Raw genomic sequence first — 56,649 nt, 5'->3', positions numbered from 1 at the left:
GGAACGGCGCGATGCCCGTGCCCGCGCCCACCATGATGATATCGGTGCTGGTATCCTTGGGCAGCTTGAAATACTCGTTGTGCTCCACGAATACGCGCACCTCGTCGCCCACCGCCACGCGGTCGGCGAGCAGCGATGAGCATACGCCCTGCTTCTGGCGGCCGTGGGCCTGGTAGCGCACGGCGCCTACGGTGAGGTGCACCTCGTCGGGGTGGGCCAGCAGGCTGCTGGCGATGGAATAGGCGCGGGTGGGCAGCGGGCGCAGCGTGTCGGCCAGGAGCTGCGGCGTGAGCTGGTCAGTCGGGAAGTCGAGGAGCAAATCGGCCACATCGCGGCCGTAGAGGTAGGGCTGGAGGCGGCTGGTGTCGGCCAGCAGGCCGTGCAGCTCGGTATGGGGGGCTAGCGCGGCGTAGCGCTCCAGCACGTCGCGGGTGAGCACGGTGAGCTCGCGGCGGCTGGCCAGGGCGGCGGCCAGGGGCAGGTTTTCGCTACCGAGCAGCACGGGGGCCGAATCGGAGAGGCGGGCGGCGCGCAGCACTTCCTCTACCAGCGGGTCGTGGTTGAGCGGGCGCACGGCTAGGGCATCGCCGGGGGCGTAGGTGAGGCCCGAGCCAGCAAGGTCGAGCTCGATGTGGTGCGTTTCTTTATCGGAGCCGCGGCCATTCAACTGAATGGTTTCGAGGATTTTGGCTGGCCAGGGGTTTTCGGCTGAGAACTGCGTTGCAGGCTCAGTTACTACGGCAGCCGAACTGGCGGTAGCAGGAGCGGCTGGGCTAGCGGCTAGCTTGTTTAGCGAGGCTTCAATCCAATGCGCCGCTGCCGGCTTGTAGGCCACGTCGGTGTCGATGCGGTCGAGCAGGCGGGTGCCGCCTAATTTGGCTAAGCGCTCGTCGAAGTCCTTGCCTGTCTGGCAGAAGTGCAGGTAGCTTTTATCACCCAGCGCCAACACCGAAAACTTCAGGTTAGGCAGCTTGGGGGCGCGCGGGCCACCCAGAAACTGGTGCAACTCCTCGGCCGAAACGGGCGGGTCGCCCTCGCCGTGGGTGCTCACCACCACGAGCAGGTTTTGCTCCTGGGCCAGTTGGCGGGGCGAGTAGTCATTCATGTCGCGCACCTCGGCTTTGAGGCCCCGGGCGGCGGCGGCTTCGGCGGCTTGCTCGGCTATTTTCTTGCCGTTGCCGGTGTGCGAGCCGTAGAGAATGGTCAGCTTTTCGGCCGCGGCGGGGGCAGCGCTGGGCCCGACTGCCACGCCCGGCGCCGCCGCTAGGGTAGCGCCAGTGCCAGTGGCGGCGCCCGTAGCCTGGCCGTAGAAATAACCGCTGAGCCACACCAGCTGCTGTGGCGAGAGGCTAGCCGTAAGCTGCTGAAGCATAGCCTCATCGAGGTGAGACGGAAGAATGGGAAGCGAGGACATTAGGGAAGTAGCGAGTAGAAAACGGAGGGAATGAGCTGGCCAGCCCGCGGCTAGGCCACTTTGGCGTAGGGTAGCAGCTCTTGTAAGAAGCCCGGCAGCCGCTCGGCAGAATCAGTGGCGGCGGGCACTTTGGCCAGGCGCACTACTTCGCCCAGCACAATGACAGCCGGCGCGCCAAGGCCAGCTTGGTGAGACAGTTCGGCGATGTCGGCCACGGTGCCCGTCACGCAGCGGGCGGTGGGCAAGGTGCCGTTTTGCACCACGGCGGCCGGGATGTCGGCCCCACCGTAGCGGGCAAATAGGCTAGCGATTTCGGCCAGCCGGTTCATCCCCATGAGGATGATGGTGGTAGTGCGCGGCGTTTGGGCTGCTTCCAGCAGGGCAGCCGAAAGCTGCTCGTCGGCGGTAGTGGCCGTGAGCACTCGAAAGCCTTCGCTGAGCCCGCGGTGGGTAGCCGGAATACCCAGGCTACCCGCCGCCGCTACCGCGCTGCTGATGCCTGGCACGTATTCCGTGGCTAGCCCCTGCGCCTCAGCGTAAAGCATTTCTTCGCGGCCCCGGCCGAAAACAAACGGGTCGCCGCCTTTCAGGCGCACCACGTGGCCGTGCCGAAAAGCCTGCTCCACAATCAGCTCGTTGATGCCTTGCTGCGTGTAAGCCTTAAAGCCCAGGCGCTTGCCCACAAAAATGAGCACGGCGCCGGGCCGTGCGTGGGCCAGCAGCGCCTCATTGGCTAGGGCATCGTAGAGCACCACATCGGCGGCGGCCAGCAGGCGTGCACCTTTGAGGGTGAGCAACTCGGGGTCGCCGGGGCCCGCACCGATTACGGTGAGACGGGGCGCGAAAAGCGGGAGAGTAGCCATGAGCTAGCGGACAAAAGTTAGATGGAAAACGCCGGCTCCACGGCCACTTCCTGGGTGAAGTACTCGGGGTCGGTGGCGGCAATGAGGCCCGCGGCTAGGGTGGCGCCGGTTTGCTCATCGACCAGGATGAAGGCGCCGCTGACGCGGTTTTGGCGGTAGTCGTCTACCACCAGGGGCAGGGCGGTTTTGAGGCGTACTCGCACGATGTCATTGAGTTTGGCTTCGTCGGTGCCCTGGCTCTCGAAGGTTTCGATGTTGGTTTTTTGCAGGATGGTGGTCACAGCGGCTTTCACCACGGCGGCGTGGTGCTGCACCAGAAACTTGCGGCCAGCGCGCAGGGGCCGCTCGTCCATCCAGCACAGCGTGGCTTCGAGCTCGCGCACCACGGCCGGGTGGGCGTTGAGCGGCACGATGGTATCGCCGCGGCTGATGTCAATATCGTCGCGCAGGCGCAAAATCACCCCTAGCGGCGCCTCGGCCGTGGCCACTTCCTGCTGATTCACCTCAATGGCGTCGAGCACCGTTTCAAGGCCCGAGGGCCAGATGCGCACTTTGTCGCCGGCCCGGTACGTACCGCTCTGAATACGACCCGCGTAGCCCCGGTAGTCGGGCAGCGCCTCGGTCTGGGGCCGGATAACGTACTGCACCTGGAAGCGCGGCTCGTTGGGGTTGGCATCGGCGGCCACGGGCACGCTTTCGAGGTGCTCCAGCAGGCTAGGGCCGTCGTACCACGCAATATGTTTCGAGCGGCGCACGATGTTGTCGCCGTGCAGGGCACTGAGCGGAATGGCCAGCACGTGGGCCAGCTTCAGCTGCTCGGCAATGGCCTGGTAGTCGGCCACAATTTTATTAAAAACGGCCTCGTCGTAGCCCACCAAATCCAGCTTGTTCACGGCCAGCACGAAGTGCCGGATGCCCAGCAGCGAGGCTAGCAGCGTGTGGCGGCGCGTTTGCTCAATCACCCCCTGGCGGGCATCGACCAGCACAATGGCCAGGTCGGCGTTGCTGGCGCCGGTCACCATGTTGCGGGTGTATTGCACGTGGCCCGGCGCGTCGGTGATGATAAACTTGCGGCGCGGCGTGGTGAAATACTTGTGCGCCACGTCAATGGTAATACCTTGCTCGCGCTCGGCCTTGAGGCCATCGGTCAGCAAAGCCAGGTCTACCGTGTCGCCGTTGGTGGAGGTGCGCTTCTTTTCGAGCGTGGCGAGCACGTCGAGCGAAACGGAGTCGCTGTCATAAAGCAGGCGGCCGATGAGCGTGCTCTTGCCGTCGTCCACACTGCCGCAGGTAATAAAACGTAGGATATCCATTGTATTCTTACTTAATCGGTTAGCTTAGAAATATCCGTTGCGCTTGCGGTCCTCCATGCCGGTTTCGGAGAGATTGTCGTCGAGGCGCGTGGCGCCGCGCTCGCTCACCTTCGCCAGCAGCAAATCCTGGATGATGTCGTCGATAGATGAGGCGTCGCTTTCCACGGCGGCGGTGCAGGTCGAGTCGCCCACGGTGCGGAAGCGCACGCGGCGGTTTACAATCTCATCGGTGTCGTCGAGGTTGAGGTGCTCGCTCAGGCCGAGCAGCTGGCCGCTGGGCAGCACCACGCACTGGCGCTCGTGCGAGAAGTAGATTTCGGGCAGCTCAATTTTCTCGCGCTGGATGTAATTCCACACGTCGAGCTCGGTCCAGTTGGAGATGGGGAACACGCGCACATTTTCGCCCTTCTGGATGCGGCCGTTGTAGATGTTCCACAGCTCGGGGCGCTGGCGCTTGGGGTCCCACTGGCCAAACTCGTCGCGCACCGAGAAAATGCGCTCCTTGGCGCGGGCCTTCTCCTCGTCGCGCCGGGCCCCACCGATGCAGGCATCGAACTCAAACTCCTCAATAACATCGAGCAGCGTGTAGGTTTGCAAGGGGTTGCGGCTAGGGTACTTGCCGCCCGGCTCGCGCAGGCCGCGCTCCCGGATGGTGTCTTCCACCTTGCGCACCACCAGCTTTTCGCCCAGGCGCGCGGCTAGCTCGTCGCGGTAGCGAATGATTTCCTCGAAGTTGTGGCCCGTATCGACGTGCACGAGCGGGAAGGGAAACTTGCCGGGCCGGAAGGCCTTTTCGGCCAGCCGCGTGAGGGCAATTGAGTCTTTGCCACCCGAGAATAGCAGGGCGGGCCGCTCAAACTGGCCAGCCACTTCGCGCAGAATATGAATAGCTTCGGCTTCTAGCTTATCTAAGTAATCCATTGGGTAGTAATAAATTGGTGTTTGGTAGGGAGTCAGAGCTAGTTCGGTAGTTTCTCCACCACGGGGTCGAGGCCCTGGTGGGCGGTGGTGTGCAGGCCGCACTCTTTGGCGTCGGCGTTTTCCCACCACCAGCGGCCGGCCCGGAAGTCTTCGCCCGGCTGAATGGCCCGCGTGCAGGGTGCGCAGCCGATGCTCACAAAGCCCTGCTGATGCAGCGGATTAGTCGGCACGCCATATTTCTGGGTGAAGGCCACAGTACCGTCCCAGGTCCACTCGAACAGCGGGTGCACTTTGATGAGCTGGTGGCCGGCGTCCCACTCCACGGGGTGCATGTGCTGGCGGTTGGCCGACTGCTCGGCCCGGATACCGGTAAGCCAGATGTGCGTGCCCGCCAGGGCCCTAGCCAGCGGCTCCACCTTGCGGATGTAGCAGCATTCCTTGCGGTTATCAACGCTCTCGTAGAAGCTGTTAGGGCCTTTTTTACTCACCAGTTCTTCGACGCTGGCCGCGATAGGCGCGAAGGCTTCGATGAGCTGGCTGTAGCGGAGCAGCGTCTTGTTCCAGGTCGAGTACGTCTCCTGAAAGTTGCGGCCCGTGTCGAGCGTGAATACCCGCACGGGCAGCTCATTGGCAAAAATGAGATGGCTCAGGGCCTGGTCTTCGATGCCGAAGGAGGTCGAAAACGACACCCGACCGGGAAAGCGCTCCGTGACGGCCCGTATAATTTCCAGCGCGGAAAGCCCGGCTAGGTCGTGGCGCAGGTCTTCGACCTGGGCCTCAAGGGTACTATCCATGATAAAAGGGGAGGGGATTTTCGCGGCCAGCAAGCCGCCGAAAAAAAGGTGCTGACACGCGGGGGCGCTCCGGCTAGGCACGCAAAGGCCCAGGGAGCAGTGTCAACCCGAAAAGTGAGGTAGCCGGCTGGCTGAAAAGGTGGCTAAACGCTAACAGCTCCGCATAGCTCCCGTGCACATTCGGCAGGGGCAGCACATACAACAACACCCATGCTGTAAAGCAGCAAGCGAGGTGGTCGTAAAGCGGAGGTTGGTTGAGCAGCGCACGGCAACTTGTTTTTATATGGTCAGGACTTGGCACCGTTCCAGCGTTTCGCTAGGGGTTGCCGGCGTTTCGTCGAGCCTGTCTCTCCACGCCTCTGTATAAAAACAATCCTTCTGGCAAGAGGAATTGATGGCACAAAGGTAGAGTCGGAATTTTGGAAATTCCAAACTCTTGAACAAGTCTTTGAAAATCAACGGGCGGCCCCTCGGATGAGGAGCCGCCCGTTGGTCCTGACGGCGGTATAAGTAGTAGGCTAGCGGTTTTGTTTAGGTCTTTGTTAAACCAAAAAGAACGTCATGCTGAGCTTGTCGAAGCATCTCTACCGCGCCGCTAGGGTCGTTCAGTAGAGATGCTTCGACAAGCTCAGCATGACGTTCTTTATAGATTAGCAGTTATTTAAAAGCCGCCCTTGTCCAGGTTCAAATCCTCCTTAGGCGCGGCGCCCATGAACGGATAAGGATATTCCGTGGGCGGGTTGAAGGTCTCCTTGATAGCGCGGGGCGATACCCAGCGCTGCAAGTTGAGCAGCGAGCCGGCCTTGTCGTTGGTGCCCGAGGCGCGGGCGCCACCGAAGGGCTGCTGGCCCACCACGGCGCCGGTGGGCTTGTCGTTGATGTAAAAGTTGCCGGCCGCGTTAACCAGCTTCTTGGTAGCCAAGTCGATGGCGTAGCGGTCTTGCGAGAAGATGGCGCCGGTGAGGGCGTAGGGCGACGTGCTGTCCACTAGTTCGAGCGTCTGCTCAAACTCGTTTTCGTCGTATACATACACCGTCACCACGGGGCCAAACAGCTCCTCGCACATAGTGGTGTACTTCGGGTCTTTGGCCCGGATAACGGTCGGCTGCACGAAGTAGCCTATCGACTTATCGTAGTTGCCACCCACCACAATTTCAGCATCGGGGCTAGCCTTGGCCTCGTCGATAAACTTGGCTAGCTTGTCGAAGCTGGCTTCGGTAATCACGGCGTTGATGAAGTTGGTAAAGTCTTCGACATCACCCATTTTCATTGACTCCACATCTTGCTTCACGTAGCCCAGAATCTCCTCGGCTAGGTTGGAAGGCAGGTACACACGCGAGGCGGCCGAGCACTTCTGGCCCTGGTATTCAAACGCACCGCGCGAGATGGACGTGGCCACGGCCTTGGCGTGGGCCGAGGGGTGAGCGAGGATGAAGTCCTTGCCACCGGTTTCGCCCACAATGCGCGGGTACGACTTGTAGCGGTGGATATTCTGCCCAATTTCACCCCAGATAGTCTGGAACACTTTGGTTGAGCCCGTGAAGTGGATGCCCGCGAAGTCGCGGTGCTTGAAAATGACGTCGCCAGCTACTGGGCCATCCACGTAAATCAGGTTGATAACGCCGGCCGGCACGCCGGCTTCGATGAACAATTCCATTAGCACCTGGGCCGAATAGATTTGCGGGTAGGCGGGCTTCCACACCGTCACGTTACCCATGAGGGCGGCCGACACGGGCAGGTTAGCGGCGATGGACGTGAAGTTGAACGGTGTGAGGGCAAACACGAAGCCTTCGAGCGGGCGGTGCTCTAGGCGGTTCCACATGCCGGGTGCCGACTCGGGCTGCTGGCGGTAGATTTCCTGAGCAAAGTGCACGTTGAAGCGCAGGAAGTCAATGAGTTCGCAGGCGGCGTCAATCTCGGCCTGAAAAGCGTTTTTGCTCTGGCCCAGCATCGTGGCTGCGTTGAGGCGGGCGCGGTAGGGGCCAGCCAGTAGCTCAGCGGCCTTCAGGAAAATGGCAGCGCGCTCCTCCCAGGGTAGGCTGGCCCAGGCGTGGCGGGCGTTCAGGGCTGCATCAATGGCCTGGTTTACGTGGCTGGCATCGCCCTCGTGGAAGTGGGCTAGCACGTGCTTATGGTCGTGGGGAGGGGCTAGCGGCAGTTTGCGACCGGTGCGCACTTCCTGGCCACCAATGTGCATCGGAATGTCGCGCTCTACCTGCTTGATGCGCTTCAATTCTTTAACCAGTTCGATGCGCTCGGGTGAACCAGGAGCGTGGCCTTTTACAGGCTCATTGACGGGAGTGGGGACGCGGAAAAAGGCGTTCGACATGAGAGTAGCAGCCAGCGGGAACTGGCTATTAGCGGTGGAAAATGGGGTGGGAGGGAGGTTTAAAGAAAATCGCGCAGCTCGGCCAGGCTGCTAATTTCGTAAGTGGTTTGGGCAAAGTGCCGACGCTTATCGGGGTTGAAATACACTTGGTCGATGCCGGCGTTATAAGCCCCTAGCACGTCGCACTCCAAGTTGTCGCCTATCATCAGGCTTTCGGTGGCAGTGGCGCCAGTGCGGGCCAGCGCGTGGGTAAACATGCGCGGGTCAGGCTTCAAGAACCCGCTGTGCTCAGAGGTAATGACTTCCTCAAAGTAATCGGTCAGTTTAGAAGAAGCCAGCTTGATGTGCTGCACATCCTCGAAGCCGTTGGTGATGAGGTGCAGGCGGTAGCCTTTGTCTTTCAGGTAGGTAAGCACCTCGTGGGTGTGCGGGAATACGGCTGCCTTTTGAGGCAGAATATCGGTGAAGCGCGCCGAGATATCGGTAGGCACGTCGGCCTCGGCCACCCCTAGCCGGGTGAGCGTGCGCACGAAGCGTACTTCGCGCAGCTGCTTCTGCGTCACCTTGTTGCTTTGGTAAAGGCGCCATAAGGCGTGGTTTACCTCGCTGTAGCGCTGGCTGAACTCAGCGAATGAGAACAAGCCGTGGCGCGCCAGGTCGTAGTCGGTATATAGCTGCGCCAGGGTTTCGTGCGCATTGGTTTCGAAGTCCCAAAGCGTGTGGTCGAGGTCGAAAAACAGATGACGATAGGTTTTCATAGGGTAGCAAGGGGCCTATTTTTCGGGGTCGAGGCGCAGGTCGGTTACAGGGCGGCCCGTAGCGAGCGACTGCACCAAACGCTCGGCGTCGCGGGGCCGGGCGTCACCATAATAAATGTTCTCGGGATACACCACCAGGGCCGCGCCATTGCCTTTCTTGCAATGCTTGCAGAGGTCAAGGCAATTGCAGGTCTGAATGCGGGTATGTACTTTTTGACCCCCTAGCAGCAGCGACTTCACGCCCTGAGCTTTCAACTCTTTCTTGAGAGCCTTGGCCAGGTCTTCCCCGACGCCGGACTTTTGATTGGTGCAAACGAATACGCGGCGCTCGGGCATAGCTTAGTTGGATTTGGAATATAGGAGAAAGGAAGCAGTATCCTAACAGTAACTCTTCCTCATGCTACATTCTTACTAGCCGTAGGCGGCAGCCAGCGGCGGTTTTGGATTTTATAGGCGGCCAGCTCGCGGTTGTTCCACAGCGTTTGGTATATCTGCTGGTCGTGCACGAGCTGCGGGTCGCGCTCCATTAGCCCTAACAATTGCTGGAGCAACTCGGCGGTTTCATCGCGCAGAAAATAAAACATCCAGTTGTCGAGGCGGCGCATGCTCACCAGGCCCGCATTTTTGAGGTAAGCCAGCTGGCGCGAGGTTTTAGTTTGCGTAAAGTCAAGCACTTGCTCGATATCACCCACCACCATTTCCTGGTTGCGCCACAGCAAATGCAGAATGCGCACGCGGCTCTCATCGCCGAGGGCCTTAAAAAGCTGCTGCCCGAATGCAACCGGGAAATGTTTTACGCGCATCTACCGTTCAGACTACCTAAGCCGGCCCTGCCGGCCCCCAAAAGTACGACCGGCGCGGCGGGCAGGTTCGTATATTTGTTACAGTATCCTTTTGCTATTCTCCTTCGTGAATACTCGCCGTTTCCTTTTGCTGCTGAGCCTGGTACTGATGACCGGGCTGCTGGCTAGCTCCCAAGCCTGGGCTCAGGGCAAGCGCCGGGTGGTGCAGTTCACGGGTATTGTGGCCAGCGGCGACAGCCTGCTGGGGGTACCCGGTGCGTCGGTTTATGTGCCCAAGGCTGGCCGCGGCACTACCTCCAATGCCTACGGCTATTTCTCGATGCCCGTGCTAGCCGGCGATAGCATTGTGTTTCGCTCGCTAGGCTACCGTAATCAAACGATTGTTATTCCGGCTGATTATCAGCGCCAAAGCTTCTCGGTTATTATTTCGCTCCAGGAAGATGCTACCGTGCTGCCCGAAGTGCGGGTGTTCCCCTATGCCACCGAGAAGGAATTCAAGAAGGCATTTCTGGCCTTGCGCCTGCCTACCGAGCGCGGCTCGGCTGCGGCCGATAACCTCAACGAGGACCTGATGCGCAAGATTTTCAACTCGCAGCCCATGGGCCCTACCGCCAACTACCGCCAGACAATGTCGATGCAGCAGCTCGACCTTGACCGGCGCATGGGCGTGGCCCCGAACCCGCAGAGCAACAACCCCTTGCTCAACCCTTTCAGCTGGCTCAAACTGGTGAAGCAAGTGAAGGATGGCGAGTTTAAGAAAAAGGAAGGCGTTGATTACTAGGGCCTAGCCAGCTTGCTAGGGTAACCCCAGGCCGGTTTCTGAGGTAAAGTGAAGGTGGCAGTCAATTGCCACCTTTTGCTTTTTCTATGGATACGAATCTTCCAATCTCAGCGCAGCCGCGGGTGGTGATAGTAGGCGGCGGCTTCGGTGGCCTGCGGCTGGCCCAAAAGCTGGCCGATGCCCCGGTGCAAGTAGTGATGGTAGACCGCAACAACTACCACAATTTTCAGCCGCTGCTCTACCAGGTGGCCACCGGCGCGCTCGAAGCCGACAGCATCGCGTACCCGATACGCAAGATTTTCGCGGGTCAGAATAATTTCTTCTACCGCATGGCCGACGTGAAGGGCATAGTGCCCGCCACCAACACCGTGCAAACCAGCGTGGGCGACATTCGCTACGACTACCTGGTGCTGGCCACCGGCTCGCTCACCAACTTCTTCGGCATTGAGAGTATCGAGAAGAATGCGATGCAGATAAAGAGCATCCCGAATGCCCTGAATCTGCGGAGCTTCATCTTCCAGAACTTCGAGCAGGCGCTGCTCGAAACCGACCCCGAAAAGCGGCAGGCGCTACTCAATATCGTGGTAGTGGGCGGCGGCCCTACGGGCGTCGAAATCAGCGGCTCGCTAGCCGAAATGCGCCGCCACGTGCTGCCCAAAGACTACCCCGAGCTGGATTTGAAGAAGATGCAAATTTTCCTGGTTGAGGCCGGCCCGGCCCTGCTAGGCCCCATGTCGAAGGCCTCGCAGGAAGATGCCAAGCGCTACATGGATGGGCTCGACGTCATCGTGCGGCTCAACACGGCCATCAAGCGGTTTGAGGATGGCCGGGCGTATTACTCCGATACCGAATTTATCCCGACCGAAAACCTGATATGGGCGGCCGGCGTGAATGGCGCCGCCGTGCCCGGGCTGCCCGATGAGCTCGTGACGCGCAACAAGCGCATCAACGTGAATATGTGGAACCAGCTGCCGGGCCAGCCCAACATCTTCGCTATCGGCGACGTGGCCAATATGGTGACGCCCGACATGCCGAAGGGCCTGCCCATGCTAGCCCCCGTGGCGCAGCAGCAGGCCGACCTGCTGGCCGAAAACCTGCCGCGCATCATTCGCGGCGAGGCGCCCAAGGAGTTTAGCTACCTCAACAAGGGCGTGATGGCTATCATCAGCCGCAACAAGGCGGTGGTCGATATGCCCAAGGATATCCACTTTAAAGGCTTTTTGGGGTGGTTAGCCTGGCTCTTTATTCACCTCATTCTACTGGTCGGCTTCCGCAATAAAGTGGTGGCGCTCGTAGACTGGGCGTTCAGCTACTTCAGCTCCGACCAGGCACTGCGGCTTATTATCCGGCCGTTTTCGCGCAAGGATATGAAAGACGACAAGGGCAAGCGCGCCGCCGAGCACGCCACGGCGACGGTGCAATACAACCCAACGCCGCCGGCCATCCAGGAGCCGGCCGGGCAGCCGACGCCGGCATCTTAGCTGGCAAGGGGCTAGCGCTTCACTAAACGCAAAAAAGCCGCTGATATCAGCGGCTTTTTTGCGTTTAGTGAAGCGCTAGGGCAGTATTACAGCAAGCCGCTCAGGAAGCCCGGCAGAATGCCCAGCACCAGCGTAAGCATAGCCAGCAGCACCAGCGTGGCCGACTGAAAGCCATCGACTACAATCGGGGTGTCGTTGCCCAGCTCGGCGGGGCGCATATACATGGCAATGACGGGCCGCAGGTAATAGTAAATACCTACCATGCTCATTAGTACCGCAAACACTACCAGCCAGATATAACCCTGGCCAGCCACGGCCGTGAAGATGAAAAACTTGCCGAAGAAGCCGCCCGTGAGCGGAATGCCACCCAGCGAGAGCATAGCCACCGTCATTACAAAAGCCAGCAGCGGGTTGGTGCGGGCTAGCCCGGCCAGGCCGGCGTAATCTTCGCGCTGGCGCTGGTCGGCTACTAGCTTGAGCACGCCGAAGGCGGCTACCGTGGCGATAGAATAGGCCAAGCTATAGAAGAAAATGCCTTGGGCGGCCGGGCCTTGCAGCTGGCCGCGGCCGGCGATAAGGCCTAGCAGCAGGTAGCCCGCGTGCGATACGCTGGAGTAAGCCAGCATACGCTTGGCGCTGGTTTGCACGGCGGCGCCGACATTGCCGAGCAGCAGCGTGAGCATGCACATGGCGATGATGGTGGGCAGCCACACGGCGCTGGTGCCGGGCAGGGCCACTACCAGTAGCTTGAGGAAGGCCGCAAAGCCAGCGGTTTTCACCACCGTGCTCATAAAGGCAGTGAAGAACGTGGGCGTGCCCTCGTACACGTCGGGCGTCCAGAAGTGGAAGGGGGCAGCCGATACTTTAAAGCCAATGCCGATTACCAGCAGCAGCACGCCCACGTAGAGCATGGGTTGCAGGCTGGCATTAGCCGGGGCGGCGATGCCGGCGGCTAGCCCGTCGAGCTGGAATGAGCCGGTAGCACCGTATACCAGCGCAATGCCGAACAGCAGCACGCCAGTGGCAAAGGAGCCTTGCAGGAAGTACTTGAGCGCCGCTTCGTTCGAGCGCACGTTACGCTTGTCGGAGCCGGCCAGCACGTACATGCTAATGCTCAGAATCTCAATGCCCACGAAGAGCATAATGAGGTGGTTGTAGCTCACCATCATGATGGCACCCACCAGCGAAAATAACAGCACCGAATAGTACTCGGCCAGGTTGGGCTCGCCGGCTACCACGTAGGAGCGCGAGAAGGGCAGCAGCACCAGCGCCGTGAGCAGCACAATGCCCCCAAAGGCCACCGAGTAGTTGTTCACGGTCAGCATCTGGGCCACGTAGGGCGAGTCGAACACGCCGGGCAGGCTGCCCGCGTGGTTCCAGTCGAGCAGGTTGAGGCCGAAGACGAGGGCTAGTACCACCAGCACGAAGGGCAGCAGCGCCCGGTTGGAGCGCAGGAAGCCTAAGAACAGGTTGACGATGCCGAAGACGGAGAGAAGAACTATTGGAAGCATAGAAGTACGCCTGTCATGCTGAGCCTGCGAAGCATCTTATCACGTTCGCGCTCAATAATAACTGCTTAAAAGATGACGAAATCAGCCTGATAAGATGCTTCCTTCGTCAGCATGACACTGTAAGTGTTACCGGCCCACGGCCGTCAGAATGCTACTGATGGTAGGCTCGGACAAGTGCAGGAATGTGCCCGGAAACAACCCCAGCCAGAACACCAGCGCGATGAGCGGGGCAAACATGAACAGCTCCTTGCCGCTGAGGTCGGTAATGGTGTCCGAGTAAGCCGAATCGGGCCCAAGCATAGCGCGCTGATACATGCGTAGCAGGTACACGGCCGAGAAAATAATGGTGAGACCTGCCACGGCGCCGGCCCACATATTGAACTCGTACACACCGGCCAGCAGCAGGAATTCACCTACAAAGCCACCTGTGAGCGGCAGCGCCACAGTGCTAAGCAGCATCACCAGAAAGCACACGCTGAGCAGCGGCGTGCGGCGGGTAAGGCCGCCGAGGTCGGCCAAATCGCGGGTGCCGGTGCGGCGCTCAATGGCGTCGGCCACCAAGAACATGCCCACCACGTTTACGCCGTGGGCCAGCATCTGCACCACCGCACCTTGCAGGCCAATAGCTTTTAGCGAGAATACGCCCGCAATCATCAGGCCCACGTGCGAGAGCGACGAGTAGGCGATGAGCCGCTTCATATCGCGCTGGCGGATGGCGATGATGGCGCCGTAGATAATGCCGATAATAGCCAGCACCATCACTAGCTGCTGCCACTGGCTAACCCCTAGCGGCACGACCGGAAGCAGCCAGCGCAGGCAGCCGTAAATACCCATTTTCAGCATGATGCCCGAGAGCAGCATCGTGGCCGGAGCCGGCGACTCGGTATAAGTGTCGGGCTGCCAGGTGTGGAAGGGGAAGATGGGCATCTTCACGGCAAAAGCGGCGAAGATGAGCCAGAATACCCACGCCTGCTGCGAGGCGGCTAGCTGCTTGCCCGCCGTGTACATAGCCTGAATATCGGACGAGTGCGCGGCCAGCGAGCCGGCGGCCGGTCCGGTTTGCAGGTACAGGTACACAAAGCCAGCCAGCATAAAGAGCGAGCCGATAATGGTGTACAAGAAAAACTTAAACGTAATAGCGATGCGGCGGTCGGCGCGGCTCCAGGCGCCGGCCAGGAAGTAGATTGGAATCAGCGCTACTTCCCAGAAGAAATAGAACACAAAGGCGTCGAGGGCCGTGAATACCCCTAGCAAACCCGTTTGCATGAATAGCACCAGCGCGTAGAACGCGCCGGGGTTCTCGTACTCGTCGTGGCGGAAGGCGGTGGCCAGGATGATGGGCACCAGCACCGCCGTAAGCAGCACCAGGCACAAGCTCAGTCCGTCAATACCAAGGTGGAAATTGATGCCCGCCGAGGGTATCCAGCTGAGGTTGACATCGAGGGCGCCCGGCCCGCTGCGGGCGTAGGTGAAGGCGGCAAAGATGGCCACGGCCAATTCGAGTAGCGAAGCCCCCAGGGCCAGGGCGCGGGCCGCGCCGCCTTTGGCAAAGTGAAGGAGCAGGGCGGCGGCAAGCGGGAAGAAAACGAGAAAAGCTGTCAGCATTAGCGAAAGCGCACGGCAAACCGGCCGGAAGCCCGGCGGGTTTACCGCGAATTAGCTGCAAACTTACTGCCCGCATCGGGAAGCCGGAAGCTTCGCGCGACTTTCCCGTAAGTTTGTTCTAATGCCTCGCCATCCGATTACCGATTTTCTAGACACCGCCGCTGGTCCTATCCTCGACGTGCGCGCCCCGGCCGAGTATGCCCAGGGCCACATTCCGGGGGCGCTGAGCCTGCCGCTTTTCACCGATGAGGAGCGTGCCCGCATCGGCACCACCTATAAGCAGGTGAACCCCGATAAGGCCATTTTGCTAGGCCTCGATTTCTTCGGCCCCAAGATGCGGGCGATGGTGGAGCAGGCCAAAAAGCTGGCGCCCGGCCAGGAAGTGCGCCTGCACTGCTGGCGCGGCGGCATGCGCAGCGGTGCCGTGCTGTGGCTGCTGGAGCTGGCCGGCTTCCACGTCAATTTGCTCGATAAGGGCTATAAAGATTTTCGCCGCTGGGCCTTGGCCGAGTTTGCGCGCCCGCGCCAGCTGCGGGTGCTGGGCGGCTACACCGGCAGCGGCAAAACCGCCGTACTGCACGAGCTGGCCCGGCGTGGCGAGCCCGTGCTGGACTTAGAGGGCCTAGCCAACCACCTCGGCTCATCGTTTGGCAGTCTGGGCCAGCCGCCGCAGCCCACCCAAGAGCAATTTGAAAACGACCTGGCCGCGGCCCTGGCCAAGCTGCCCACCGACCGGCCTATCTGGGTGGAGGATGAGAGCCGTACCATCGGCAGCCTGGGCATCCCAGCCACATTTTTTGAGCAAATGCGCGCCGCGCCGCTGGTGGTGCTAGATGTGCCGCAGGCCGCCCGTGTTCAGTATCTCGCAGCCGACTACGGCCGCCACGACGCGGCCGGGCTAGCGGCGGCCGTGCTGCGCCTGCGCAAGCGCCTGGGCGGCCTCGTGACCAAAGAAGCGCTAGGGGCCATCGCCGATGGCGACATGCCCCGCATGGTAGAGTTGGTGCTGGCCTATTATGATAAAACCTACGGCTACGGGCTGGCCGACCGCCCGGCCACAACTGTAGCGGCCCAGGGCACCGACGCGGCGGCTAATGCGGCGCTGGTGCTCGCTGCCGCGCCTAACTTATCCACCTCACCTAAGTGGGATAGCCATGATTCCAAAGCTGCGAGTAGCCCGGCCCACTAACGACTTAGCAGCATTGCGCCGTTTCTACGTGGATGGTCTGGGGCTAGCCGAGCTCTATGCTTTTGCGGGCCACGATGGGTTCGATGGCCTGATGCTCGGGCACCCGCAGGCATCGTATCATTTGGAGTTTACGCAGCAAGCAGGCCACCTGGTGCTGCCCGCGCCCACGGCCGAAAATCTGCTGGTTTTTTATGTGCCCGAGCGCGCCGAGTGGGAAGCCGCCGTGACCCAGATGCAGGCCCACGGCTACCCGCCGGTACCGGCCCACAATGCGTATTGGGACCGCCAGGGCCTCACTTTTGAGGACCCCGACGGTTATCGGGTAGTGCTGCAACAAGCCGCCTGGAATTTTTAACGAAAGCTGACGACCTGCTATGACCCCCACCGACCTCGACCAAATCCGCCTTACCCAGTACAGCCACGGCGCGGGCTGCGGCTGCAAAATTGCCCCTAGCGTGCTCGACAAAATCCTGCACAGCAGCCTGCCGCAGCCCAATTATGAGAACCTGCTGGTCGGCAATGGCTCGCGTGACGATGCGGCCGTGTACCGCCTGCCCGAGCAAGCGGGGCAGTGCGTTATCAGCACCACCGATTTTTTCATGCCCATCGTCGATGATGCTTTCGACTTCGGGCGCATCGCCTCGGCCAATGCCATTTCGGACGTGTATGCGATGGGCGGCAAGCCGCTGCTGGCTATCGCGGTGCTGGGCTGGCCCATCGACAAGCTGCCGCCCGAGGTAGCAGCCCGCGTCACCGAAGGTGCCCGGGCCATTTGCGCCGAGGCAGGTATTCCGCTGGCCGGCGGCCACAGCATCGACTCGCCCGAGCCCATTTTTGGGCTCGCTGTGACGGGCCTGGTGAGCGAGCAGAACCTCAAGCGCAACGACACCGCCACCGCCGGCTGCCGCCTCTACCTCACCAAGCCGCTAGGGGTAGGCATTCTAACTACGGCCCAGAAGCGCGAAATCCTGAGCCCCGAGGATGCCGATGTAGCCCCGGCCCAGATGCGCCAGCTCAATAAAATTGGCGCTGCGCTCGGCGAAATTGCCGGGGTGCGGGCCATGACCGACGTCACCGGCTTCGGACTGCTAGGGCACCTGGCTGAGGTGTGCGAGGGCAGCGACTTGCAGGCAGTCGTCAACTACTTCCACGTGCCGCGCCTGGCCGAGGCCGAGCGCTACCTACTGCAAGGCGCGGTGCCCGGCGGCACAGTGCGCAACTTTGCCAGCTACGGCCACAAAGTAGGGCCGCTGACGGACGAGCAAAAATTCTACCTCTGCGACCCCCAGACCTCGGGCGGCCTGCTGGTATGCGTAGAGCCCGGCGCGGCTGAAGCGGAGGCCCAGGCAGTTTTTGCCCGCCACGGACTAGCCCTGCAAAGCTTCGGCGAGCTGAGGGCACACGCGGAAGGCGAGCCTTGGATTGTGGTGGAGTAAATAATCGTTTGTCATTGCGAGCGCAACGAAGTGGAGCGCGGCAATCTTTCCTTTGTCATTGGGTTAACTAACCCGCTGAAGTGGACGACAAGTAAAGATTGCCGCGCTCCACTTCGTTGCGCTCGCAATGACAAACGAAAAACAAGAAACAGAAAATCAAAAACCTATAGTCGGCCGGCTAGCCCCCACACCCAGCGGCTACCTGCACCTGGGCAACGCCGTCAACTTCGTGCTGACCTGGCTGCTGGTGCGCCAAGCGGGCGGTACGATGCACCTGCGCATCGACGACCTCGACCGTGCCCGGCTGCGGCGGCCTTATCTGTCAACTATTTTTCGGGTAATCGACTGGCTAGGGCTTGACTACGACCACGGCCCTAGCGGACCCGATGACTTTTTGCAGCACTATTCGCAGCTGCTGCACTTGCCCGAGTACAACCGACTTTTGCGGCGGCTGGCCCAGCAGCCGGGCCTGGTGTACGGCAGCGCCCGCTCGCGCACGGCCGAGGCTGCGCAGGCAGTAGTGCCACTGGCCACACCCGGCGCGGCGTGGCGGGTGCGCGTGCCGGCCGGCACCACTGTCGGCCTGGCCGATGGCTGGCAGGGTGCCGTGCAGGTGGCACTGGCGGCCGAAATGCCCGACTTTGTGGTGCGCAAAAAAGATGGCGTGGCCGCCTACCAGCTAGCCTCGGTGGCCGACGATTTGCGCCTAGGTACTACCCTCATCGTGCGCGGCCTCGACCTATTGCCTAGCACGGCTGCCCAACTCTGGTTAGCTGCCCAGCTAGCCGAAACCCGTGGCTTCAGCCCCGAGCATATCCGGTTTTATCACCACAGCCTGCTCACCGATGCGGCGGGCCATAAGCTGAGCAAGACCACCCAGGCTGCTGGCGACCGGGGCATTCTGGAAGCTGGCCAGCCGACGGTAGTCTATGCGGCCGTGGCCCGGCTGCTGGGCCTGCCCATCGCGGCCGGCGCGTCGCTGGCTACTTTGCAGGCAGTCTTCGCGCAGGAGCAGGGCTAGCCGCCTGCAGCTTGCGGCCAGGCGCTACTGCCGCACCACGTTGAGCTTGGCCGTTTGGGTGCCCTGGCGCACCACGAGCACGTACTTGGCGGGGGCTAACAGCCCCGAGCCGGGCAGGGCCACCGTGCTGGTACCCACCTCAACGGCCGCTAAGTCCTGGCTGTAGATGACGCGGCCGAGCAGGTCGTAGAGCTGCACGTTGAGGGGCCCGGCAGTAGCCGTTGTCACTTGTATCGACAGCCCATCGGACCCGAAGGGCACCGGAAAGGCGTTGATGGCGTAGGTGACGGCCGCCAGCGTGAGCGGGCTAGCCGCGCTGGCCAGGGTCCAGCGGCCATTCAGGTCCGTGACGTAGGCACGGCGCAGGGCGTGGGCCGTGGCATCGCGTTGGGTGGTGCCTTCGTTGCTCCAGGTGGCGCCTCCGTCAACGGAATGAAACATAGTAAGCTGATTATCACCCAGCCCGTTCAACTCATGCGGCAAATAGAATTGTGTGAGGCTGGCGCCGGGGCCCACCGCCGTCCGAATATCAAAATAGCGGCCGATGCTGCTGGCTGCGCCTACGCCCTGGGGCTGGCCCGTGGTGCGCAGTACCGTAGTAGCACCCGGCGCACTCGCTGGGGCAATGGTCAGGCCTAGTCCGCCAAAGGCTTCGGCGCCAGGGCTAGCCGGGCGGGTAGTTTGTACCTGGCCCAGCACGTAGCTGGCGTCGGTTTCGGTGATAGTGGCGGCGGGGGCCAGCGTGAGCACTGCCGGGCCGGTAGCAAGCACCGCGCCGCCTAGCGTAAGCGCTTGATTAATTGTGGCCTCCCCAATGGTTTTGAGGCCCGTGCCACTAACGAGGACCGTTTGGTACTCGCCAGGGCGCAGGCTCTGAGCACCTGCGCCGCGCGTGGCCAGCGTACCGCCGCTGTGCATGAAGGCCCCCGTGCCGAGGTGGTCGCCGTATAGGGCCAACTCGCCGCCGCGCAGCACCAGTGGGCCCTGTTGTGTGAGTGTGCGCACCTCGGCCGTACCGCTCGCGATGGTGGGGTAGGGCGTGGCCAGCCCCGCCGGAATAAGCGCATCGGTGGCGCGGGTAGGTACGCAGCCATCCCAGTTGGCAGCGTCAAACCAGTTGCCGTTGCCGGCCGCGCCGCTCCACACCGGCGCCAGCGCCTGCACACTCACCGTGGCCGACGAGGTGCAGCCTCCGCCCGGCACCGCCACCGTGAGCCGGTAAGTAGATGACTGCGTGGGCGTAACCAAAATGCTGGCGCCCGCGGCCGTGGTCGGTAGCCCGTCGCCGCTCACCACGCTCCAGGTAAAGGTGCCGCCGGCGGCCAGGTTAGTGGCCGTGAGCAGTAGCGAAGGGCCTGCGCTTGGGCAAAATGTTGACGCTGAAGCCGTGAGCACGGGCGTAGGCGGCGCCGGGCTCACGGTGAGCGTGGTGCTGGCGGCGGCCGGGCAAAGGCCCGTGGTCACGGCCACCCGCACGGTATAGGTGCCGGCCTGCGCGGCCGTCACGGCGGGCAGCACGGGGTTTTGCTGGGTGCTGACAAAGCCGGCCGGGCCGCTCCAGTCGTAGCTGGCGCCGGCCGGACCGCTGGCCGTTAGCGTCACCGCGCTGCCGGCGCAGGCCGTGCTGCCGCCAGCCACGGCCGCCGTAGCCACCAGGGGCGTGCCCGTGCACAGCGCCGGCGAGGTCAGCAGCGACACGCGCCGCGGCGTGCCGGCGGCCATTACCTCTTGCATACGGCCCTTTTGGTCGCCCGTAAACAGGTGCAGGCACGCATCGTTGGAGTAGTCCAGAAAATTCATGAACATGTCGCCGGTGGGCCCGTTTGAGCACGACACGTGCGGAAAGGCCGGGCAGCCGGTGTTCGAGGTTTCCTGGGTCGGGGTGTCGGCACAATAGTCGTTGCCGCAGCTCGAATCGCCCCACACGTGAATCAGGCCCAGCCAGTGGCCTAGCTCGTGGGTCAGGGTACGGCCCTTGTTGTAGTTCGGGAACAGGGTGCCCACCCGGCCAAAGGCGGCGTAGGCGATAACCACCCCGTCGGTGTTGGCCGCCCCGCCGTAGGGGCTCAGGCCACCCAGCCCCGCCGTATTGTCCGGAAACTGCGCATAGCCAAGCAGCGTGGTGCCCGTATCCATTACCCAGATATTGAGGTACTGGTCGGGGTTCCAGTCGGTGGCGGGCTTAATGCTGTTTTCCACCGTCGCAAGGTCGTAGGGCGGCGCGGACAGGCCCAGCGCGTTGCGGTCTACGCGGTCGATGCCCGGCTCGGGCAGCAGCCGGCCGCTAGGGTCGCGCACGGCCAGCACAAACTGAAACTGGGCATCGGCCCGCACCGGCTGAAACGCCGTCGGCACCAGGGCGCCATCGGCATTCAAGTTGCGGTAGTCCTCGTTCAGTACGTCGAGCTGCGACTGCACCTGTGCCTGGCTGATATTGGCGCCCGTGCCCACGGCCTCGCCATTGTGCACGATGTGCACCACCACGGGCAGCGTGTAAGTCATGGCTGCTGCGGTGCGCAGTGCCCGGGGCGCCGTGGCCGCCAGCTTGGCGGCCCGGTAGCTGGGCAGGTGGCGTGCCAGCTGGGCCTGCTGCCCGGCATCAGCTTGCGGCGTGGCGCAGGTGCGCGGGCCTACGTGGATGGGCGTTTGCCCAGCCCCCGGCAGCGCCCCAAAAGTGAGCAGCCATAGGCTAAGCAGCAGCGTAGCGCATTTCAACATAGTAAAAACGCTGCCAGCCAGCGTGGCCAATTTGGGGAGAAAAAAGAGCTAGTGTAAAGCTACTCAGCTAGGGTTAATTCTGGATTAACCGGAGCGGGTACCTCACGGGCAGACCACCCCCGGTCACTCTCCAAAAGAGAGGGGCCGGGGGTGGTGCCGCGTTCGCGCTAGCGCACCTCCTTTTTAAATTCTTCGGCCCAGTGGTCGGCCAGGCGGGTGGGCTCGGGCAGTTTGTAGCCGCGCAGGCAGGCTAGCGTGAGGCGCGTAGCGGTGGCCTGGTCGCAGCGGTGGCCGGGGCTCACAAACAGCGGCAGCACCTTGTCTTTGCTGCGCAGCACTTCGCCGATGAGCTCGCCGGTTTTGGCATCGAGCAGGGGCGTGATGCTGCCTTTCTCGATTGCTGGCTCCTGAAACGTGCCTGTCAGCTTCTGCTTGGCCACTCCGAAGGTGGGCCAGTCGAGCAGCACGCCCAGGTGCGCGGCAATGCCCACCCGGCGCGGGTGCGCGATGCCGTGGCCATCCACCATTATCACGTCGGGCTTGTTTTCGAGCTTGGCAAATGCCTGAATAACATTCGGCGCCTCCCGAAAAGATAGAAAGCCCGGCACGTAGGGCATGTTCACAGGCCCGTAGTTGTACACCTTCTCTACCAGCTCCAACGACGGAAATTTCAGCACCACGAACACCGATAAAATGGTATCGGGCGTCGGAAACGACGAGTCGCAGCCCCCGATGAGTCGGGGTTCGTGGGCGAGCGGCTCGGCGCGCACGCGCTGGCGCAGCGTCTGCTGCTGCTCGGTGAGGCTGCGTACCAGGGCGGGGTCGGGCGGTGGGCCGGGCGGACGGAAATAGGCCATGTTGGTGAATGAAGGAGGTAGAAGGGAAAAGGAAGGATAAATAGGGGCTAGCGGAGCAACCTATCCGGGCAGGTTTACGCTACGTAAACGATGCGCTCGGCAGGCATTCGGCCAGGAGAAAACCAGCGCTTATTCTTCTTTCTTCCTTCTAAATTCCTCATTCACCAACATGCCTCACTCCGCACAGCCCGCCGCTCAGGGCACTGGCCCTGAGCTAGAGCGCCGCTACTACATCGATGTAGAGCGGCCCCGCCTCACGCCCACGCAGCTCATGGCCGCCGTGCAGGCCGATGTGCCCCACTTTTCGCCCGGCTTGCTGGCCGATTTCGAGCGCACACGCGGCGAGGCGGGCAGCTTGCACGCCGGCGACGAGTTTCACATCAGGATTTTTGGGCCCTGGAACGGCAGCGTACGCGTGACGGAAGTAGGCCCCACGTTTTTCGAGTTTCTGACCCTGGAAGGCCACCCCGAGGCCGGGCGCATCCGCTTTGAGGTCCATCCGCTCGATGACCGGCCCGATGCGCTGCGCTTCGAAATCCATTCGCGGGCCCGCTCGCGCGATGGGTTGGTGGCCTTTGCCTACGACACCCTCGGCGGCGGCAAGCTGATGCAGGAAGCCACCTGGGTCGAGTTTTGCGAGCGCGTGGCCCAGGCCAGCGGCGGCCAGGCGCTAGGCCCGGTAGTAGTCGAAACCACCCGCCACGCCGAAGATGGCACGACCACCCAACAGCTCGCCCAATGAACCAGCCCGCTAGCCCCGCCGGCGCGGCGCCTGCCTGGGAGCAGTACCGCGCCCAGCTCGACGCCTACGCCCACGCCAAGGTCAACTACGACTACGAGCACGTGCGCGAGTACACCTCGGCCACCGGCTGGCGCATCGACCACTACGCCACCGACCTGCCCGCCGAGGCGCCCGGTCCGCCGGCCGAGGCGGGCTCGTTTGCAGCGGCGCAGGCCGTGATGCGCCGCTATGCCTTTCCGCCGCCCGACCTCATCACGGGCTATTTCGACCCTAGCCAGCCGCTCGACCAGCGCATTATGGTGCTGCGGGCGCACTTTCTGGTGTTCAATTTTTACTTCGGCGTGCGCGTGGTCGATGTCGTGGACGAGGCTAGCCAGGCGGGGCCCGATGGCCCCGAGCGCGTGTGGGGCTACGGCTACCGCACCCTCGAAGGCCACTTCGAGAAAGGCCAGATAAACTTCTCGCTGCACAAAAACCTTGGTACCGGCGCGGTGCATTTTCGCATTCAGGCCATGTCGCAGCCCGGGCAGATTCGCAACCCGTTTTACTGGCTGGGGTTCAAGCTGTTTGGTCGCATGCTGCAGCGCAGGTTTGCGCACCAGTCGCTGGCCCGCATGCGCCGGCTAGTGGGCGAAGAACTGGCCCGGCCGCAAACAAAGCCTGTGGCCGCAGGTTAATCCGGCAATCAACCAGAAGCGCCGCCGCAGCCCACCGGGCCGTCGCGGCGTTTTTGTAGGTTCCTTCTTCAACCCAAACCATAGACAGCCCGATGTCCGCCACGAAAGCCTATGCGGCCCCCGCCGCCAATATTCCCCTCGAACCCTTCACCCTGGAGCGCCGCGCCCCCGGCCCGCACGATGTGCAGATTGATATTCTGTTCTGCGGCGTGTGCCACTCCGACCTGCACCAGATTCGCGACGAGTGGGGCGGCTCTATCTTCCCGATGGTGCCCGGCCACGAAATCGTGGGCCGCGTGTCGGCCGTGGGCGACCACGTCAAAGGCTTCAAAGTAGGCGACCTCGCCGGCGTAGGCTGCATGGTCGACTCGTGCCGCGAGTGCTCGTCGTGCAAGGAAGGCCTGGAGCAGTACTGCGAAACCACCGGGATGATTGGCACCTATAACAGCCGCGAAATCAAGACCGGCCAGCCCACCTACGGCGGCTACTCGCAAAGCATCGTGGTCGATGAAAAATACACCCTGAAGGTGAGCGAGAAGCTCGACCTGGCCCGCGTAGCCCCGCTGCTGTGCGCCGGCATCACCACCTACTCGCCCCTGCGCCAGTGGAAAGTAGGCCCCGGCCACCGCGTAGCCGTAATGGGCCTGGGTGGCCTGGGCCACATGGCCGTCAAGTTTGCCGTGGCCCTGGGCGCCGAAGTAACGGTGCTTAGCACCTCGGCCAATAAGGAAGCCGATGCCAAAGCCCTGGGTGCCCACAAGTTTGTGGTAACCAGCGACAAAGACCAGTTTAAGTCGGTGGGCAACTACTTCGACTTTATTATCAATACCATCTCGGCCCAGATTGACCTCGGCGCCTACGTGAACCTGCTGCGCCTCGACGGCACCATGATTTTGCTAGGGGTGCCCAGCGAGGCGCCGCACCTGCACGCCTTCAACCTCATTAGCAAGCGCCGCCGCGTGGCCGGCTCGCTCATTGGGGGCATTGCCGAAACGCAGGAAATGCTCGACTTCTGCGCCGAGCATAATATCATGTCGGACATTGAGATGATTGATATCCAGCACATCAACGAGGCCTACGAGCGCATGCTGAAAGGCGACGTGAAGTACCGCTTCGTGATTGACGTGGCTTCGCTCAACTAAGGGACCTAGCTGCTAAAAAGGCGGCCGTAGCTGAAAAGCTGCGGCCGCCTTTTTTTTGTAATAGCCTGATTGATATTATTTGGTAGCGACGTAGCCGCGGCGGGTATCCACGCGCTGCCCGTTGATGAGGGCATCGAAGCGGCCAATGGTGCGCGTGCAGTTATCGACGCCGCCATATTCGAGCACAATGTCGCTGATGTCGTAGCGTTTCTGGGAGGCCGGCACTTCGAGCCGGTAGCTGTGCGGGTCGCTAGGGCTGCCCACGGCCGGGAAGTTGCAGAAGAGCGTGCGGTCGACGTAGTAAAAAACCATCGGCAACTTGGGCCGGTCGCTGGCCCGCAGCGTATCGAGCGGCTGGCTGAAATCGGCGCCCCGGTAGCGCACCAGGTAGGCCGAAAAGGCCTCAGCCTTGCGAAAGCCCTTGCCTGTGCCCAGCGTGTCGGTGCTGAAGGCTACCCCGAAGGGCTGAGGCCCGGGGTCGTTGGGGTAGCAGGGATGAAGGTTGCAGCTGGTGAGGCTACAAGCGGCTAGCCCTAGCCAGCCGGCAAAATGGTGCTTGACACGGAGTGGCATGGGGAAAATTAATTCAATACGGCTAATATACTGGTAATTATTAATTATAAATGATAATGAGACCGGTGGTTACAATTCAAACTCCTGCCGCACCTGCGTGGTGAAGCTATTGTAGCCCGGTGCGGGCACTACTGTAGCCGGCATAGGCGGCGCCAGGCTGGCCGGCAGGCCCAGGCTGCGCGTGGTAACAACCAGGTGCAGGGGTGCGGCATCGGCTAGGTCCACTACCACCTCTTCGCCCTGAGGAGCCGGGGCGAAAAACTGAAAATCGACTGCTGCCGCCGTGGGTGGCAGGCTGGCGGCCGGCACCGATTGGTCGACTACGCGCAGGCCCAGCACCCGCGCGGCACCGCCGAGGCGCAGCGTTAGGCTGTTCACATCGGCGCGGCCGGGCTGCAGCAGCAGGCGCAGCCGGCGGTGGCCGGCTACCTGGTTATCGGCCAGCACCTTCACGGTAGCGGGGGCTAGCGGCAGCACCGGCGCCGCCTGGTGCAGCACCGGCCCGGCCGCTGGCGGTAAAACGACGGGCAGCGGTGCCAGCTGCGGGCGGGTCAGCACCTGGCGCGTCCAGGCATCGGGCCGGGGCGCGGCCGACAGCCAATAGGCCTGGTTATGGGCGGCATCCAGCACATAAAATAAGTGCGTTTGCTGGGGCTGAGCCGCCGTAGGCTGGCGCGTGAGGTGGCCCATGAGCAGGGCAGCCAGCGTTTCGGCCAGGGCCAGGCCCGGCAGCAGCCAGCTGGTAGCCGGCCGCCGGCCGGGCCCCGTGTGCAAGCTCAGCACTGGCAGCAGCAAAGGCAATAGTAGCCCCAGCAGCATGGCTAAAAACAGCACGGCTACCAGCACGAGTACGCTCAGCCCAAAAATAATGAGCAGCAAATAAATAGCAGGTACCAGCAGCGCCACGGCCGGCACTGCGAGCAGCCCCTCGACTACGCCCGCCGTGGCCGGCCGACCCGGGCTAGCGGCCCGGCGCAGCCCCCAGGCCCAGGCCAGCGTAGCCGCCAGCAGCGGCCAGGCCAGCAAAAACGCCGACGAAGGTGCCTGCCATTGCACTAGCCCAAGCGGCAAGGCCAGTATCAGCAAGGCCCCGCCCACCAGCGAAGCGGGCCGCATAAAGCGGCTCAGTGCCCCATAGTAAGCCGCAAACAGGGCGAGCGCCAGCGCCAGCAGCGCGCCTTGGTAGGCCAGCGCATTGTAAGAAGCCCGGTCGTAGAAGGCCGAGTATTGCGGGTAGACAGTAGCCACCAGCGTGAGCAGGCCCCAGCCGGCTGCCAGCAGCAGGGCTAGCCCACCCACCCAGGCCAGCACCCCGCCTGCCAAGCCTGCCCAGCGCAGGCGGCCACGCAAGTAAGCCAGCACCAGCGTGAGTAGCAGCAGGCTGATAGTGAGCTGGGTAAGTGGCAGGTTCCAGGCGGCGGGGTAGCGCACCAGCCAGGTGCCGATGGGGTTAAAAAAAGTATCGTCGGGCGCCTTGGTATGCGTGAGTGGGATGTCGCCGAAGTGCCGCACTAGGCTCAGCATGTACGAGCCGTGGTGCTGCAAGGAGCCCAGGTCGAGGTGGCCGGGCGTGTCGGCGGGGCTGTGGTAGTAGGGGTGGCCATCGACAAAGGCGAAGTTCAGGCCCGCGATACCAGCCTGGCGCAGGGGCGTGAAATCGGTGTTGTTGGGCAGCTGCCGGTAGGCCTCGTAAAACAGCGACGACGCGATGGGGTAGGGTGCGGCCTTAGCGTATTCACGCATTACCCAGCCATTCTGGGAGCTGACCTCGAAGGTGAGGCTAGGGCCGGCGTTGCCCCGGCCCTCGAAGTTGAGGGCCACGCCCACCTCGCGGCGTAGGCGGGCCGTATCGGCGGCGTAGGCGCGGGCACCCAGCAGGCCGGCTTCCTCGCCATCGGTAAAGAGCCAGATAACGTCGTTTTGCAGGGGCGGCCCGGCCCGCAGAGCCCGGATGGTTTCGAGCATGGCGGCCACGCCGGCGCCATCGTCGCCGGCGCCGGGGGTGTGGGGCTGCGAGTCATAGTGGGCCAGCACCAGCACGGCCTTGCCCCCTGGCTGGGTGCCGGGCAGGCGAACCGCCACGTTCTGAACCCGTGCGGCGGCCAGCTGGCCGGGGTTAGTAAGTACCAGGCTCAATTCCTGCACGGAGGGGGCTAGCCCCAGCTCGCGGCAGCGGGTCAGCAGGTAGTCGCGCACCTGGGCATTGGCTGGCGAGCCCAGCGAATGGGGTTGGCTAGCCACCAGGGCCACATCGCGCAGGGCCCGGTAGGCCGAAAACTCGGTGGTAGGCGCGGTGGCGGGCACTGGCTGTGGCGGGCGTACCAGCCACACCGCCAGGCCGGCCAGCAGGGCCAGCCCCAGCAGCGGCAGCCAGCGGAGAAAAGAATTGGGCATAGCGCGAGCGGGCTGACATTGCGAAGGAGCCAGCCAGCTAGCCGCTGCGTTTCAGCGGGCGCAAGTTATTCATGGCTGCCAGTTTGACCGCACTGGCTAGGGTGCTTCAGGGGGCGAGGGCTCGGCCGGGGGCGCGGGCTGGCGCGCTTGCACAAACCACGAGGCCAGAAACCCGGTGAACGTGCCAAACAAGCCCACGCCCACCGTCATGAGGGCCGCCGCAATGAGCCGGCCCGCCCCAGTCACGGGGTATTTATCGCCGTAGCCCACGGTGGTAATGGTCGAATAAGCCCACCACAGCGCATCTTCGGCCGTTTTAATGTTGCTGTCGGGCCGGGTTTCGACCTGCAAAATGGCGATGGCCGAAAAAATGACCATGAGCGCTGCCACCAGCGCCGCCGCCGCAAATGTGCCCTGCACCCGGCTCCGAAACAAGTGGTGCAGCAGGTGCTTGGTCGAGCGAAAGGCGCGCAAAATGCGCAGCAGCCGCACCAGCCGCAGCGTGCGCCCCGCCCGTAGCCACGACACTTGCGGTACGCTGGAAATCAGGTCTATCCAGCCCCATTTCAAAAAAGCCAGTTTATTGGGCGTGCGAAAAAAGCGAACGGTAAATTCCAGCAGAAAAAATGCGCAGATGGCGTTGTCGGCCAGGTCGAGCAGGTGCGCCGTTTCGGGTGGCAGCCGGAAAATAAGGCTCACCAGCAGGGCCACCAGCACGTACACCGACAGCACGATGACGGCGAAGTTGAGCAGGCCGAGCCGCCGCTCGGCCAGGGGCTTGGGCAGGCGCATAGCGGGGCGCGGGGGCTAGGCCGATACGCCGGCCACCCACGGCACCTGGGTCAGCTGCACTTCGGGCCACAGCTCCTGCTGTCCGGCGTAGTGCAGATACACGCGGGCGGTGGTGATAACGTCCTTTTCGCAGTACGTGACGATGCGGCCCAGGTCTTTATCCTCCCAGTATACCCGCGCCACGTGCGAGCCGTCGATGTCGTCTTTGGGCGACGGAATATTGAACACGCCCGCCAGCAGCGGCAGGGAAATATAGCCCTTGTTGTCGCCAAACTTCCACAGCTCCATGGTGTCGAGCAGGTGGGGGAGGTCCCAGGGCTTGTGGCCGGCCACGTCGAGCATGGGCGGAATGGGCTGCCCGCAAATGAGCATGCGCCGGCCCAGGTAGCCATAGTCAAACTCCCGGCCGTTGTGGGCGCACAAAAAGTAACCATCGGGCCCGGCCGTTTCGAGCTTGGCGTAGCGGCTAGGGCCGTAGGGCGCGTAGCGGGCCAGAAACTGCCCGAAGCTGCGCAGCACTTCGCACTCATCATCGGCGGCAAACGACTTGGTGCGAAACTCCAGCGTCTCATCTTTTAAGGGCCGGAAGAAGCCTACCGAGATGCATACTACCTTGCCAAACTCGGCGTAGAGGCCGCCGTTGGCAAACAATTCGGCGTGCGTTTGGCCTTCGGCCAGCTCCTTGGCGTGGCGCTTTTCGCAAAACCGGGCCCATAGCGGCTGGTGGGCGGCGGGCAGCTCGGCGTGGCTAGGGTGGCCCGGCACGGTTTCAATATCAACGAAGAAAACGCGGGTCAGGTCAACGTGACGCAGAATATTCATAAAGGCCAGAAAGCAGCGAGCAACTAGGCCAAAGCTAAGCAACATATCGGGTAAGCGCGGGAAGCGACCCCGTACTTTTGCATCATGCATTTTGAGTTTGGGCCGCGTAGCGCGTTGCTGTTGCCGTTTGTGGTGCCGGGCCTGGCCGCCACGCTGTGGCTGCTGAGCCGGGCGCTGCGGCGCGGCACCTGGCCCGATGCGCTGCTGGCCCTGTTGCTAGTGCTGCCCACACTCACTATTGCGCAATGGATGCTAGGCTTTGCGGGGTGGTACGACAGCCACGATGGCTACTCCACGCTGATGTTCTACATTCCCTGGCAGCTCAACCTGCTGCTGGGGCCGGCCTACCTGCTGTATTTCCGCAGCCTCACCAACCAGGAGTTTCGACTGGGGCGCCGCGCCTGGGCGCACCTGGCGCCGGGCCTGCTCAAGGTAGCCCTGTTTGGCCTGGCGGCGCTCTACGACCTGGGGTGGTGGCGCGGCCTGCGCGGGCGGGTGCTGCCTTACCACTTCGGCACCAAAGGGCCCGCCGCCGAGTGGCTCGATGGCCTGAGCCAGCCAGTGGCCGTGGTCCTGTATGGGCTGCTGCCGCTCTACGGCTGGTGGGTACTGGCCGAGTACCGCCGCTACTCGCGCTACCTCGACGACAACTTCTCGGACCCCGAGCGCCTGCGTTTCGCCGGGTTTCGGCAGCTGCTGCTGTTGCAGGGCCTGAGCCTGGGCCTGAGTTTGCTGTTTGAAATTCTGGACGTGGTGTTCCACTTCGGCTACACCGAGGCCTGGAATTACTTCGCCCTGCGCGGCTTGCTTATTTACGCCCTCATCGCGGTGGGCCTGCAAGCCAACTACGCGGCAGCCAGCAGCCCGCTGCGCTTCGAGCCCGATGCGGCACCTGCCGAACTACCCGAGGAAACGACCCTCGCAACCCCTAACGAGCCGGCCGCGTCGGCTCCATTGGCAGCCGGTGGGCTAGCCCCGCTAGGGTTCCCAGCCAGCCTGCCCCCGGCCGAGGCCAGCGCGCCCGGCCTGGCCCCCGAGCTGCTGCCGTGGCGCGATAAGCTGCTCGCGCTTATGGCCACCGAGCGGCCTTGGCTGGAGCCTGAACTGACCCTGGCCGAGCTGGCCCAGCGCCTGCGCACCACGCCCAACCTGCTCTCGAAAGTCATCAATGCGGGCTGCGGGCAAAATTTCAATGACTTCGTGAACACCTACCGGGTGCACGAGGCTAGCCGCAAGCTGGCCGACCCCCACTTTGCGCACTACTCGCTGGTAGGCGTGGCGCTGGATAGTGGATTTAACTCGAAATCAACGTTTAACCGCGTGTTCAAGAAGCTGCTGGGCCAAGCGCCCAGCGAAGTGGCGCGGCCCAAATCATAAGTTGGGACGGCTCAGATAGTGACCTGGAGCGCCCCGCCTGTGGGGCTAGGGGACCTTTGCCTCAGTCATTTCAACCGCCCCAGCCATGCTTCATAAAATGGTAATGCGCCGCCCCTGCCTGCGATGTAACGTTTGGTGGCCCTATTCGATAGTCTGGGTATTGCTTCAGAAAATCTTCAGGGTTGGAAGCAACCACTTGCTGGCCCAGTGCATCCATCGCCCAAGCAACTCTCCTTCATCATCTATGAAAACGACTACGTTCTGGTTACTAGGCCTGCTCCTGCTGGCCGGCCGGCCCCGCCCCGCTGCCGCCCAAGCGCCGGCGGCGGCTCCGACGAGCACTGGCTCGCTTACTGGCACGGTGCTCGACTCGGTGAGCCGCCAGCCGGTGGCCTACGCCACCGTGGTGCTGCTGCCGCCCACCGGCGACAAGCCCATCACCGGTGTGGCGGCCGACGACAAGGGGCACTTCGCCATGACCAAGCTGGCCGCGGGCACCTTCCGGCTGCGGGCCAGCTACGTGGGCTACGGCACCCGCACCCGCACCGTAACGGTAGGCGCCGGTCCCACGGCGGTGGGCAGTTTGCTGATGCCCGCCGCCGCGCAAGCACTGGGCGAGGCGGTAATTATCGGCCAAAAGCCGGTGGTGGAAGTAAAGCCTGACCGCCTCGTGTACAACGCCGACCAGGACGTGAGCAATGCCGGGGGCACCGCCCAGGATGTGCTGCGCAAAGCCCCGCTGCTGGCCGTAGATGGCGACGGCAACGTGAAGATGCGTGGCTCGGCCAACTTCAAGGTGCTGGTCAACAACAAGCCTTCGCCGACCCTGGCGCGCAACCTGGCTGAGGCGCTTAAAAGCATTCCGGCCGAGCAGATTAAGAGCGTGGAAATCATCACCACGCCCTCGGCCAAGTACGATGGCGAGGGCACGGCTGGCATCATCAACATTGTGCTGAAGAAGGGCGTTGACCAAGGGGTGAACGGCCGGGTGGGCCTAGCCAGCGGCAACCGCAATACCAACTTCAACTCGGCCCTGAATTTTAAGAAGGGCAAGATTGGCTTCACCTCATCGGCCAGCGCGGGGGCCTGGTACAACCCCGGCCAGTCGAGCCGCGAGCGCATTGGCTTTGCCGGCGCCGTGCCCGACACGCTGCGCCAGAGCTCGACCAATCACAACCTCGGTGGCTGGTACTATGGCACGGTGGGCCTCGACTATGACCCTGCTGAGCACCACAGCATTTCGCTGGCCGGCTCCGTAAGTGGCTACGGCGGCAACTCGACCCAGGACCTGCTCAACCGCTACACCAACGTAAACCCGGCGGCCAACCAGCTCTTTACCCGCGCCACCAAAAACCTGTTTAGCGGGCTGAATGTGGAAGGCACCGGCACCTACACCCGCACCTTTGCCACGGCCCGCAAGGAATGGAGCGTGCTAGGGCAGTACGCGCTCAACAATGGCACGTTTGGCTACGACTTCGACCAGTACAACAACTCGCTCACGGCCCTGGAGCAAAGCCAGGCCAGCTACCGCGAGCACAGCCGGGGCCGCACGCCCGGGCATGAAGTGACGCTCCAAACCGATTTTACCCAGCCCTTTGGCGACAAGCGCACGCTGGAAATGGGCCTGAAGGCCATCTTCCGCCGCACCGGCTCGGTGGCTAGCGTCGATACCCTGTTCCCGGCGCTGAGCCAGGAGTTTAGTCCTTCGCGCCGCCGTATCACCGATTTCAACTATGCCCAGGATGTGCAGGCGGCGTATGCCACCTACTCGTTCAGCGTGGGCAAGAAGCTGAGTACCAGCCTCGGCACCCGCCTCGAACGCACGGCCATTACGGCGCGCTTTGGGCCGGGCAGCGCCGAAGTAGCCTTGCCTACCTACCTGTCGCTGCTGCCCAATGGCAGCGCGCGCTACGCCTTCAGCGATGCCACCAGCCTGCGCTTTGCCTACAGCCGGCGCATCACGCGGCCATTCATCGACTACCTCAACCCGTTTATAGACCGCTCCGACGCCAAGAATGTCAATTTTGGCAACCCCGTGCTAAGCCCCGAGCTGACTGATTCGTATGAACTGGCTTACAGCACCACGCTCAAAACGACGACGCTCAACGCCGCGCTCTCGGTACGCCACACCGGCAACGCCATCGAGTCTATCCGCTACCTTACCACCAACCCCAACCCGCCCGTGCCACTGCCCGGCAGCGTGGTGCCCGACCCGAGCGTGACGGCCCAGACTTACGCCAACGTAGCTGCTAATACGTTTTATCAGTTCAACGTGTACTTCTCGGCCAAGCCCACGCCCAAGTGGGACCTGAGCGCCGGCCCCGATGTGCAGTACATCGTGCGCAACTCGCCAGCGCTAGGCATCGAGCGCCGCGGCTTTATGGCGGGCATCAACGTCAATACTTCGTACAAGCTCGATAAAGGCTTTACGGTACAGGGCTTTGCCTTCGCTAGCACCCCTACGCCTAGCATCCAGGGCACTGACCCGGCCAACCTCTACTATCAGCTAGGCGTGAAGAAAACCTTGCTCAAAGACAAGGCCGACCTCACGCTCAACTTCGCTAGCCCATTCAACTCATACTGGCCCTACCGCAGCACTACTACCACGCAGTTCTTCACCGAGCATAGTGAGTACCGGTCTTACCAGCGCGGCTTCCGGGTCAACTTCAGCTACCGCTTCGGGCAGGGCGGGCCGAGCAAGCAGCGTAAGGCTATCCAGAACGATGACACCAAGGGCGGCGGCAGCAAGCAAGGGGGCTAGCCCAACTTTACGGGTACTATGCAACGAATAACGCAGGTACAAGACTCTACAACCTGAGAAAGGGAAATGAAGTGTCCCTAGAGCTATGAAAGCACAAACGGCCGGTTCCGCAGAGCGGGGCCGGCCGTTTGCGTACCGGACGCCCGGCAGCCTCCGAAACCGGGCAGCCGGCCGCAAGGCCTCCGTTCGGCTGGGCGTCAGTACATAGTTTGGGCTTGCGCTTTACCGGGCGTAGCCGTGCCTTTGAGCACGGCCACTCGGCGCTAAATCCGGGGCTGCGAGTTTCTTTGCGCCGTAAGCTCCGCGCACTGCCAGCCGCTATGATGGGGCTAGGGGACACGCAACCCGTAGCCGACAACAACATGCCCGCCGAGCGCCCGCGCAACCGGCGCGTTGTAGTTCGCCCCATCGAAGCAGCTAGGCCCCAGCCATAAATCCCAAACAAAAAAGGCCGGCCCCGCACTGCGGGACCGGCCTTTTTGCAAGCTATTCGATTACTTCGTCTCGCCGCTTTCGGGCTCCGAGGGGGCCTCGGCTGGCCGCTCGTCGCTGGCCAGGTTGGGCGCCTCGTCGCTCTTGGCAATGCTGAACGTCAACTCATCCTTGCCATCTTCGTGGTCGGCCGTGATGATGTCGCCGTGCAGCAGCTGAGCTTTCAGGATTTCCTCGGCAATCGGGTCTTCGATGTACTTCTGGATGGCCCGGTTCAGCGGACGTGCCCCGTACTTGGGGTCGTAGCCTTTGTCGGCCACGAAGTCCTTGGCTTTCTCCGTCAGCTCCACTTTGTAGCCGAGCGTGAGCACGCGGGCCAGCAGCTTGCTGAGGCTGATATCGATAATCTTGTGGATGTCCTTCTTCTCGAGCGAGTTGAAGACAATCACGTCGTCCAAGCGGTTGAGGAACTCGGGCGAGAAGGTCTTGCGCAGGGCGTTGGTGATAGTGCCCTTCGTAATCTCGTCCATATTCTCGGTGCGCGCCTTGGTGCCGAAGCCGATGCCAGCGCCGAAGTCAGCCAAATCACGTGCCCCGATATTCGAGGTCATGATGATGATGGTGTTGCGGAAGTCCACCTTGCGGCCCAAGCCGTCGGTCAGGATACCGTCGTCGAGCACTTGGAGCAGCAGGTTGTACACATCGGGGTGCGCCTTCTCAATCTCGTCGAGCAGGATAACCGAGTACGGCTTGCGGCGGATTTTCTCCGTCAGTTGGCCGCCCTCTTCGTAGCCCACGTAGCCGGGAGGCGCGCCCACCAGGCGCGATACGCTGAATTTCTCCATGTACTCCGACATATCCACGCGCACCAGTGCATCTTCCTTGTCGAAGAGGTAGGTAGCCAGCACCTTGGCCAGCTCCGTCTTACCCACACCGGTCGGGCCGAGGAACACGAACGAGCCAATCGGCTTCTTCGGGTCTTTCAAGCCCACGCGGGTGCGTTGGATAGCTTTCACGAGCTGAGCAATGGCCTTATCCTGGCCGATTACCTTGCCTTTCAGCTCGTTGCCCATGTTCAGCAATTTCTCGCCTTCGTTCTGGGCCACGCGGTTCACGGGGATGCCGGTCATCATGGCGATTACCTCGGCCACGTTTTCCTCTTTCACCGTGTAGCGCTTCTTCTTGGTCTCATCTTCCCAGCTCTTCTTGGCCGAGTCGAGTTGCTCAAGCAGCTTCTTTTCCGTGTCGCGGAGCTTGGCGGCTTCCTCGTACTTCTGCGATTTCACCACGCGGTTTTTCTCGCCCTTGATGGTCTCAATCTGCTCCTCGAGCTTCAGGATATCCTCGGGCACCACGATGTTATTGATGTGCACGCGGGCACCAGCTTCATCAAGGATGTCAATGGCTTTGTCCGGCAGGAAGCGGTCGCTCATGTAGCGGTCGCTCAGCTTCACGCACTGCTCAATGGCCTTATCGGTATACACCACGTGGTGGTGGTCCTGATACTTGTCTTTGATGTTGTGCAGAATCTCGATAGTTTCCTCGGGCGTGGTGGGGTCCACCATTACCATCTGGAAACGACGGGCTAGCGCGCCATCTTTTTCGATGTACTGGCGATACTCGTCCAGCGTGGTAGCGCCGATGCATTGGATTTCGCCACGGGCCAGGGCCGGCTTAAACATGTTCGAGGCATCGAGCGAGCCGCTAGCTCCGCCAGCGCCCACAATCGTGTGCAGCTCGTCAATAAACAGGATAACGTCGGGCGACTTTTCCAGCTCGTTCATCACGGCTTTCATGCGCTCTTCGAACTGACCGCGATACTTGGTGCCCGCTACCAGCGACGCCAGGTCGAGGGTCACTACGCGCTTGTTGAACAGCACGCGGCTTACCTTCTTCTGGATAATGCGCAGGGCCAGGCCCTCGGCGATGGCCGTTTTACCAACGCCCGGCTCACCGATAAGAATTGGGTTGTTCTTTTTGCGGCGGCTCAGTACCTGGGCCACACGCTCAATCTCTTTTTCGCGGCCCACGATGGGGTCGAGCTTGTCTTCTTCCGCTAGCTTGGTGAGGTCGCGGCCGAAGTTATCGAGCACCGGGGTGCGCGATTTTTCGCCGGCCTTGCGGGTGCCAGCGGCACCGCCCTGGCCACCTTGCTGGCCGCGGCCGGCCCCTCCGCCCTGGCCTTGGCCAAAGAGGCGGTCATCATCGTCGTCAGCCTCCGGACCCGCCTTGGGCGTGGTGTTCGGAGCGGCGCCGTGGTAGTCGAGCGAGTCGCGCACGGTTTCGTAGTTCACGTTGAATTTGGAAAGGATTTGAGAAGAAATGTTGTCCTCATCGCGCAAAATCGAGAGGAGCAGGTGTTCGGTGCCAATGATTTCCGATTTGAAAATCTTGGCTTCGAGGTAGGTGATTTTCAGTACCTTCTCGGTCTGCTTGGTCAGCGGAATCGAGCCGGTAATGCTGGTGCCCTGGGTGGAGGCCGTGTTGCGCGTGGCTTGCTCGAGGGCAAACTTCAGCTCATCGGTGGCCACGCCGAGCTTCTTGAGCAGGCCGAGGGCCGTGCCTTCGCCCTCGCGAATCATGCCCAGCAGCAGGTGCTCGGTGCCGATGTAGTCGTGGCCGAGCCGGATGGCCTCCTCCCGGCTCAAGGAAATAACCTCCTTGACGCGGTTTGAAAATTTAGCTTCCATGCAAGCAAGATAGAAATAAGACGCAGATAGTAGCTGTACCGAAACCGGCCTGAATAGTTGCGCTACACCAATACGTAAAAGAAAGCGGATTACTGGAAAAACAAGCGCCTGCGGACGAAGGTTCGGACAAATTATTTTTGGCTAAGCGCCTGTCCTATAAAAACTGTCCGGCCGCCGGACCTCGCATAAACAACAAATCCAGCACGCTAAGACCCGGTACAAATGCGGTACCAAAAACCTGCGGGTAGGGCCGTTGCGACGGACTGTCAGGTTCGGCCTTGGCTAGGGTGCTTTTGGGTGTCAGGTAGTCGCGCCGGTCGAGCAGGGGAGGGGCTAGCGAGCTGGCCGGGGCCAGGTATTCGGTTGTGAAATCGAGCGGCAAGGGCCAGCGCAGGCAGCGCAGCAGCAAGTGCAAGCAGGCCAGATTTAATTCCCAAAGCCGCGCCGGCTTCTGGGCATAAATATCCTGCAAATAATCGGCGTAATACCCAAAATACGGCGAGGCCCCGTAGGCGGTTTGCAAGGTGCGAAAATGCCGGTGCCTCCAGTTCTGGCGGTAGTCAATCTCAATCTCGCTGGTGCGAATCTTCTCCGAGCGGGCGCCATCCACCACGGGCACCGTAAGTGGTTGTGGCCCCTGCGCCGTGAGGATGAGCGCCCGGTTGCGATACGTCTGCTTGTGGTAGTGCTCGTGGGCGTCGAGCAGCAGCTTTTCGGCCCCTAGCAATTGTTGGAAATACGGAATCGAGGGCAGGTAATGCAACTCGGATAAGACAACGGACATGGCCGCAAGGTAGCGGCCCGGCACGGTAATGGCCTTGGCGTAGGCCTAGTCCTTATTTTTGCTCTTATGCGCGTCCTTCCTATCTCCCTCTCGCTGACCCTGGCGGCTACGCTCAGTGCCCAGGCCGGCCCGCCACAGCTCATTTTGCAGGTGGCTAAGTTTCGCAACCTCGACCAGGTGCAGAAGGGTGGCGAGGTCGAAATTTCCGTGGTGGTACCTACCCAGCCGCTCACCTACCGGCAGCGGGCGCCCAAGTCGTTTCAGTCGTCGGCGGTGGTCGATTTAGATATTTTGAAAGCGGATGGCACCTCAGCCTGGCACGAAACCGTGACGCTGAAGCCACCCGTGCTCAGCGACACGACTATCGCTATTAAGAACCCGCTCAGCTTCTTGAAGCGCGTGACCGTGCCCGACGGCACCTACACGCTGCGCGGCCGTATTCGCGACCAGTATAAGTCGGCCAACGGTGAAACCACTGTGGAGCAATCCCTAGTGATAGCCGCGCCTACCGCACCGACCTTCAGCGACCTCGTGTTTCTGGCTAAGCCCGCCGCCAAGGCTGGCGCCGAAAGCGTTTTCAACCGCGGCGGCTATTTGCTGACGCGTGCCGCAGGCGGCTTCTACGGCCGGGGCACTGAGAATCTGTACTTCTACACCGAGCTGAATGCTGTGCCGGCCGGCCGCTCGGTGCGCCTGCACTATCACCTCTCGGCCGAAGACGGCACCGCCGCCGATGCCGACGCGCCGCTCGTGACCACGCAGGGCGGGCGGCCTACGCCCATTGTGGGCCAGCTGCCACTAGGCCCCCTGCCGGCCGGGCACTTCACCCTTACCATCGAAGCCCGCGATGCGGCCACTAAAAAGGTGCTGGCTACCCAAAGCCAGGGCGGCCAGCGCAGCCTCACCGAATATGCCCCGGCCGGGGCCGCCGTGCCCCGATGAGCGCCCGCCCGGCCGCGCCGTGGTCCTACCGCCTGCTTACCTGGCTGCTGCTGGCGCTGGCCCACCTGCCGCTGGCCATATTGCATGGGCTAGCGGGCGTCATTTACCTGCTACTGCGCTACGTGGTGCGCTACCGCTGGGGCGTGGTGCTCGAAAACTTACGCAACTCGTTTCCGGAGAAAAGCGCGGCTGAAGTCGAGCGTATCGGCCACCAGTTCTACTGGCACTTTGCGCAAGTGGTAGTCGAGATTCTAAAGCTGGCGGCCATCTCACCCGCCGAGCTGCGGCGCCGGATGCGCTTCGTGAACCCCGAGCTGATGACCCGGCACTTTGCCGAAAACCGCACGGTGCTCTCGCTAGGGTCGCACCGCGGCAACTGGGAGTGGATACTCTCGGGCGCGGCCCTGGAGTTTCCGGGCCGGGCAGCGGGTGTATATAAACCGCTCACCAACAACTTCTTCGAATATTTTATGCGGCGCCTGCGCACCCGGCTAGGGGCCGATGCGGTGCCCATGCTGGCCACGCTGCGCTACCTCGTGCAGCACCGGGGCGAAGGCCGCACCCTCAGCCTGCTTACCGACCAGGCCGCCGGCAAAGACGACCGCCCATACTGGACTGAGTTTTTGCACCAGGAAGCCGGCTTCTACACCAGCGCCGACCGGCTGGCCCAGCAGCTCGACTGCGCGGTACTCTACGTGGGCATCCGGCGGGTGCGGCGCGGCTACTACGAGGTGAAATTCACCGAGCTGCCCGATGGCCGGGCGGTGGCCGCCGGGGCCAATTCGCCCGACGACGCCCAGCGCTTTCCGGCCACGGAAGCATTTATCCGGCAGCTGGAAGCTGATATCCGGGCCACACCCGAGCAATACCTTTGGACGCACCGCCGCTGGAAGCACAAGCGGCCGGAGAATCAGTAAGTATAGTCAGTCCTTGCAAGCGCAACGCCGTGAAGCGCGGCAATACTTCCTTCACGCTAGGGGTACAATCCTAACAAAAAGAAAGATTGCCGCACTTCACGGCGTTGCGCTTGCAAGGACTGACTTTAGTGCTTACAAAAACTGCTCGATGTCGCCCAGGCCCTGGCGCACCAGCTCGAAGTCGTCGTTGGTGCAGTCGACGATGGTGCTCGGCTCGTTGCCGCCGAAGCCACCATCGATAACGAGGTCTACCAGCGAGCGATATTTTTCAAAAATCAGGTCGGGGTCGGTTACGTATTCCTCCAGCGTCTCCTCGCTTTCGCGCACCGACGTGCTCACGATGGGTGTGCCGAACTCTTTCACAATCTGCCGCACAATCTGGTTGTCGGGCACCCGAATGCCCACCGTGCTGCGCTTCACGCCACCGTAGCGCGGGGCATTGGGGCTGGCCTCAAAAATGAACGTAAAAGGACCAGGCAAGGCCTTTTTAATCACCTTAAATACGGGTGTGGTAATGCCGTGCGCGTAGTCGCTGATGTGCGACAAATCGTGGCAGATAAAGCTGAGATTAGCTTTTTCGGGCTTCAGGCCTTTGATGCGGCAAAGCTTTTCAACGGCCTTTGCGTTGTTGATATCGCAGCCAATGCCATACACCGTATCGGTAGGGTAAATAATAAGCCCACCTTTACGGAGCACTTCCACTACTTGTAGAATACGATTTTGGGGCGGATTATCGGGATGGATGCGGAGCAGGGTAGCGGCCATAGGGCAGAAAAAGGTATAATAAAATAGTGCGGGCCGGCACAGGCGGCCTGTTTTGGCGCGAAAGGTACTACGGCCGGAGGTTTTGGCGGACTAGCCAGCGCCTGAAAGACGGATATAAGCAAAAGCGCCGCCACTTGTTTGGGGCGTCGGCGCTAGTAGGCTTGGCGAGGGTTAATTTTGAGGGCTTTATTCTCTGCTTCATGTCTGAACCTGTCAAAAAGTCCGCCATCGAGTACCGGGCCGACTCCATCAAGCGCCGCAACCGCTTCGCCGCCGTGAGCGTGATTCTGGGCCTCATCCTGGTGTGCTTCTCGTATTATTTCTTCCAGATTTTCTACACTACCAACGTCGATACCAAGGATTTACCGACGTTCGTGTACATCCACAAGGGCGACGACTGGCAGAAGGCGCTGGTGGCCACTGAAAACACCGGCGCCATTATCGATAAGCTTTCGCTGCACTTTGTGGGCAAGCTGATGGGCTACAACAAGCCCGGCGCCGTGAAGCCAGGCCGCTACGAGCTTAAAACCGGCATGACCAACCGCCAAGTAATCAACCTGCTGAAGTCGGGCCGCCAAACGCCGTTGCGCCTCACCTTCACCAATGTGCGCCTGCGCCGCGAGCTGGCTGCCAAGCTCAGCAAGCAAATCGATGCCAAGCCCAAGCAGATAGACTCGCTGCTAAGCAGCCCTAGCTACACCAGGAGCCTGGGCTTCGACACCACCACGGTGCTCTCGATGTTCATCCCGAACACCTACGAGCTGTATTGGAACACCTCGGCCCAGAACCTCATGCAGCGCATGAAAACCGAGTACGAGAAGTTCTGGACGCCCGAGCGCGATGCCGCCCGCGAAAAGTTGGGCCTCACCCGCGTGCAGGTGAGCACCCTGGCCAGCATCGTGGAAGCCGAGCAGCAGCAGCACCCCGATGAGCGCCCCCGCATTGCCGGCGTGTACCTCAACCGCCTCAAGCGCGGCATGAAGCTGCAGGCCGACCCGACCGTGGTGTACGCCAACGGCGACTTCGGCATCAAGCGCGTGCTCAATGTGCACTTGCAGAAAGACTCGCCCTACAACACCTATAAATATGCTGGCCTACCCCCCGGCCCCATCGACCTGCCCAGTATTGCCAGCATCAATGCGGTGTTGCACCCCGAGCAGAACGATTACCTCTATTTCTGCGCTAAGGACGATTTCAGCGGCTACCATGCTTTCGCCGCCACTCAGGCCCAGCACCTCGTCAATGCCCACCGCTACCAGGCTGCGCTCACGCGGGCCGGCATTCGATAGCTTTTTAAGCTGTTGGCTAGCAGCTGCTAGCGGTTAGCTTTCTGGCAATAGGCACTACGTTATTTACAAAAGCTAGCAGCTACTAGTCAACAGCTTAAGTTATGTACCAGTCCGACATTCAAATTCGCGTGCGCTATGCCGAAACCGACCAGATGGGCTACGTCTATCACGGCAATTACGCGGCGTATTTTGAAGTGGCCCGCACCGAGTCTTTTCGCGAGTTAGGCATTCGCTATAAAGACCTGGAAGGGCAGGGGGTAGGCATGCCGGTAGGGGAGCTGCACACCCGCTTTCGCCGCCCGGCCCGCTACGACGACCTGCTCACTATCCGCGTCATGCTGCGTGAGCTGGCCGAGGGCTCACGGGTAAAATTCGAGTATGAAATTCGCAACGAGGCCAACGAGCTACTGACTGAGGGCTATACCCTAATGGTTTTCGTAAGCACTGCTACCGGCCGCCCGGTGCCCATCCCCGACAGCGTGCGCCAAAAGCTAGCCCCGTACTTTTCGGAAAATGAAGCTGACCTGCCGCTAGGCCCCGGCCGCGCCACCCCGGGCGACGCACCCGCTCCAGCCGCGTTTGGCAAGTAGCGCGGACGTTGTAATCCGCGTTTGGTGTTATTTGCGAGAGTCAGCCTCGCTCGCACTCCCATCTGCGTCGCGGATTACAACATCCGCGCTACTGTTTTATGCACGCTCCTCCCGCCCGCCGCCGTGCCATGCTGCCCGATGTGCGCCGCCACCGCGCCTACCGTACGCTCATGGCGTGGGGCAAGCGGCAGCGTATGCGCGGAGGCCGCATCTCGGTGTATGATGTGGGCGACCGGGTGATGCACGAGCTACGTCTCGACTCGCTCGAAAAGCGTGCTGCGTACATGGCCTTCAACCTCACGCTGGCCCTGTTTCCGACTATCATTTTCCTGTTCACGCTCATCCCTTACATCCCGGTGCCCAACCTGGATGTGGACATTCTGCAATTTTTGGCCGATATCATGCCCCACGAGCTGTATTCAGCCACGGCGGGCACCATCGAAGACATTGTGCGTATTCCGCACGGCGGGCTGCTCTCGTTCGGATTTGTGTCGGCCCTGGTGCTCAGCAGCAATGGCATCATGGCCCTGCTCGATGCCTTTGAGAAAAAATATCCGTGGTTTAAGCACCGGGGCTATTTCCATAAGCGCGTAATAGCTACTGGTCTCACCTTCGCGCTAGCCCTTATTCTGGTTATTGCCATTGCGGGCATCTTCTTCGGCACGTTCATCATCGACGCGCTGGTGTTCTACGAAATCGTGCCCGAAAGCTCCACTGAGTTTATGATTCTGGTGCTGCGCTACGGCTCGCTCATCGGGCTTTTTCTCACCACCACCTGCGTCATCTACTACTTCGTGCCGCCGGTGCACGACAAGTGGCCTTTCATCTCAACCGGGGCCCTAGTGGCCACGCTGCTTATCTTTTTGGTGTCGTTTCTGTTCACGCTCTACGTCCGCATTTTTAATTCCTACAACCACTTCTATGGCTCTATCGGGGCGCTGGTGGGCTTCATGGTGTGGCTCGAATTTGTGTGCATGACGCTCATCATCGGCTTTGAGGTCAACGTGAGTATCGACGCCGTAACCGGCCGCCTGGAAGCATTGCCCAAGGAGGCCTGAAAAAATGAGCAATTGACAATGAGCCACCTAGCGGAAAAATCAGGAAATTTCGGCTTGCAGAGCTTCTCATTTCAATTTGTCTCCTAATTTTGCAGCCCCAACCACTCGATTTGGGACCTTTAGAGAGGTGGCAGAGTGGTCGAATGCGACGGATTCGAAATCCGTTATACCGGCAACGGTATCGGGGGTTCGAATCCCCCCCTCTCTGCACTCAGTCTTAAACCCCGCTGTAAATCAAGCATTTACAACGGGGTTTTGTATTTCTGCTAATTGATATTTGCTTAAAAAGCAGTTGACTACAACACCCTGCCACCATCCACAAGGGCGCCGTAATTGCGTCGATGCATTCGCCCCGCGTTCTATAGGGCAACGCCAAGGCGCTGCTCGTGTAGCTGCCCACCGCCGCCTTACAGGATGCTTGCGAACGGTTTTCGGGAGTGCGTTTGAGCCGGAGTCTGGTTGTAGCTAGGGTATCCGGCAGCAAATTTCCTGTAGAAGTAAGAGGTGATGCCTGGCCAGTGGGGCAGCACCTGGCAAATGCAGCCCTAGCCAGGCGGCCCCACCAGGCCCCAAGCCAGGTCAGCGAGTGGAAAGCGCGCAAAAAAGCCCCGCAGTAAGCGGGGCTTTACTAATCGTGCAAGGCAATTTAGCCTGTGTGGGCCACCTTACCGCGTTGAAATTAAGGCGTGTACGTGGTAGCCTTGCCGTACAGAATATTGGAGATGCTAGACAGGTAAGTGCTGGAGTTCGTGTTGGGCAAATCGTAGGTGAGGTAGATACCGTAGCCATCGGTTTTAGTGCGGGTGGCAAGCGTGGCGGCTGTGGTGGCAGAGGTAGCAGTAATTTGTACGGCGGCCGGTCCCAGATTAGCCTTAGCTAGGCCTGGCACGTTTGGCACCGAATAAGTGCCATATACGGCGTTCCAGCTATAGTTTACTTTCGAGCCCACCGTCACGCCCCCGTAGGATAAGCGACTGGCAGCCGGCCCGTAGTAGTAAAAGGAAATAATTTTATCCGGCAGCAATTGCCGCAGGGCACTCACCAGGTAAACAAACGAGTAGCTGTTTGGCTGTCCGGTGCCGTTCGTGCCATAGTCGGCATACTCGTCGTCGAAATCGATGCCATCCAGGCCGTACGTGTTGACCGCATTGGCTAGCTGCTGGGCGAAATCCTGGGCGGCCGTCTGGGTAGGGAAGTTACTAATCCCGGCTCCCTGGTGGTTGCCGAGTATCGATAGCAGTACTTTGGTTCCTCTGGCCTGAACAGGCTGGATATACGTGGCCCTGTTGGTGAGCACGTTGGTTACCTGTGTGTTAAAGAAAAGCGTCGCTTTCTGCGTAGCAGTGTTGTAGTTGATATTGGCAGCGAAGATGATGCCGATGTCGAAGAGCGGCTGCCCGGAGGAAAGCGAATACTTCGCCACGTTGCTGAAGTCATTATTATTCACCTCCACGTAGCAAACGGTTTTTGTGCCCGTTACACCCACTGCATTTGCCGAAGCAGAGGTACTTAAGGGAGTGGGCAGGTCCTCTTTTTGCTGGCAGGCAGAAAAAAGTAGGGTGAGCAAGGTGCCGCACAGGGCCAGTGGCCGAGCAGCTCGGAGAGTTCCGATAGGCATAATAGATGTGGAAAAGGGTGGGAGTGAAAAGCGGAATAAGGCCATTATTCCGGGTAAGAGCAGCGCGGGGCCTAGCGTACCAGGCTCGGCAGGATAATCGGTACTAAATCCTTTTAGCTAGCAGGAGGCTAAGCGTTGCCAGCAGCACGTCAAACCTAAGACTACCCGTTGCTACTTAATAGGGACAAAATCACTTAAAAAATGACATCGTCAACGCGCAGAATATACGTGCTAAGGCAATGCGATACCTTAGTTAAGTACTATTAATCCCAAGCTATTAGGGCTGTTGTTCAGCTAGCCGTTCGCTACTGTGTCAGCAGCTACTTACTGATACAGGCGTGAAATGAGGCCAGATAAGACATAGACTCGAAGCAAATAAATCAGGAGGCGCGGGGCAGTCCTTCTAAAAGAAACTGACTGGTAAAAACCTGCGACAGAAGGTGCAGTGCCGCTAACCCTCACCCGCCAGGCCCTGGGGCAGGCGGAGTAAAAGGCCATAACTCCGCACCTGACTCGCGGTGCTTTGCAAAGATGCTTGGTGCGCTGGCGGAGGCTAGCGGCCGCGCCGGGCGTCGCGCAGCCACTGCTGGGCTTCGGCTATATCCCCAAACTGGTGCATGTGCAGCTGCCCTTCGAGGCCGAGCGCCATTGCCCGCGCCGAAGTGGCAGCCAGCGACTCGGGGCTTACTACGTTGGCAAAGTGCGTGAGGACGCAGGCTATGGCGCGCGGGGCCCAATTAGTCACTATCCACTCCACGGCATGGTCCCAGGGGCCTATCACCTCGCGGTTATCGTTGAGTAAGTACGCGCAGTTATTGTCGCTGAGAGCGGGTAGGCACGCATCGGCCCCCACCACAATGCCGGGATGGGTTTGGTAGCCCAGCCACTCGTTGTAGACCCAGTGGTGAGTGGCATCGTAAGAAATGCGCAGGTAAAGTTTGCCGAAGCCGTTGAGCAGTTCGGTAGCCATAATTAGGAAGCCAGCAAATGAGCCGGCAAGCTACGCACCGAGGCCCATCAAGACGAGCCTTTCATTACCTTCGTGGGAGCGAAAGCACGCCTGTCGCTGCCCTAGCCAGGCGGCGTTATGCCCTCAGCACCAACAGCTGTAGTCCAGAGCTGGGCGCACTGATGCCGCCTGTTCTGATACCATCCTTACCAAATCATGCCCGTACGGCTGGGCGGCCTGAAAAATAGTCCTCACTAGCATTCGCCACCGCTCTTATGGGGCACAAAACACAGCGCCAGCGTGTAGTAGCTGTATGGACCACCTGCTCAAAACATTTGCCTTGCACTGTGGCCTCAGCCTGAGCCACTACTGGCACCTGCGCCTGGTGCTCTCCGTTTCGCTTGGGCCCTTGCTTGGCGTACTCTACCTGGTGCTGTTCGGGCGGCGCGGCCGGCGGCCCACCTACAGCTTGTGGGTGCGCCCCGATGGCAAGCTCATTGCCCGGCCAGAGAATGGCAGCCGCGCGTAGCCTCCTGCTCAAGCACTTTCTCTGGCTGCTCGCTACGCCGCCCGCGCCCAAACCGCTACGCTAGCTGCCACCGCGCCCGCCATGGCTACTGTGTAGGACACGCTCGTTAGCTCCGGCTCTGCCTCGCGGGCCTTGTAGTTTCAGCCCGACGCGGCCTTGTGCCGTGCGGGGAGTACGCTCGCCATCGGTCACACCGAGGTGCAATACCTCTTGCGCCGCCGTGGGCGCTAGGCCCCGCCAGGCGCGCTACAGGGGCACTGCCCAGCTTACACAGGTGGGGACAGCGGCACTTCACTAAAAGTACAGCATCGGCAGCCGAGTATAGCTTCTTTTTTGCCTTACTCGTGTCTGCGGCGTCCTTACCTATCTACTTTGAAAACGCGGTAGCTACGCTGCGCGAGCACCCCGATGGCTACGTTGTATTTAAATATCATCCGGGGCCGCGCCAGTTTGCCGCCTTTCAGGCCGTGCTTACCCATACCGGCAACTTGCTGCGCAGCCGGGATTGGTACAAGATTCTGGGCGACCAGCGTCTGATGACGCCCTTTACTGAGGAAGAAACCACCTGGGTAACTACCTACTGGCTCGACCACGCCCGGCATCGCCCCGGGGGTATCTACGCGGCCGTGCTGCTGGCCGACGACGTCTTTGCCCGGCTGGCTGCCACCCAGCTGCGCCACGAAGCCAAGGCTGCGGCGCTCACCTACCGTCTCTTCGAGCACGAAGGCGAAGCGGCCGCCTGGCTGCGGCAGCTTGGCTAAGCATATTCACGACCTCACGTCCTGGTGCTTGCCGATAAAGGCTAGGGCGGAGGCGTGCACAAGTTGCCCAAGCAGCACGGCGCCTGAATAGGCCAGTCGGCCCGAGTGTTTAGCGCTGAGCCAGAAGCCCGTGAACCTTTACTCACATAAGACTTCAGTGAAGCCTGGGTAAAGTAATTGGGCCAAAAGGAGCAGAAAGGGCCTACCCGAGTTGGTTTGTTTTGTAGCCTGTGTGTACTTTTGACAAACCAACGCAGCTAGGGATGGGCAGCCCATCAGTCTTTCCCACTCTGCAAAAGGCTTTTTCTGCGCTGAAAAAAGCTTTTTTACTGGCAAGCTCAGCGTAGACGACTTAGAGGAGTGGCAGAGTGGTCGATTGCGGCGGTCTTGAAAACCGTTGAGGGTTAAACCTCCGGGGGTTCGAATCCCTCCTCCTCTGCAGGCTGATAATCAGCAGGTTAAATAAAAGAAAGCCCCGTTTTCAACAAGAAGACGGGGCTTTTTTAGCTGAAAACGGCGCAAAGCAGCTATGCTGTATTGCTTGGCAAAGTGGAATAGGGGTGCAACCAGCTATTTTCGACCCGCTGCCGGCCCAGCGTCTCTGTTGCGGCCGGCCCCTTTTGCGCATGAATACCATTCGAAAAGTTTGTTTTTATTTCGTGGCCCTGCTGAGCAGCGCCTTGCTAGGCAGCAGCTGCGGCCAGGCGCCCCGCGAGCAGCAAGCTGCGCGGCCTCCCTTTGAAGTAGCCGAGGCCTCGATAGCCGATGTGCAGCAGGCCCTTAAGCAGGGCGACTGCACTTGTGAGCAATTGGTGCGCGCGTACCAAGCCCGCATTGCGGCCTACGACCAGCCTACCAGACTCAATGCGATTGTGGCTGTCAACCCCGATGCTCTGGCAACGGCCCGGCAGCTGGATGCTGAATATCGGCGCACCGGCCGGCTACGGCCACTGCACTGCACGGCCCTTATTGTGAAAGACAATTACAATACCGCGGGCTTGCAAACCACGGCGGGCTCCCTGGCACTCAAAGGCTTTGCTCCGGCCGACGATGCCACGATGGTGAAAGCCCTGAAAGCCGCCGGGGCCATTGTGCTAGCCAAGTCCAATATGGCGGAGTGGGCGTTCAGCCCGATGGTTACTATCAGCTCAATAGCGGGCGAAACGCGCAACCCCTACAACCTGGGCCACGTGCCGGCTGGCTCTAGCGGCGGCACGGCGGCGGCTGTGGCGGCTAGCCTGGGTACGGTGGGGCTCGGCACCGATACCGGCAATTCTATTCGCGGGCCATCGTCGCACACGGCGCTGGTGGGCTTCCGGCCCACGCTAGGGCTGCTGAGCCGGGCCGGCATCGTGCCGCTCTACCTGCGCAACGATACGGGCGGCCCCATGGCGCGCTCGGTGGCCGATGCTACCCGGCTGCTAGAGGTACTGGCCACTGGCCCCGACCCCGCCGACCCGCTCACGACCTATAATGCCGGCCATATCCCGGCGAAGGGCTACCAGCAGTTTTTGAACCCTAGCGGGCTCAAGGGGGCTCGCATCGGCGTGTTGCGTACCCTTAGCGAGCGCCGGCCCGACCCGCAGGTGAAAGCGCTGTTTGAGCAGGCCGTGGCCGATTTGCGGCAGGCCGGCGCAACGGTGGTTGATGTTGAGATTCCGGATTTTGATAAGGTAAGCGCCGGGCAATGGAGCTCGGTATTCAAGCACGACGTCAATCAATACCTGGCCAGCCTGGGGCCGAAGGCGCCGTTACACAACATCGACCAGGTGCTGGCTTCGGGTAAGTACGCGGCCTACATCAAAGAAAACCTGCAGGATGAGCTGGCTCACGGCGTAGCTCCCAGCCCGCGCATGGCCGGCCGCGGCGAGGCCTACACCGACCCGCGCCGCATTGCCTTCCGCCACGCCGTGACGGCCGTGATGGACCGCTACCACGTGGGCGCGCTGGTATACCCGACCTGGAACAACCCGCCCGCCAAAATTGGCGATTTCAAGGGGTATCAGGGCGATAACAGCCAGCTCATTGCGCCCCACACCGGCCAGCCAGCCTTCACCGTGCCCATGGGCTTTACCTATGATAAGCTGCCCGCTGGCTTGCAGTTTCTGGGCCGCTCGTTTGATGAGCCGACGCTTATTGCCTACACCTATGCCTACGAGCAGGCTACGCACCACCGCCGGCCCCCAGCGCGCTTCCCAGCCTTGCCGAGGGCTAGCAAGTAGCTAAGAGTTAGGCTGCTTAAGCGCTTCGAGGCGGCGCTCGTGAGCCGCAAAAAGCCCCGCTTCCAGTTAGGAAGCGAGGCTTTATTGTACTAGCCAGGTCAGCCGGGCTAGCGGCCGCCGGGCGGGCAGTTGTCCTTAAGGAATTTGGTGTAGGTGCTGGCCAGGTGGCGGCTGGTGCCCTCGCCCTCCGAAATGCCGTGCGTGCGGTTGGGGTAGCTCATGAGCTGGAAAGTTTTGTTGTACTTGACCAACTCATTTATCATCTGCTCGGCGTTGTTGTAGTGCACATTGTCGTCGCCGGTGCCGTGCACGAGCAGCAGGTTACCGCGCAGGTTCTTGGCGTGGGCCAGGGGGGAGTTGTCGACGAAGTAGTGGCGGTCTTCGGGCAGCAGGCCCATGTAGCGCTCCTGGTAGATGTTGTCGTAGTTGAGCTGGTTATCCACCGCCGCGATGCTGATGCCGGTTTTGTAAATCTTGGGGTACTGCATGAGCAGGCTGAGCGTGCTGCTGCCGCCGCCGCTCCAGCCCCACACGGCCACGCGGCTGGTGTCGACCCACTTATTCTTGAGCACCTCGCTAGCCCCCATCGCCTGGTCGCGGATGTTGAGGGCGCCAATATTGTGGTAAATGGCCTTGCGGAACTCGCGGCCGCGCGGCGCCGGTGCGCCCCGGTTTTCGATGGAGGCATAGATGTAGCCATCGTCGGCCATGCTGCCCTGGTAGAGGCGGTTGGCGCCCGTGCCAAAGCGGTCAACTACCGTCTGGCTCGCCGGCTCGCCGTAGACCATAAATACGATGGGGTATTTTTTGCTAGGGTCGAAGTTGGTGGGTTTCACCAGCCAGCCGTCGAGGGTCACGCCATCCACGGTTTTCACCTGGAAAAACTCCGTCTTGGGCAGCTTCATTGCCTTGGCTTGTTCGGGCACGTCGCCGCCGCTCAGGCGCTGGTGGGCAGGCAGGCTCACCACGTCGGCCACCGGGAAGGTGGCGGTGTTGGAGAACGTGTGCAGCGCGATTTTGCCGTTGGGAGAGATGTCGTAGTTGTTCGAGCCCGTGAGGTTAGTGGGTGTCACGCGCTCGGCCTTGCCGCCCTTCAGCGGCACCTTGTAGAGGTAGGTTTGGGTGGCATTGGCCGGCGAGGCCATGAAGTAAATCGTGCCGGTGGGCTCGCTGATGGTTTCGAGGCTGATAACGTCGTAGTTGCCCGGTGTCAGCAGCTTCTCCTTGCCCGTGCGGTCGATGGCGTAGAGGTGGCGCCAGCCATCTTTCTCGCTGGCCCACACAAAGCGCTTGCCGCCCTCAATCCAGTTCCAGCCCACGGCACCATCTTTGGCATCGACCCAGGCTTTGTCGGTTTCGCTCGAAATAACCTTGGCGGCTCCGCTAGCCGCGTTTACCAGCACGATATTGCTCTCGTTCTGGCGGCGGTTGAGCTGCTGCACTATCAGCTGGCCCGGCCCGGCCCACTCCATGCGCGGCAGGTAGTGCTGCACGGCATCGCCGGGAATATCCATCCACTTGGTAGCGCCGCCACCCACGGCCACCACCCCAATGCGGGCGCGGCTAGGGTCCTGGCCCACTACCGGGTACTCCACGGGGATAGTATAGGGATACAGCTGGTCGGTGGTATTCAGCATCAGGTAGTTGCGCGTCTTGGTGGCGTCGAGCTGCCAGTAGGCGAGGCTCTGGCCATCAGGCGCCCAGCGGAAGCCGTCGCGGCAGTCCAGCTCTTCCTCATACACCCAGTCGAAGGTGCCGTTGATGAGGCGGTCGGTGCCGTCGCTGGTCAACTGGGTAATCTGGTGGTCGGCCAGGTTTTCCACAAACAGGTTGTGCTCACTCACGTAGGCCACCTTTTTGCCATCGGGCGAAAACTTGGCAAACATCAGCGACGACTCGGGCCGGCCCTTGCCCAGCTGGGTCAACTGCTTGCTAGCCAGGTCATACACCCAGTAGTCGCCGCGCGTGTCGTAGCGCCACACCTTCTTGGTATTGGTATTGAGCAGCACCTGCTTGCCATCTTCCGACAGGGCAAAGCGGCGCACTTTCAGCGGAGCCGTGGCGCCCGGGGGCGTGAGCTGCTGCGCGCTGAGGATAGTGAGGGCCTGCCCCGGCTTGCGGGCATCCAGTTGCACGATGGCGTCTTTCTCCGTTTTGAGGTAGCCGTATCCGTCTTTGGTCCACTGCGTGCCGGGGCCAAACTGGGCCCACGTGGTTGTGGTGCCGGCTAGCAGCAGTGCCATTGCCACGCCCGCCTGGCGGACTGTGTGCTGTATCATGTTCAGAAAATAAAAATTGGAAGGCTGAAATTACGGCGGCGGCCTACTTGCGCAGCTGTGGCCACCGCTAGGCCGCGCAAAGACGCAGCTTTGGCCAAAAGGTGGCTCGGCCCGCCGCTAGCCCCAGTCTGGTTCAAAACTTAAAGGCAGCCCCCTTACGTACTCCTTGCATAACCTGCTCTGCCACTTGCGTGGGCACCGCCGACCCTTTTTTTTCCTTTCCCTATGGCTAAATCTGCCGCTGCTTCTTCTGCCCCAGCCACTGCCACGGGCCAGCCCGCCACCCGCAAAAAAACGGTGCGACCCAGAAAAGTGCCCGCCGCCCCGCTCGTCGAGCCCGTCGAAATTTCGGAAGACCTGCCGCCCGACCGCCTCAACCTCATTGCCCAGGGCCTGCGCGAAAAATCGAGCGCCAAGCAGGCTATTTTTCGGGCCACCCAGGCCGCCTTCACGCTGCTGCGCCAAACCTCGCAGCAGCTGTGCCTGGAGCTGACGCAGAAAGTGACGACCGATTCTGACGCCAGCGTCAAGATTGAGTGCTTGCCGGTCAACGAGATGGAGTTTCACATTCGCTTCTCGGGCGACTTGCTGGTGTTCATCATGCACTCCAACATTGTCACCTTCCCCGACGACTTTGGGCCGCTCAACACACCCTACGTTGAGGCCGATTTCCGGCGGCGCTTCTTCGGCCATATCATGGCCTACAACTTCATGGCCGACAGCATTCGCTACCAACGAATGAACGACCCCGGCTACCTGCTCGGACGCCTGCTCATCAACATCGATAGCCACTATTTTCTGGAAGGCGTGCAGCAGCTGGAGCTGCCCAACCCCGACATGAGCTGCTGCACCGTCACGGCCGAGTCGCTGCGCTTATTTGTGGAAAGCGCCATGATTGCGGCTGTCAACAATGACCTCATTGCCCCGCCGCTACCCGAAATTCAGCGCATCAGCGTCAAGCAAAAGCTCGAAAATCAGCAGGTGAGTCGCGGCAGCAAGGTCGGTTTTAACTTTACCAACCAGCAAAATTTCTGAACCACGGATTCAGCCGGATTTTTCAAATTACTCGGATTTTGTGGACGATTAAAACGCAGAACGGCCGCCCAAATGGCGGCCGTTCTCATTGTCAGCTTTTGCAGGGGGCTAGCGAAAAGAAATCATCTACACAATCCGATTAATCCGAAAAATCCGGCCGAATCCGTGGTTCAGACGCCGTAGCCCACTTTTTGCCGCACCTTGGCCAGCACGCCCGCGCCGTATTCCTGGGCGCGCCGGGCGCCGAGGGCTAGCTGGGCGTCCAGCTCGGGCAAGTTGTTCATGTAGAAGTTGAACCGCTCGCGCTCGGTAGCAAAGCGGCGCAAAATCAGCTCGTAGAGTGCCTGCTTGGCGTGGCCGTAGCCGAAGCCGCCGGCCTCATAGCGCTGGCGCAGGTCGGCCGTTTCCTGGGGGCTAGCCAGCAGCGCATATAGCTTGAAGGTGGTATCGGTGTCGGGGTTTTTGGGTGCTTCAAGCGGCGTGCTGTCCGAGATAATGCTCTTCACGGCTTTCAGCAGTTCCTTTTCGGGCGCAAACACGTCGATGATGTTGCCGTAGCTCTTGCTCATCTTCTGGCCGTCGGTGCCCGGGATGGTCATCAGGTCGGCATCTACGCGGGCGCGCGGCTCCACTAGGGTGTCGCCATAGCGGTTGTTGAAAGCGGCAGCAATATCGCGCGCTATTTCGAGGTGCTGAATCTGGTCTTTGCCCACGGGCACTACCTCGGCATCGTAGAGCAGAATGTCGGCCGCCATCAGCACCGGATAAGTGAAAAGCCCGGCGTTCACATCCGATAAGCGGTCGCTCTTATCCTTAAAGCTGTGCGCATTAGCCAGCATGGGGTAGGGCGTGAAGCACGACAGGTACCAGGTTAGCTCGGTTACCTGCGGCACGTCCGACTGCCGGTAAAACAGGTTTTTCTCGGTGTCGAAGCCGCAGGCCAGCCACGCGGCCGCTACGGCGTAGGTGTTGGCGCGCAGCAGGCTAGCGTCGCGCACGGTGGTGAGCGAGTGCAAATCGGCAATGAAGTACAGCGACTCATTGGCCGGGTTTTTCGACAGCTCGATGGCGGGCAGAATGGCGCCAAGCAGGTTGCCGAGGTGTGGGCGGCCGGTGCTCTGGATGCCGGTAAGGATGCGGGACATAACTAATTGTCATACGAAGCTGGCGATGCATGTTAGCACGTGCGCACAGCCCAGGTAATACTTAAATAGCGTGAAAGCTCCCAGGAACTAGCTGAGGCTTTCGTTTACAGCGCAAAGTTGAGACATTACACACTTTTATCTACAAAAGCTTCCTCTTGCAGTTCGGCCGTTTCGGCGGGGCCTAGGTAGCGGTCGATAGCGTAATGCGCCAGATAAAGTACCGGCGTGAGCACCACGGCGGCGGCAAATTTATACCAGTAGTTGAAGCGGGCCACTTCCAACACTTGCGCCATCGACCAGTTGCCGAATAGGTAAAACGCCACGTAGAGCACCACAAAGCTGTCGACGAGCTGCGAGATGAGCGTGGAACCCGTGGCCCGCAGCCAGATATACTTGCTGCCCGTGATGCGCCGAAACAGCTGAAACACACTGGCATCGAGCACCTGCCCCACCACAAAGGCTGTGAGCGAGCCAATGATGATGCCTAGCCCCTGCCGGAATATGCTTTGGTAGGCAAACTCGATATTAAACGGCCGGCCCTGCGGGTCAGTCTTATTGAGGTCGAGCCAAAAGTCGGCGGGTGCGAGCTTGGTAGTGCCTAGTATGACCAGGAAGGCATACAGAATGAGCCCCACCGTGAGGAAGGTAATGCGTAGCACGCCCTTACGCCCGAAGTACTCATTGATAATATCGGTGCCGATAAATACCACCGGCCACACCAGCACCCCCGCCGAAAGGCTTCCGGTAAGCCCGAAGCTTTTCTCAACCGAGAATATTTTGACGCCGATAATCTCGGCCAGCAGCGCATTTACCAGGAAAATGCCGCTGAGCACGAGGTAAAGCTGCTGCTTTTTGTGGGCGTAGGTGGCCATCTGTTAGTTTGTCAGTGCGAGCGCAGCGCGGCAATCGCACAAGAACAAGTCGTTCGGGTATCGTGCCGGTGCGATTGCCGCGCTGCGCTCGCACTGACAAACGGTTATCATACGCTGACAATCAAGCCTTCAGTGGCCAGCTCGGTCCAGGCAAAAACAGCCTGCGCTTCTTTCAGATGCCAGGCCAGTTCTTTGTAGCGCGAGGAGAAGTGGCCAATGAGCAGGCGGTGCGCATCGGCATCGCGGGCAGTAGTGGCGGCCTGCCGGGCGGTGCTATGATAGGTGATGGCGGCTCGCTCGCGCAGGTCATCCAAAAAGGTAGCCTCGTGGTAGAGCAAGTCTACCCCCCGCACCAACTCGGCCAACTCGGGCTGGTAGCGGGTGTCGGAGCAGAAAGCGTAGCGGCGCGGCGGCGCGGCCGGCACCGATACAGCGGCGTGCGCCAGGGCGGGGCGGCCGGTGGCTTCATTGGCCGGCAGGTCGTGGCCCTGGGCTAGCTGGCTTAGCTCGCTAGGGGTAAGGCTAGTGGGCAAGAGCTCCTTCACCAGCTTGTCGCGGCGGGGCTGCTCCTCAAACAGGTAGCCGGCGCACGGAATGCGGTGGCGCATGGGCAACGACCACACCCGCACCTGCGCATCTTCATACACCACAGCGTGCGCCTCCGTATCGACGGGCACGAAGGTGATAGTATAGCCCGGCTGCATCTGCGAGTGCATGGCCTGGGTGGTGAGTACCAGCTCGAGGCCGGGCGGGCCTACCACCGTGAGGGGCTCCTGGCGGCCTTGCAAGTGCAACGTACTCAGCAGGCCAAATAGCCCGAAGTAGTGGTCGCCGTGCAGGTGCGAGATAAAAATGACCCGCAGCGAGCTGAGGCGTCGGCGGTGCTCAAGCAGCCGCAGCTGAGTGCCCTCGCCGCAGTCGATGAGGTAGCGGCCCTCGCCCACGGCCAGCAGCTGCGCCGTGGGGTGGCGCCCCACCATCGGGGTGGCCGAGCCGCTGCCCAAAATTTGAAGCTCAAAAGTCACTGCGTTTAGCCGTTAGCCGTTAGCTGTTCGCTGTTTTGCATGGCTAGCCGTGGGGCAGGCACTGAAAAAGCATAACCGTTAGCTGCTAGCTGTTGCTTTCAACGGATGAAAAGCGAACAGCTACTAGCTAACGGCTAACAGCTTAGAAAAAAACTTACTCCTTGTCCGTAAGGTCGCGCTCGATGGCGTGCAAAAAGATGCGGTCGATGCCTTCCTCTACGGTGGGCAGGATGTGCAGCACCGATTCGAGCTTGCTGATGGTGATGAGCTTGAGCACGTGGTCTTGCAGGCCGGTGAGCACCAGCAGGCCGCCGGTTGAGTTGCAAAGACGGTTGGCGATGAGGATGCTGCTGAGGCCCGACGAGTCGGTGTATTTTACGTTTTGTAGGTCCAGTATCAGGTTGTTACTGCCCTCAGCGTTGAGTTTAACGAACTCCGATTTTAGGTCAGGCGCAACGGTTGTGTCGAGCTTTTTTTCATCAATGGTGATGACGGTGTAGCTCTCTTTTTTATCGATGGAGTACTTCATAGAACCGCGGCGGGAGATGGAGAATTTGATGCAGAGTGGCGAAGGTAGGAAGAAAAAGGAAAACGCGAAACCAGAGTCAAATGAAGGTTCGGTGTTAAGTACTTGGCAAGTTGTGCTTAACGCACCGGCAGCCCCACATCGGGCCCGCCAAAGGTGAGTGAGGCCCAGGTGCTGAGCCAGTCGGCCCGCGCGGCCAGGGCAGGCGGCGCGTTCTCGATGTGCACAGTGGCTAGCAGATACGGCCCTGCGCCGGGCAGGCGCAGCAGCACCCGGCCCTGGCTATTGGTATGGGTAGTGAAATGAGTAACCACTGGCGCGGCAGTTGGTTTGGCGGCGGATGCGCTAGCCTGCCACACCTGCACCAGTGCCCCCGGCACCGGCTGCCCCTGGCTCAGCACCCGCACCGTGAGGCCAGCGCCGGGGCGCAGGCGGTAGGGGTTTTGCTCGGGCACCAACTCCAGCGGCAGGCCTAGCACCCGCCGAAAAGCCGTATCGGCCGCCGCGCCCAGAGTGCGGCCGGTGGCGCCCTGGCTAGCCAGCACCAAGGCTTTGGCGCAGCGGCGATAGGCCTCGCGGCCGGGCTTGGTAGCGGCCTCACCGGCTTCCTGGCGCTGGCGCAGGGCGTTGCCTAGGCCGGCTTCGCGCAGGTAGGCCGTGAACTGCTCAGCGGGCAGCTCGCTGTAGGCTAGCCGGCTGGTAAGGGCTACTACATGGGTGCCGGCCGCCGGGCAGCGCAGCACAGGGGCTAGCGAGTCGGCTAGTAGCGCTGGGAGCAGGTCGGTGGTATCGGCCGCGGCGGTGGGCCCTAGCCGCACTAGGCGCTGCACGCGGCGCATGGGCCGGGACCAAGTTTCGCCCACAAAATTCTCGCCTATCAGCAAACGAAGCGGCACCGATGCGCCTACGGCCACGCGGTAGCTGGCGGGGGCTAGCCAGAAATCGCTGGCCAGGGCGGCCGGGGCAATTAGCAGGAGGAAGAGTAGGTTGCGCACAGACTATTCGAGAGGTTACTGCTGAGGCTCGCCGAGGTATAAGCACTCAGCGTGCCTCAGCGCTTACCACGGCGAACCTCTGCGGTAACTTTCTAAACGAGGGTTACTGCCGCTCCAAGGCCAGTGCATACGCCCGGTCGTAGTACACGCGC

The 56,649-nt window shown here is 61.3% G+C and carries 50 protein-coding genes, 2 tRNA genes and 1 riboswitch (2 of these 53 only partly in view); of the genes, 23 read left to right on the top strand and 29 right to left on the bottom strand.

Translation table 11 applies throughout. From position 1 onward, the window contains the following. The 9 genes from J4D99_RS15850 to J4D99_RS15810 all read right to left on the bottom strand — a co-directional run. Positions 1–1,414, bottom strand: the 5' portion of a protein-coding gene (locus J4D99_RS15850; protein ID WP_208132710.1) for an assimilatory sulfite reductase (NADPH) flavoprotein subunit. It extends 398 nt beyond the left edge of the window; only the first 1,414 of its 1,812 coding nucleotides appear in the window; its start codon is at positions 1,412–1,414; its stop codon lies off the left edge, out of view. A 50-nt stretch (positions 1,415–1,464) separates the two neighbouring features. After that, entirely contained in the window at positions 1,465–2,277 is an 813-nt protein-coding gene (gene cobA / locus J4D99_RS15845) for a uroporphyrinogen-III C-methyltransferase (protein WP_208132709.1), read from the bottom strand. 17 nt (positions 2,278–2,294) lie between these two features. Then, on the bottom strand, positions 2,295–3,590 hold the full coding sequence (locus J4D99_RS15840; protein WP_208132708.1) for a sulfate adenylyltransferase subunit 1: 1,296 nt from the start codon (positions 3,588–3,590) through the stop codon (positions 2,295–2,297). A 24-nt stretch (positions 3,591–3,614) separates the two neighbouring features. Continuing rightward, on the bottom strand, positions 3,615–4,511 hold the full coding sequence (gene cysD, locus J4D99_RS15835; RefSeq protein WP_208132707.1) for a sulfate adenylyltransferase subunit CysD: 897 nt from the start codon (positions 4,509–4,511) through the stop codon (positions 3,615–3,617). A 38-nt stretch (positions 4,512–4,549) separates the two neighbouring features. Continuing rightward, positions 4,550–5,305 carry a phosphoadenylyl-sulfate reductase gene (locus J4D99_RS15830; protein ID WP_208132706.1) on the bottom strand — a complete coding sequence of 252 codons (756 nt, stop codon included), beginning with the start codon at positions 5,303–5,305 and terminating at the stop codon, positions 4,550–4,552. A 276-nt stretch (positions 5,306–5,581) separates the two neighbouring features. Then, a riboswitch (SAM riboswitch) is annotated at positions 5,582–5,675 on the bottom strand. Between the two features lie 291 nt (positions 5,676–5,966). Beyond that, positions 5,967–7,634 carry an L-glutamate gamma-semialdehyde dehydrogenase gene (gene pruA, locus J4D99_RS15825; protein ID WP_208132705.1) on the bottom strand — a complete coding sequence of 556 codons (1,668 nt, stop codon included), beginning with the start codon at positions 7,632–7,634 and terminating at the stop codon, positions 5,967–5,969. 59 nt (positions 7,635–7,693) lie between these two features. Then, entirely contained in the window at positions 7,694–8,392 is a 699-nt protein-coding gene (locus J4D99_RS15820) for a YjjG family noncanonical pyrimidine nucleotidase (RefSeq protein ID WP_208132704.1), read from the bottom strand. A 15-nt stretch (positions 8,393–8,407) separates the two neighbouring features. Beyond that, on the bottom strand, positions 8,408–8,728 hold the full coding sequence (locus J4D99_RS15815; protein ID WP_208132703.1) for a (2Fe-2S) ferredoxin domain-containing protein: 321 nt from the start codon (positions 8,726–8,728) through the stop codon (positions 8,408–8,410). 59 nt (positions 8,729–8,787) lie between these two features. After that, on the bottom strand, positions 8,788–9,195 hold the full coding sequence (locus J4D99_RS15810; protein WP_208132702.1) for an ArsR/SmtB family transcription factor: 408 nt from the start codon (positions 9,193–9,195) through the stop codon (positions 8,788–8,790). 106 nt (positions 9,196–9,301) lie between these two features. Between J4D99_RS15810 and J4D99_RS15805 the strand changes: the two genes are divergently transcribed. Further along, the gene (locus J4D99_RS15805) at positions 9,302–9,976 is read left to right on the top strand and encodes a carboxypeptidase-like regulatory domain-containing protein (RefSeq protein ID WP_208132701.1); all 675 of its coding nucleotides are present in this window, start codon (positions 9,302–9,304) and stop codon (positions 9,974–9,976) included. A gap of 86 nt (positions 9,977–10,062) precedes the next feature. Further along, the gene (locus J4D99_RS15800) at positions 10,063–11,457 is read left to right on the top strand and encodes an NAD(P)/FAD-dependent oxidoreductase (RefSeq protein WP_208132700.1); all 1,395 of its coding nucleotides are present in this window, start codon (positions 10,063–10,065) and stop codon (positions 11,455–11,457) included. A gap of 86 nt (positions 11,458–11,543) precedes the next feature. Here the strand turns inward: J4D99_RS15800 and J4D99_RS15795 are convergent, their stop codons facing one another. After that, a complete protein-coding gene (locus tag J4D99_RS15795; protein WP_208132699.1) occupies positions 11,544–12,968 on the bottom strand; it encodes an NADH-quinone oxidoreductase subunit N in 1,425 nt (474 codons plus the stop codon). A 126-nt stretch (positions 12,969–13,094) separates the two neighbouring features. Then, positions 13,095–14,573, bottom strand: coding sequence for a complex I subunit 4 family protein (locus J4D99_RS15790; RefSeq protein WP_208132698.1), 1,479 nt, complete (start codon positions 14,571–14,573; stop codon positions 13,095–13,097). A 121-nt stretch (positions 14,574–14,694) separates the two neighbouring features. Between J4D99_RS15790 and mnmH the strand changes: the two genes are divergently transcribed. The 4 genes from mnmH to J4D99_RS15770 all read left to right on the top strand — a co-directional run bounded on the left by mnmH (position 14,695) and on the right by J4D99_RS15770 (position 18,219). Further along, positions 14,695–15,762, top strand: a complete 1,068-nt coding sequence (gene mnmH / locus J4D99_RS15785) for a tRNA 2-selenouridine(34) synthase MnmH (RefSeq protein WP_208132697.1) — start codon at positions 14,695–14,697, stop codon at positions 15,760–15,762. Next, entirely contained in the window at positions 15,728–16,117 is a 390-nt protein-coding gene (locus J4D99_RS15780) for a VOC family protein (RefSeq protein ID WP_208132696.1), read from the top strand. Before mnmH ends, J4D99_RS15780 begins: the two co-directional genes overlap by 35 nt. A 19-nt stretch (positions 16,118–16,136) precedes the next feature. Beyond that, positions 16,137–17,198 (top strand): selenide, water dikinase SelD, encoded by a 1,062-nt coding sequence (gene selD / locus J4D99_RS15775; RefSeq protein ID WP_208132695.1) that lies wholly within the window; start codon positions 16,137–16,139, stop codon positions 17,196–17,198. A 127-nt stretch (positions 17,199–17,325) separates the two neighbouring features. Next, positions 17,326–18,219: a glutamate--tRNA ligase family protein gene (locus J4D99_RS15770; protein WP_208132694.1), complete on the top strand. Its 894-nt coding sequence runs from the start codon at positions 17,326–17,328 to the stop codon at positions 18,217–18,219. Positions 18,220–18,243: 24 nt separating this feature from the next. On the opposite strand, the gene J4D99_RS15765 is transcribed toward J4D99_RS15770, so the two are convergent. Together J4D99_RS15765 and nfi are read right to left on the bottom strand one after the other, a co-directional pair. Continuing rightward, a complete protein-coding gene (locus J4D99_RS15765; RefSeq protein ID WP_208132693.1) occupies positions 18,244–20,937 on the bottom strand; it encodes a M43 family zinc metalloprotease in 2,694 nt (897 codons plus the stop codon). A 167-nt stretch (positions 20,938–21,104) separates the two neighbouring features. Further along, complete coding sequence (gene nfi / locus J4D99_RS15760) at positions 21,105–21,794, bottom strand: deoxyribonuclease V (RefSeq protein WP_208132692.1); 690 nt, start codon at positions 21,792–21,794, stop codon at positions 21,105–21,107. 169 nt (positions 21,795–21,963) lie between these two features. Between nfi and J4D99_RS15755 the strand changes: the two genes are divergently transcribed. The 3 genes from J4D99_RS15755 (at position 21,964) to J4D99_RS15745 (ending at position 24,355) form a co-directional block, all read left to right on the top strand. Further along, positions 21,964–22,536, top strand: coding sequence for a DUF1990 family protein (locus tag J4D99_RS15755; protein WP_208132691.1), 573 nt, complete (start codon positions 21,964–21,966; stop codon positions 22,534–22,536). Beyond that, positions 22,533–23,213: a DUF1990 domain-containing protein gene (locus J4D99_RS15750; protein ID WP_208132690.1), complete on the top strand. Its 681-nt coding sequence runs from the start codon at positions 22,533–22,535 to the stop codon at positions 23,211–23,213. The genes J4D99_RS15755 and J4D99_RS15750 overlap by 4 nt, the downstream gene beginning before the upstream one ends. 92 nt (positions 23,214–23,305) lie before the next feature. Next, entirely contained in the window at positions 23,306–24,355 is a 1,050-nt protein-coding gene (locus J4D99_RS15745) for an NAD(P)-dependent alcohol dehydrogenase (RefSeq protein WP_208132689.1), read from the top strand. A gap of 75 nt (positions 24,356–24,430) precedes the next feature. On the opposite strand, the gene J4D99_RS15740 is transcribed toward J4D99_RS15745, so the two are convergent. The 4 genes from J4D99_RS15740 to J4D99_RS15725 all read right to left on the bottom strand — a co-directional run bounded on the left by J4D99_RS15740 (position 24,431) and on the right by J4D99_RS15725 (position 28,936). After that, positions 24,431–24,928 (bottom strand): hypothetical protein, encoded by a 498-nt coding sequence (locus J4D99_RS15740; RefSeq protein WP_208132688.1) that lies wholly within the window; start codon positions 24,926–24,928, stop codon positions 24,431–24,433. Between the two features lie 69 nt (positions 24,929–24,997). After that, a complete protein-coding gene (locus tag J4D99_RS15735; RefSeq protein WP_208132687.1) occupies positions 24,998–27,322 on the bottom strand; it encodes a M20/M25/M40 family metallo-hydrolase in 2,325 nt (774 codons plus the stop codon). 96 nt (positions 27,323–27,418) lie between these two features. Beyond that, positions 27,419–28,114, bottom strand: coding sequence for a potassium channel family protein (locus tag J4D99_RS15730; RefSeq protein WP_208132686.1), 696 nt, complete (start codon positions 28,112–28,114; stop codon positions 27,419–27,421). A 15-nt stretch (positions 28,115–28,129) separates the two neighbouring features. Further along, the gene (locus J4D99_RS15725) at positions 28,130–28,936 is read right to left on the bottom strand and encodes a ribonuclease H-like domain-containing protein (protein WP_208132685.1); all 807 of its coding nucleotides are present in this window, start codon (positions 28,934–28,936) and stop codon (positions 28,130–28,132) included. An 84-nt stretch (positions 28,937–29,020) separates the two neighbouring features. On the opposite strand from J4D99_RS15725, the gene J4D99_RS15720 reads away from it, so the two are divergent. From J4D99_RS15720 to J4D99_RS15710, 3 genes are all read left to right on the top strand, one after another. Further along, positions 29,021–30,313: a helix-turn-helix domain-containing protein gene (locus J4D99_RS15720; protein ID WP_236018689.1), complete on the top strand. Its 1,293-nt coding sequence runs from the start codon at positions 29,021–29,023 to the stop codon at positions 30,311–30,313. Positions 30,314–30,557: 244 nt separating this feature from the next. After that, positions 30,558–33,074: a TonB-dependent receptor gene (locus J4D99_RS15715; protein ID WP_208132684.1), complete on the top strand. Its 2,517-nt coding sequence runs from the start codon at positions 30,558–30,560 to the stop codon at positions 33,072–33,074. Positions 33,075–33,361: 287 nt separating this feature from the next. Continuing rightward, positions 33,362–33,508, top strand: coding sequence for a hypothetical protein (locus tag J4D99_RS15710; protein ID WP_208132683.1), 147 nt, complete (start codon positions 33,362–33,364; stop codon positions 33,506–33,508). A gap of 60 nt (positions 33,509–33,568) precedes the next feature. Here J4D99_RS15710 and J4D99_RS15705 read toward each other — a convergent pair whose 3' ends face one another. Both J4D99_RS15705 and J4D99_RS15700 read right to left on the bottom strand, forming a co-directional pair. Then, a complete protein-coding gene (locus J4D99_RS15705; protein WP_208132682.1) occupies positions 33,569–36,196 on the bottom strand; it encodes an ATP-dependent Clp protease ATP-binding subunit in 2,628 nt (875 codons plus the stop codon). A gap of 154 nt (positions 36,197–36,350) precedes the next feature. Beyond that, complete coding sequence (locus J4D99_RS15700; RefSeq protein WP_208132717.1) at positions 36,351–36,980, bottom strand: WbqC family protein; 630 nt, start codon at positions 36,978–36,980, stop codon at positions 36,351–36,353. A 66-nt stretch (positions 36,981–37,046) separates the two neighbouring features. On the opposite strand from J4D99_RS15700, the gene J4D99_RS15695 reads away from it, so the two are divergent. After that, positions 37,047–37,922, top strand: a complete 876-nt coding sequence (locus tag J4D99_RS15695; protein WP_208132681.1) for a hypothetical protein — start codon at positions 37,047–37,049, stop codon at positions 37,920–37,922. Next, the gene (locus J4D99_RS15690; RefSeq protein ID WP_236018688.1) at positions 37,919–38,839 is read left to right on the top strand and encodes a lysophospholipid acyltransferase family protein; all 921 of its coding nucleotides are present in this window, start codon (positions 37,919–37,921) and stop codon (positions 38,837–38,839) included. The genes J4D99_RS15695 and J4D99_RS15690 overlap by 4 nt, the downstream gene beginning before the upstream one ends. Positions 38,840–38,971: 132 nt before the next feature. Here J4D99_RS15690 and J4D99_RS15685 read toward each other — a convergent pair whose 3' ends face one another. Then, positions 38,972–39,604: an L-threonylcarbamoyladenylate synthase gene (locus tag J4D99_RS15685; protein WP_208132680.1), complete on the bottom strand. Its 633-nt coding sequence runs from the start codon at positions 39,602–39,604 to the stop codon at positions 38,972–38,974. A 200-nt stretch (positions 39,605–39,804) separates the two neighbouring features. Here J4D99_RS15685 and mltG point away from each other — a divergent pair, with 200 nt between their 5' ends. The 4 genes from mltG to J4D99_RS15665 all read left to right on the top strand — a co-directional run bounded on the left by mltG (position 39,805) and on the right by J4D99_RS15665 (position 42,749). Then, entirely contained in the window at positions 39,805–40,893 is a 1,089-nt protein-coding gene (gene mltG, locus J4D99_RS15680) for an endolytic transglycosylase MltG (protein WP_208132679.1), read from the top strand. Positions 40,894–40,994: 101 nt separating this feature from the next. After that, complete coding sequence (locus J4D99_RS15675; protein WP_208132678.1) at positions 40,995–41,483, top strand: acyl-CoA thioesterase; 489 nt, start codon at positions 40,995–40,997, stop codon at positions 41,481–41,483. A 98-nt stretch (positions 41,484–41,581) separates the two neighbouring features. Continuing rightward, a complete protein-coding gene (locus J4D99_RS15670) occupies positions 41,582–42,541 on the top strand; it encodes a YihY/virulence factor BrkB family protein (protein ID WP_208132677.1) in 960 nt (319 codons plus the stop codon). Between the two features lie 121 nt (positions 42,542–42,662). Further along, positions 42,663–42,749, top strand: a tRNA-Ser gene (locus J4D99_RS15665). A gap of 471 nt (positions 42,750–43,220) precedes the next feature. Here J4D99_RS15665 and J4D99_RS15660 read toward each other — a convergent pair. Together J4D99_RS15660 and J4D99_RS15655 are read right to left on the bottom strand one after the other, a co-directional pair. Then, positions 43,221–44,159, bottom strand: coding sequence for an endo-beta-N-acetylglucosaminidase H (locus J4D99_RS15660; protein ID WP_208132676.1), 939 nt, complete (start codon positions 44,157–44,159; stop codon positions 43,221–43,223). Between the two features lie 553 nt (positions 44,160–44,712). Further along, a complete protein-coding gene (locus J4D99_RS15655) occupies positions 44,713–45,129 on the bottom strand; it encodes an STAS/SEC14 domain-containing protein (RefSeq protein ID WP_208132675.1) in 417 nt (138 codons plus the stop codon). 292 nt (positions 45,130–45,421) lie between these two features. Here J4D99_RS15655 and J4D99_RS15650 point away from each other — a divergent pair, with 292 nt between their 5' ends. From J4D99_RS15650 to J4D99_RS15635, 4 genes are all read left to right on the top strand, one after another. Further along, entirely contained in the window at positions 45,422–45,637 is a 216-nt protein-coding gene (locus J4D99_RS15650) for a hypothetical protein (protein ID WP_208132674.1), read from the top strand. A gap of 344 nt (positions 45,638–45,981) precedes the next feature. After that, entirely contained in the window at positions 45,982–46,398 is a 417-nt protein-coding gene (locus tag J4D99_RS15645; protein WP_208132673.1) for a hypothetical protein, read from the top strand. Between the two features lie 354 nt (positions 46,399–46,752). Further along, positions 46,753–46,837 (top strand) — tRNA-Ser (locus J4D99_RS15640). Positions 46,838–47,024: 187 nt separating this feature from the next. After that, positions 47,025–48,620 carry an amidase gene (locus J4D99_RS15635; protein WP_208132672.1) on the top strand — a complete coding sequence of 532 codons (1,596 nt, stop codon included), beginning with the start codon at positions 47,025–47,027 and terminating at the stop codon, positions 48,618–48,620. Positions 48,621–48,727: 107 nt separating this feature from the next. Here J4D99_RS15635 and J4D99_RS15630 read toward each other — a convergent pair whose 3' ends face one another. Then, positions 48,728–50,899 carry a S9 family peptidase gene (locus J4D99_RS15630; protein ID WP_236018687.1) on the bottom strand — a complete coding sequence of 724 codons (2,172 nt, stop codon included), beginning with the start codon at positions 50,897–50,899 and terminating at the stop codon, positions 48,728–48,730. 225 nt (positions 50,900–51,124) lie between these two features. Here J4D99_RS15630 and J4D99_RS15625 point away from each other — a divergent pair, with 225 nt between their 5' ends. Continuing rightward, the gene (locus J4D99_RS15625) at positions 51,125–51,934 is read left to right on the top strand and encodes a hypothetical protein (RefSeq protein WP_236018686.1); all 810 of its coding nucleotides are present in this window, start codon (positions 51,125–51,127) and stop codon (positions 51,932–51,934) included. Positions 51,935–52,104: 170 nt separating this feature from the next. On the opposite strand, the gene trpS is transcribed toward J4D99_RS15625, so the two are convergent. The 6 genes from trpS to J4D99_RS15595 all read right to left on the bottom strand — a co-directional run. Continuing rightward, entirely contained in the window at positions 52,105–53,079 is a 975-nt protein-coding gene (gene trpS, locus J4D99_RS15620; protein ID WP_208132671.1) for a tryptophan--tRNA ligase, read from the bottom strand. A 125-nt stretch (positions 53,080–53,204) separates the two neighbouring features. Continuing rightward, entirely contained in the window at positions 53,205–53,951 is a 747-nt protein-coding gene (locus tag J4D99_RS15615) for a queuosine precursor transporter (protein WP_208132670.1), read from the bottom strand. Between the two features lie 107 nt (positions 53,952–54,058). Next, positions 54,059–54,976, bottom strand: coding sequence for a ribonuclease Z (locus J4D99_RS15610; protein ID WP_208132669.1), 918 nt, complete (start codon positions 54,974–54,976; stop codon positions 54,059–54,061). Positions 54,977–55,130: 154 nt separating this feature from the next. Continuing rightward, a complete protein-coding gene (locus tag J4D99_RS15605) occupies positions 55,131–55,505 on the bottom strand; it encodes an STAS domain-containing protein (RefSeq protein WP_151089188.1) in 375 nt (124 codons plus the stop codon). A 116-nt stretch (positions 55,506–55,621) separates the two neighbouring features. Continuing rightward, the gene (locus J4D99_RS15600; RefSeq protein ID WP_208132668.1) at positions 55,622–56,497 is read right to left on the bottom strand and encodes a DUF4198 domain-containing protein; all 876 of its coding nucleotides are present in this window, start codon (positions 56,495–56,497) and stop codon (positions 55,622–55,624) included. 103 nt (positions 56,498–56,600) lie between these two features. Next, on the bottom strand, positions 56,601–56,649 hold the end of the coding sequence (locus J4D99_RS15595; RefSeq protein WP_208132667.1) for a glycosyltransferase. 1,790 nt of this gene lie beyond the right edge of the window; the window shows 49 of its 1,839 coding nt (coding positions 1,791–1,839); the start codon falls outside the window, past its right edge — the gene reads right to left on this strand; its stop codon occupies positions 56,601–56,603.

The sequence above is a fragment of the Hymenobacter sp. BT559 genome (assembly GCF_017571525.1).
GTDB classification, from domain to species: Bacteria; Bacteroidota; Bacteroidia; order Cytophagales; family Hymenobacteraceae; genus Hymenobacter; species Hymenobacter ginsengisoli.
Note: the sequence above shows the minus strand (reverse complement) of the source record. Positions and strands in the feature narration are given on the sequence as shown.

Bases quoted from the DNA above. Each gene is read 5' to 3' on its own strand.
- trpS (WP_208132671.1), bottom strand. From the start codon at position 53,079: ATGTCCCGCATCCTTACCGGCATCCAGAGCACCGGCCGCCCACACCTC.
- J4D99_RS15685 (WP_208132680.1), bottom strand. From the start codon at position 39,604: ATGGCCGCTACCCTGCTCCGCATCCATCCCGATAATCCGCCCCAAAAT.
- J4D99_RS15780 (WP_208132696.1), top strand. From the start codon at position 15,728: ATGATTCCAAAGCTGCGAGTAGCCCGGCCCACTAACGACTTAGCAGCA.
- mltG (WP_208132679.1), top strand. From the start codon at position 39,805: ATGTCTGAACCTGTCAAAAAGTCCGCCATCGAGTACCGGGCCGACTCC.
- J4D99_RS15615 (WP_208132670.1), bottom strand. From the start codon at position 53,951: ATGGCCACCTACGCCCACAAAAAGCAGCAGCTTTACCTCGTGCTCAGC.
- J4D99_RS15765 (WP_208132693.1), bottom strand. From the start codon at position 20,937: ATGTTGAAATGCGCTACGCTGCTGCTTAGCCTATGGCTGCTCACTTTT.
- J4D99_RS15735 (WP_208132687.1), bottom strand. From the start codon at position 27,322: ATGCCCAATTCTTTTCTCCGCTGGCTGCCGCTGCTGGGGCTGGCCCTG.
- cysD (WP_208132707.1), bottom strand. From the start codon at position 4,511: ATGGATTACTTAGATAAGCTAGAAGCCGAAGCTATTCATATTCTGCGC.
- J4D99_RS15725 (WP_208132685.1), bottom strand. From the start codon at position 28,936: ATGAATATTCTGCGTCACGTTGACCTGACCCGCGTTTTCTTCGTTGAT.
- J4D99_RS15755 (WP_208132691.1), top strand. From the start codon at position 21,964: ATGCCTCACTCCGCACAGCCCGCCGCTCAGGGCACTGGCCCTGAGCTA.
- J4D99_RS15605 (WP_151089188.1), bottom strand. From the start codon at position 55,505: ATGAAGTACTCCATCGATAAAAAAGAGAGCTACACCGTCATCACCATT.
- J4D99_RS15690 (WP_236018688.1), top strand. From the start codon at position 37,919: ATGAGCGCCCGCCCGGCCGCGCCGTGGTCCTACCGCCTGCTTACCTGG.
- J4D99_RS15655 (WP_208132675.1), bottom strand. From the start codon at position 45,129: ATGGCTACCGAACTGCTCAACGGCTTCGGCAAACTTTACCTGCGCATT.
- J4D99_RS15675 (WP_208132678.1), top strand. From the start codon at position 40,995: ATGTACCAGTCCGACATTCAAATTCGCGTGCGCTATGCCGAAACCGAC.
- J4D99_RS15730 (WP_208132686.1), bottom strand. From the start codon at position 28,114: ATGCGCCTGCCCAAGCCCCTGGCCGAGCGGCGGCTCGGCCTGCTCAAC.
- J4D99_RS15650 (WP_208132674.1), top strand. From the start codon at position 45,422: ATGGACCACCTGCTCAAAACATTTGCCTTGCACTGTGGCCTCAGCCTG.
- cobA (WP_208132709.1), bottom strand. From the start codon at position 2,277: ATGGCTACTCTCCCGCTTTTCGCGCCCCGTCTCACCGTAATCGGTGCG.
- J4D99_RS15715 (WP_208132684.1), top strand. From the start codon at position 30,558: ATGAAAACGACTACGTTCTGGTTACTAGGCCTGCTCCTGCTGGCCGGC.
- J4D99_RS15815 (WP_208132703.1), bottom strand. From the start codon at position 8,728: ATGCCCGAGCGCCGCGTATTCGTTTGCACCAATCAAAAGTCCGGCGTC.
- J4D99_RS15810 (WP_208132702.1), bottom strand. From the start codon at position 9,195: ATGCGCGTAAAACATTTCCCGGTTGCATTCGGGCAGCAGCTTTTTAAG.
- J4D99_RS15840 (WP_208132708.1), bottom strand. From the start codon at position 3,590: ATGGATATCCTACGTTTTATTACCTGCGGCAGTGTGGACGACGGCAAG.
- mnmH (WP_208132697.1), top strand. From the start codon at position 14,695: ATGCCTCGCCATCCGATTACCGATTTTCTAGACACCGCCGCTGGTCCT.
- pruA (WP_208132705.1), bottom strand. From the start codon at position 7,634: ATGTCGAACGCCTTTTTCCGCGTCCCCACTCCCGTCAATGAGCCTGTA.
- J4D99_RS15660 (WP_208132676.1), bottom strand. From the start codon at position 44,159: ATGCCTATCGGAACTCTCCGAGCTGCTCGGCCACTGGCCCTGTGCGGC.
- J4D99_RS15790 (WP_208132698.1), bottom strand. From the start codon at position 14,573: ATGCTGACAGCTTTTCTCGTTTTCTTCCCGCTTGCCGCCGCCCTGCTC.
- J4D99_RS15795 (WP_208132699.1), bottom strand. From the start codon at position 12,968: ATGCTTCCAATAGTTCTTCTCTCCGTCTTCGGCATCGTCAACCTGTTC.
- J4D99_RS15745 (WP_208132689.1), top strand. From the start codon at position 23,306: ATGTCCGCCACGAAAGCCTATGCGGCCCCCGCCGCCAATATTCCCCTC.
- J4D99_RS15695 (WP_208132681.1), top strand. From the start codon at position 37,047: ATGCGCGTCCTTCCTATCTCCCTCTCGCTGACCCTGGCGGCTACGCTC.
- J4D99_RS15630 (WP_236018687.1), bottom strand. From the start codon at position 50,899: ATGATACAGCACACAGTCCGCCAGGCGGGCGTGGCAATGGCACTGCTG.
- J4D99_RS15820 (WP_208132704.1), bottom strand. From the start codon at position 8,392: ATGAAAACCTATCGTCATCTGTTTTTCGACCTCGACCACACGCTTTGG.
- J4D99_RS15625 (WP_236018686.1), top strand. From the start codon at position 51,125: ATGGCTAAATCTGCCGCTGCTTCTTCTGCCCCAGCCACTGCCACGGGC.
- J4D99_RS15770 (WP_208132694.1), top strand. From the start codon at position 17,326: ATGACAAACGAAAAACAAGAAACAGAAAATCAAAAACCTATAGTCGGC.
- J4D99_RS15830 (WP_208132706.1), bottom strand. From the start codon at position 5,305: ATGGATAGTACCCTTGAGGCCCAGGTCGAAGACCTGCGCCACGACCTA.
- J4D99_RS15670 (WP_208132677.1), top strand. From the start codon at position 41,582: ATGCACGCTCCTCCCGCCCGCCGCCGTGCCATGCTGCCCGATGTGCGC.
- J4D99_RS15700 (WP_208132717.1), bottom strand. From the start codon at position 36,980: ATGTCCGTTGTCTTATCCGAGTTGCATTACCTGCCCTCGATTCCGTAT.
- nfi (WP_208132692.1), bottom strand. From the start codon at position 21,794: ATGGCCTATTTCCGTCCGCCCGGCCCACCGCCCGACCCCGCCCTGGTA.
- J4D99_RS15800 (WP_208132700.1), top strand. From the start codon at position 10,063: ATGGATACGAATCTTCCAATCTCAGCGCAGCCGCGGGTGGTGATAGTA.
- J4D99_RS15720 (WP_236018689.1), top strand. From the start codon at position 29,021: ATGCATTTTGAGTTTGGGCCGCGTAGCGCGTTGCTGTTGCCGTTTGTG.
- J4D99_RS15740 (WP_208132688.1), bottom strand. From the start codon at position 24,928: ATGCCACTCCGTGTCAAGCACCATTTTGCCGGCTGGCTAGGGCTAGCC.
- J4D99_RS15705 (WP_208132682.1), bottom strand. From the start codon at position 36,196: ATGGAAGCTAAATTTTCAAACCGCGTCAAGGAGGTTATTTCCTTGAGC.
- J4D99_RS15750 (WP_208132690.1), top strand. From the start codon at position 22,533: ATGAACCAGCCCGCTAGCCCCGCCGGCGCGGCGCCTGCCTGGGAGCAG.
- J4D99_RS15635 (WP_208132672.1), top strand. From the start codon at position 47,025: ATGAATACCATTCGAAAAGTTTGTTTTTATTTCGTGGCCCTGCTGAGC.
- selD (WP_208132695.1), top strand. From the start codon at position 16,137: ATGACCCCCACCGACCTCGACCAAATCCGCCTTACCCAGTACAGCCAC.